Below are 57,671 nucleotides of genomic sequence, written 5' to 3' on the forward strand. Positions count from 1 at the left end.
CGGAACTCCGCCCCATAAGCCGTGGGCATGGTCAACATCCTTCCACGAGCACAAGCTCGCTAGGTCAAGGAGTCAACAAAACCGGGGGCAGCCCCCATCGACGGCAAAGACACAGCGGACTCCCAAAATGCGGCTGTTCAGCAGGCGCTTGCCTTGAAGCCTGACGGGATCATCACGTTTGCGATCAACCCCTCGACCATCCAAGGCTCTCTCAGCCAGGCCCGTCAGCAGGGAGTAAAGGTCGTCGCATCCTCGGCGACGTCTTCTAATCTGGTTGATTTCTCTAACAACCCTAGCGAACAGGCATGGAACGATAGTGGCTCACTGCTTGCCGACTACGCGATCGTCAAGACTCAGGGGGCAGTCAAGGCACTCGTCCTGCACGACACTGGGTTCGACGTCCTTAATGCGCGGCATGGTGCATTCGTAGAACGACTCAAGAGCTGCTCGACTTGCCAAATTCTTGAGGACCAGACCTTCACATTCTCGGATCTTGCCAACGCTGTTCCCCGTCTTGTGCAGCAGATGGCCCAGCGAAACCCGGACTTCAACACTATCTACATCGACTACGACTATGCAGTCCCAGCAGTTCTTCAGGGGCTCAGATCTATTGGAGCTGAAGGCAAGGTGGTCCTCGGATCAGACGGAACATCCGCCGCTATTCAGCTCATCAGCAGCGGCGGCGGGCAAACGGCCACAACCGCGTTCGCCCTCGGATGGATCGGCTGGTCCGACGTGGACGCAATAAATCGCATTTTCGCCGGCCAGGACCCTAAACCTGCTGCTGATGTCTTGGGAGTAAAGGTCATCGATCAGGCTATCGCCAAGACAATCCCCGGTCTCTGGGAAGGGGACGTGGACTTCCGGGCAGCGTACTTGAAACTTTGGGGTGTGAAGCCGTGACGTCCGAGCAAGTCGTGGGTCTGACGGGCGTAACAAAACGATTCGCAGGTCAGACGGCACTGGATGGGATAGATATCGATTTTCGCCCGGGTGAGATCCACGGTCTGGCAGGAATGAACGGTTCCGGAAAGTCAACGCTTGTAAAGGTACTAGCCGGCGTTCATCAAGCTGATGAAGGACATGTCGTTGTGGATGGCAGATCCATCGATGACATGAATCCTCAAAAAGCACACGACCTCGGATTCCGCTTCATTCACCAGGATCCAGCCGTCTTTACAAGCCAGACGGTCATGGACAATGTCGCACTCGGCGCTCGATACCGGCACAGTAGCCGAGTGATCCTCAATGAAGCTACCGAATGCGCAGCGGCTCGCGAAGCAATGTCACGCCTCGGTATCGAACACATCAATCCCCGGTCGCGGATGGGAGATCTATCACAGACCGAACGGACTATGGTCGCGATTGCTCGAGCCGTACAGGATCTCTGGGCAGGCCTGGATGTTCGGCTCCTTGTGATGGACGAACCTACAGCCTCCCTGCCAGAGAATGAAGCCCGCATCGTATTTGATATTGTTCGCAAAGTTGCCGGTCAAGGCGTGCCCATACTTTACATTACGCACGATCTAGGCGCCCTTGTCTCACTTGCATCACGAGTAACCATTCTTCGTGACGGCAAGAGGGTCGACACGAGAGATACCTCGACAACTAGCGAACGCGGGCTAGCAACGCTCATGGCTGGTTCCGCGTTTTCGGCCACGCAGCATGCAAGGCAACGGCTTCCGTCTGAGGAAACGCCCGTCGTAATGAGCTGCGAGTCTCTAGCAGGGGGGCGAGTAAGTGGTCTAGACCTTGCACTGCGCGAAGGAGAGATCCTAGGAATAGCCGGCCTGCTCGGATCAGGGCGGAGCACAGTCATGCGGCTAATATCTGGAGCGCAAACACGGTTGGGGTCCGTCAAAGTTGGCGATACTCCCGTTCCTCCAGGCAGTCCCCAGGCAGCGGTGCGGGCTGGCATCGCGTTTGTTCCCGAAGACCGGCGAACCCACGGAGCCTTCAACAACATGACCATGCTTGAGAACTTGAGCGTGGCATCTCTCGCCGGATTCTCTAGCCCAAAATGGATCGACCGTAAAAGCGAACGAAAGGAAATGGGCCAAACTATGGACGCCTTTGATGTTCGTCCGCGACAGCCTGACAAGCTTTTTCGTCTCTTCAGCGGTGGCAATCAGCAAAAGGCGATCATTGGCAGATGGGCGCGGCTCGCACCTAAGATTCTCCTTCTAGATGAGCCAACGCAGGGCGTCGATGTGCACGCCCGCGTACAAATACATAACGCAATCCGCAACATGGCAGCAGACGGAATGAGTATCGTCGTCGTCTCATCAGACTTTACCGAACTCAAAGAACTCACCGACCGAATCATAGTGATGAGGCAAGGCCGGATACGTTCCCAAATAAATACAGAATCTGTCTCCGAGGACGAAATTCTTCACCTCGCTGCAACGGACGAAATTCCTCACTCCATTGCACCGAAGTGTAACTACAAGGTAAGGCTGGGCAATGACGACAAAAATAACAGAACGACCACCTGTTCGGCCAACGCGGGAGGACGATAACGCACGCCCGTCAAAGGCGATCAGGTTACTCAACCCTCGGTGGTATGGATTCTACGCGCTCTTGGCACTTGTATTGATGTTCAGCTTGATGCTGCCTCGCACCTTCCCAACGTCCACCAATGTCACGGCGATCCTCAGTAACGAAGCAGTCGGGGTAATGCTCGCAGTGGGGATGCTGGTTCCTGTCGTCGCCGGCTATTTCGATCTCTCTCTGGCCAGCATCCTGACCCTTTCGATGATCATTTCGATCGGGCTATTTCAATTCTTCTCGGTCCCAACATGGGTTGCGTGCCTTGCAGGGGTGGCGGCGGGTACACTCGTCGGATTTATCAATGGCATGTGCGTCGCATGGTTGAAAATCAATGCCATGGTGGCGACTCTGGCCACGGGCAGCATCGCACTCGGTATCGCGTTGTGGTGGACAAATGGATCCATTTTCGCTTCAAACGTTCCTAAGAGTTTTCGAATCCTCGGCGATCGTGTATTCGGCATCCCTCTCCCGATCGTTTACGCGGCCATCCTCTGTCTTGTCATCTGGTGGGTCCTCGAAAGGACGCCCACAGGGCGATACCTGTATTCAATGGGTGACAATCCGGAGGCGGCCCGCCTTGTGGGTCTCCCCACGACACGACTAACCATCAGCGCGTTCATGGCCTCAGGAACCGTCGCCGGCCTAGCTGGTGTCGTGGAGGGCGCGATACTCGGCTCGGGAAACCCGCAGGTTGGGGCGAACTTCCTTCTCCCAGCGTTTGCAGCCGTTTTTCTGGGTGCAGCGATTTACACGATTGGTCGATACAACGTCATCGGAAGCATTGTTGCAGTCCTCATTCTCGCGGTGCTAGTGGCAGGACTGCAACAGTTCGGACTTCCGTTCTATATCGAATCACTGCTCAAAGGCGGAGTCCTCCTAGCGGCTGTTGCGTTCACCTCTGGCCGATTCGCGAGGCGATAGTGGCGCCGTCGGACACAAATTTGGAAGACCGTCTAGGCCGCCTCGAAGCTCTCGAAGATCTGCGCGGACTGAAGAACTTGTATGCGCAGATCTGCGACACCGGCTACAACGGAGGGGCTTTGGCTGAATTATTCACGGAAGACGGAACCTGGGAAAGCAATACTTTCCCCCTCGTACGAGGACGCTCGGAAATCAAACGCTTCATGGATCGTTTCGGCTCAGGAGTATTTCCCTGGGCGGTACACTATATGTCCAATCCTCGCATAGAGGTTAGTGGAGACCTGCAAAGCGCCCGAGGTCGATGGGAACTGCTCCAACTGGCGACGAAGGCAGCTGAATCCGGTTCGTTTGAACCCATAATTGCCATGGGATCGTACGATGACGAATTCATCAAGATAGACGGAACGTGGCGCTTCGCCAAGGTATCAGTCCATTTCCACCACGTGGGCAACATATCCAAAGGTTGGGCGGCCGAAAATAGCCCCAAGATTGCCGCACTTACGGTGGAGAAGTAAATGGGACCTATGCAGAATTCCCTTGCTAACTACCTGGAGAACTTGGTTGATGTTTCGGGTCTGGTCGTTTTCGCTACTGAACTTGCAGAAGCCCTCGAGCAACTGCCTGCCTCTCCACCATTGCCCCTCTCAACGACGCTCCATAGGAGGCAGTTGCCAAGGAAGAAGATAGACGATCCGCTGAACGCTATCGTACGAGAAATCGATGTCCGAAGTGAGGCGAGTGGCCCGTTGGAGGGTCTGCGTGTAACTCTGAAGGATTCGATCGCCGTTGGCGGAATTGAGATGACGTGTGGATCGGCGGCGCTGCAGGGCTTCGTGCCGGCAGGAGATGCAACGGTCACACGTCGGCTGCTCGATGCTGGTTCCTCGTTGGTCGCAGTCACAAATATGGATGATCTCGCTCTTTCCGGCGGAGGTGACACGAGTTTCTACGGTCCAACAAGGAATCCATTTGATGCACATCGATCGGCTGGAGGCTCGTCGGGAGGTGCCGCTGCCTCTCTTCGCTACGAAGATGTCGACGTAGCAATCGGTACCGATCAGGGAGGCTCCGTTCGTCTTCCCGCCGCGTGGTGTGGCGTGATTGGTCTCAAACCCACACACGGCCTGGTCCCATACACGGGTGTCGTTGGAATGGACTCGTCCTTGGACCACGTCGGAATCATGGCCAAGAACGTGGGCGTAGTTGCAGATGTACTTGAAGTAATAGCTGGCGCCGACCCACTGGACCCCCGCCAACGCAATCTTCCGTCGCCAGACAGGGACTCATACAGCATTCAGAGCGTTCGTGGGATTGGTGACAATCGCTGGCGCGTTCGGGTGCTGAAGGCTGCCGTGGATAGATCGGATCACGCCGTGCGGTCTGCCTTTGAAACGGTGATGACGAAGTGGCGGGTCAAAGGCATAGAGGTAGACGATTGCAGCTTGGATGACGCCAGCTTCGGCCCTCTCTCAACAGGAATATTTGTTGAAGGCATGATTGCAACTCTGGCTGGAATACAGCCAACTTTTGCACAGGATGCTTATCATTGGACCGAACTAAATGATGCGCTCAGCCAAGGAGTCGCCGACAACTTCGACAAGCTCAGCCCATCTGTTATTACGGCGCTTATCGCGGGAAACGATTTGCAATCCAGGCGTCCGGGGCGGTCTTACAGCCAGGCCGCGAACGCCATCCACTCACTTCGTACAGCATATGATGGTGCGTTGCGCGACGTGGACTTCCTTGTGGCGCCTACTTCACCGTCTCTCCCCCACGTTCTTGACGCTTCAGTGGACGATGTCTCCCGAACTCGACGCGGGTGGGACGTACTGGCCAACACCGGCGCCGTTAACTTAACTGGGCATCCGGCGCTGTCCCTTCCCGCTGGTGTCTCAGACGGGTTACCTGTTGGCGTGATGATAGTTGCACCAAAATGGTCCGAAGGGCGGCTGCTCCAGTTCGCCAGCCAGCTCGAAGATAGCTTCATACGTTAAGGGAGAAATGGCGTAGGAACTGCCTTATGAACGGCAACGACCGTCGTTCGTGGCTAGCTCCGACGCCCCAAATTGGCGGCCCTTCGTAGATGAGCGTGGTTTGGGCCGTCTGACCTGAGTTGGCTCACGGGTCGTGGTCTCGGGCTGGGTCGGCGCTCTGACGCGAAGATTGAATTCGCGTCAGAGTCCGCTGCTGCGGTCAGCTAACGCGGTCGAGGTTCACTTGGTAGCCCATGGTTTCGAGCTGGTGGACTGCCCGGCTCTTTGCCCGTTCCGGCTGTAAACCGGTGTAGAAATCGCTGCCGGGGTCCTCGTAGAGGGTCCCGTCCATGCCCATGTGCCATATCGAGACGAGCATTTTGTGCTGGATCGCGACGTTTGCCTTCTGCGGACCCCGCCGGGAAGCGATCCGACGGTATCGGGCGCCGAGGTAGGTTGTCGGGTTCTGTGCACAGGCCATTGCCGCGGCGCCAAGGGCTCCTTGGAGGTAGGGGTTGCCTGGACGGGTCCTGGTGGATTTGACCCGTCCAGCGGACTCGTTACTGCCCGGGGTCGTGCCGGCCCAGGATGCAAGGTGGCCGGGTGTGGGGAATCTGGACATGTCCCCTCCGATTTCGGCGATGATCACCTCGGCGGTCAAGACGCTGATGCCGGGAATGGTGGTGATCAGCTCTCGGAATCCTTGAAAGGGTTTGATCACCGCTTGGATACGCGCGGTGATGTCCTCGATCGCGGCCGAGTGCCGGTCGATCAGGTCCAAATGCACCTGGGCGAGGAACGCGTGGTGCTCGCTGAACTGGCCGGTCAGCGCCTCGATCAGCTCCGGGATCTTCGAGCGCAGCCGTCGCTTGGCCAGCTCCGCGAGGACGGAGGGGTCGCGCTGGCCCTCGATCAGGGACTCGAGCATCAGCCGTCCGGAAACACCGGTGATGTCGGAGGCCACCGCGGAGAGTTTGATCCCGGCGTCTTCGAGGAGTTTCTCGAGCCGCTGGATCTCACGGCCTCGTTCACGGGTGATCGCGGTCCGGGCCCTGGTCAGGTCCCGTAATCTACGGATCGGCTCTGGTGGAACAAACGAACCGCGCACCAGGCCGTGCGCACCGAGCTGAGCTAGCCAGGTGGCGTCGGAGACATCGGTTTTGCGGCCTGGAAGATTCTTCACGTGCCGGGCGTTGACCAACATCACCTCGACGCCCGGCAGGTCTTCGAGCAGGTAGTAGAAGGGCTTCCAGTAGTCTCCGGTCGCTTCCATCACCACACAGGTGACCCTCTCAGCGGCAAGGTGTTCTCGCAATGCGAGGATCTGGTTGGTCATCGAGGCCCAGGTCGTCACTGTCTCGGTTGTTTTGCGACGCCCTGACGCGGCGATCCGGACACAGACCTTTGCGTCCCTCTTGGAGATGTCGAGCCCGGCACAACGGACATGGACGACTTCCATGGCTACTTCCTCCTCCATATCAAACAGGACCATCACTGATGTCCGTCGCGGGGAGGGCAGGGAGAAAAGGTAAGTCTGACGCTCGTGCTCGAAGGCAACAATCCACGGTTCCCGTGGAGCCCATCCACCACCATGCTGACCTACAGGCTCAGCGGCACTACAGAGCAATCGGGGTCGACCACGACGGACCCTTTCAGTGTGCGCCACGTAGGCGAGCAACGACCACAGACCAGCCGCTGCCAAATCTTCGCGCACCACGGCGCGCCCAGGAACGAAGGCGCCGCATTGCTGACCTGCGGTGATGACGGTGGATTGGTGCTTTTTCACGCACTAAGGGGTTTTGTTCTAGTGTCACCGTTGTGGCGTTCATCGGGAGGGTTCGGACGGCCCCGGGGGCGACGGCAGTGCAGATCGCTGATTTTGTGCCGGGTTGTCAGCAGATGAAGGCGCATCCGCCTTGGGGAAGTCCGCGGATTGAGCGGGCTGGGTGAATGGTGCATTGTCACCACGGAAGTAGCTGCGACCGGAGCGGCCGGATCGTGCAATGTTCCTGTCTGGGACGAGGTTGCCGACTCGGGCGAGGAGTCGGCGTTGGCGACCAGTCTTGTCGGTCGCAAGGGGTCGGTCGGCGTGAAGCCCGGGGTGACCGGGCGTGGTCCTGTCGCGCTCGAACTCCTCGGAACCCCGCTCGGTTGGCAAGTTGTGGAAATTGTTGCAAATTCGTATGATACACACAGAATTGCATCCTGCATCGGTGCTTCCGCTAGACGAAGATGTCCAGTCGACGCATCGGCACACCGGTCAAACCGCGCAGGAGCCGACTAGTAGAGGGCACTGAAGGCGATGGTTGGTCCAATGAAGCAGCCCCCCGAGGTCAGGCGCCGAAGAATCCTGGAACTCGTCAGCGAAGGGGATTTCCTCAGGCCCGCCGACATTGCAGCCATGATGTCTGTCTCGGGCGAAACCGTGCGCAGGGACCTTATGGCTTTGGAGAGGTCTGGGGAGCTCAAGCGCATCCATGGCGGAGCGATGCCTCCTGTCAAAGTGACGGAGAGCGAACCCGACAGGGCCAACCGCTCAATGGAAAACCCTCAGGAGAAGGGCGAGATCGGGGCCGCGGCTGCTGCGCTGGTCGGCGACGCCGACACCATCTTCCTCGATGTCGGAACCACCGTGGAAGCAGCGGCGAGGGCACTCTCGCCAACGTTCCATGGCATTGTCATCACCAATAGCCTGGTGGTGGGATCCATCCTGAGCGACCGTCCACAGATCGAACTATATGTGCTTGGCGGTCGTGTCCGAGCGGGAGAGATGACAACATACGGCCCGGACGCCCTTGCGCAAGTCCGAAGCTTCAACGCGAACTGGGCATTCCTTGGCGCTGGGGGAGTGGACGTACGGGCGGGCCTCACCGACTACTCATCCGAGGACGTGGCAATCAAGCAACTTATGATAGAAAAGTCCGCCAAAGCCTACGCTCTGGCAGTCGGTGACAAGCTCGGACGCGTCGCTGTCCGCCACGTCTGCGATCTCGACGAACTAACGGGAGTCATTACCGACGGCAAGGCCACTAGTCCCCGAATCAAGTCCCTGAAGGACGCCGGTATTGAAGTCCTCCAAGGTGGCGCCCCGAGCGAGGCGTCCCCCTAGTTCCTGCGGACCAGGCGGCGACGTTTGACCCGCACAATCCTGCCCGGCAGGGGCCCGCTGTGAACATACCCCGCACGAAAGTGCGGGGTATCAGCATTTAAGCCGCCCGGCACTCTACGACTTGGAGCAACGGTAAGCCCGTTGGGTTTTGTGGGTTCGCTCTCAGCCAGGGATCCTGAGGCAGATCGTGGAATTATGTGGACACATGTTAGTCAATGTTTCGCTGTGGATCCCCGTAAAACCAAGGAAAACCTGGGTGATTGTGACACTCGCAACAATTGTCTCTTGACGTTCTGGTCTTGCAGATCCATACTTTTCCTTATGAATCCTCATAAATCCACAAAATGGGTGGATGCGATTCCAACGCACGTGGCTCCCCCCGCCCCGTAGGCCGTACCCGGCCGCTGTCATGTCGCCATGAACATGAGGCACCACGGAACAACCAAATTCCAACGAACCAACACCCCGCCCGGCCTGACCCAGCAACGACGCTCCGACGGGCACTCATCGAAGGACATTCGCTCCAATGACACACAACCCCCTACCGGCAGACAGTATCGTGCCCGGCACGGACACAGACGTTGAAGAGTACGGCTACAAGCAGGAACTGAAGCGCGGAACGGGCAAATTCGCCTCTTTTGCTGTAGCTTTCGCGTTCGTTTCCATAGCCACGGGCATCTTCACTACCTATGGCGCGGTCCTCAACAGCTCCGGGCCTGCCGGCATCTGGACCTGGCCGATCGTCACGGTCGGGCAACTCATGGTCGCGCTGATCTTCGGCTCGTTGGCCGCCCGCATCCCGGTGACCGGCTACTCCTACCAATGGATGTCGCGCCTGGCCAACCCGGTGCTGGGCTGGATCATGGGCTGGATCTCCTTCACGTTCCTCGCCATCGTGGTGGTCGCCGTCGACTACACCATCGCTTCAACGGTGCTGCCTGTTCTCCTTGGCTACGAGGGAACCCCAGCGAACGCCTGGCTGATCACCAGCATTGTGCTGGCCCTGCAGGCCCTGTTGGTTGCGTTTTCCACGCGCTGGACGGAACGGGTGAACAACTTCGCCGTCTCGGCCGAGCTCATCGGCATGATCCTGCTCGTCGTACTTCTCATCGTCGTCGGCGCAGTGGCCAAGGAACTGAACCTGGGCAATCTGTTCTCCACAGGTTCCCTCCCGGCGCAGGATTACTTCAGCGTCGGTTCCTTGCTCCACGTCGGTCCTTGGATGATGGGGACTTTGTTGGGCGCGTTCACGATCGTGGGATTCGAATCCGCCGCCAACCTCGCCGAAGAAACCAAAGACCCTGCCAGGGTGGTGCCCCGCGCCATGTGGCAAGCCGTCCTCGCTTCCGGCATCCTGGGCTTCCTCTTCCTCCTGGCCATTACCATGCTGGCCGGCGATCCCGTAACCCTGGCCGGGTCCGGAACTCCCGTTGCCGACGTCATCAACCGTGTTCTCGGACCGGTCGTAGGCACCGCGCTGCTGGTGATGGTCGTCATTGCAATCTTTGCCTGCGGCATGGTGATTCTCATGACCGGAGTCCGGCTCGTGTGGGCAATGTCCCGCGACGATCGCTTCCCGGGCCACGCCGTGTGGCGCAAAGTGTCCCCGCGCTTCGGAACCCCCACCGCGGCAACCGGACTCATGTTCGTCCTTGGGGAGCTGATCCTCGGCCTCTTCGCCTTCCAGACCGACGCGCTCTTCAGCCTCTTCGGTGCCGCTACCCTGCTGCCCGCGGTAATCTATGCGGCTACGGTTCTTCTGTATATCGTCAAGCGCAAGAGCCTTCCCGCGAGCAAGGGATTCACCTTGGGCAAGTTCGAGGTACCAGTCATCATCCTTGCGGCCGCGTGGCTGATCTTCATGCTCTCTGTTTTCAGAGATTCATCCTTCATCAACTCCTGGTTGTACGTTGCCATCATGGTGGCAATCGGCGCTGTGTACCTGGTCTTCCTGCTCGTCCGACGCGGAGGTCCTTCCGGACTCGCGATGCCCGATCTGCACTCGATCGATGCCGAGCTCGACGCCGACGCCAAACATTCCGAAAGGACGCAGGGCAAGTGACCACCGTTCTATCCATCGACCAGGGCACGTCCGGAACCAAAGCCGTCGTCGTGTCTGAAGACGGCAAAGTCCTGGGCCTGGCCGAACAATCAGTCCGGCCGCACTACCTGCCCGGCAGCGGCGTCGAACAGGACCCGCAGGAACTGCTCGACTCCGTCCTTCAAACCGGAAGGGCCGCCGTCGCCCAGTCCGGTGCATTGATCGATATCGTCACCATCGCGAACCAAGGAGAAACTGTCCTGGCCTGGGACCCGGCGAGCGGCAAGCCACTATCGAACATGATCGTTTGGCAGGACCGGCGCGCCGAAAGCATCTGCGCCGGCCTCGCAGACCATCGGGATGAATTCGCAAGCCGCACCGGACTCGTCCTCGACCCGTACTTCTCCGCCCCCAAACAGGCGTGGATCAGGAAGAACGTCACCCGGGACGGTGTAGTGACCACCTCCGACAGCTGGCTCACCCACCATCTGACCGGTGAATTTGTCACGGACGTCAGCACAGCCAGCCGGTCGCTGACGACCAGTCTGGACAGCAGGGACTGGGACCCCGAACTGCTGGACCTGTTCGAACTGGGCGACGAAAAGCTCCCCAGGATTCTGCCGTCCGACGCGATCGCGGGCTCAACGACCGCCTTCGGAGGCCTCATGGCCGTCGGCGGCCTGATTGTGGATCAGCAGGCGGCACTCCTGGCCGAGAATTGCCTCGAAGCCGGCGAAGCGAAGTGCACCTTCGGCACGGGGGCGTTCTTGCTGGCCAACACCGGAACGTCGGCAACACGCTCGTCGGCCGGGCTCGCCGCGTCGGTCGCCTGGACTGTCAAAGACAAACCCACTTATTGCTTTGACGGGCAGGTGTACACGGCCGCGTCCGCCGTCAGGTGGCTCCAAGGAATGGGCTTCATCAAGTCAGCTTCAGAGCTCGACATCGTAGCTGCCGCAGACTCCGGCGGCGTGCTCAGCGTCCCTGCTTTCGCGGGCCTGGCCGCACCATGGTGGAGTCCGGAAGCCAAAGCCTCCCTCACGGGAATGACCCTGTCCACCGGGCCGGAACACATCGTGCTTGCCGTCCTGCAGGGTATCGCCGCGCAGGTCGCCGAGCTGGGCTTACTTGTCGCTTCAGACATCGGTCATCCACTCCAGCGCCTGCGGGCCGACGGCGGGCTGACGCAAAGCCGTGTTCTGATGCAGGCCGTCGCCGATCTCATGCAGATAGAGATCGACGTCTACCCCTCCCAGCACGCTACGCCCTTGGGCGCGGCTGCCCTGGCCAGAGTGGCGCTTGAACCATCCCTCCCACTCCAGGACGCCGTCGTTCCCTGGAGCCCCAGCACTGTCTATGAACCGAAGTGGTCGGCAGACCAAGCAGCCGAGTTCCGAGCGCGGTGGGCAACCGCCGTCGAGGCAACCCGGTGACGAAGGAGAACACCCGAATGAGCAACACCCAGAACAAAACCTACGATATCGCCGTGATCGGTGCCGGCATTGTGGGCTCAGCCATCGCGCGGAAACTGTCCGGGTACCGGCTCAGCGTCGCGCTCGTGGACGCGCGCGACGACGTAGGGGACGGGACGAGCAAGGCCAACACCGCGATCCTGCACACAGGATTCGACGCCAAGCCCGGAACCCTTGAGTCGAAGATGGTGCACGAGGGGTACCACTTGCTTTCCGAGTACGCCAAGCAGACGGGAATTCCGGTCGAGCACACCGGTGCCATCCTTGTGGCGTGGGATGACGAGCAGCGCGACGCCCTGCCAGGCCTGAAGGTCAAGGCCGAGCAAAACGGATATGCCAAGACCGAAATCATCGACGCTGCGGAAATCTACCGGCTCCTGCCGCACCTGGGCGAGGGCGCCCTGGCCGGGCTTTCCGTCCCGGACGAGTCCATCATCTGCACCTGGACGACCAACCTTGCCCTGGCGACTGACGCTGTGCAGCGGGGGACGGAACTCCTGCTCCGACGCAGGGTTTCCAGCATCGACAGGGTCGAGGGCGTCACGCACCTTTACACAAGCATCGACCGGATCAGCGCCCGCTGGGTGATCAACGCCGCCGGGCTGGGCGGGGACACGATCGACCAGCTCTTCGGCTATGACCGGATCCACCTGACCCCCCGACGCGGTGAGCTGTTGGTGTACGACAAGCAGGCACGGCCGCTCGTGGACAAAATCGTCCTGCCGGTGCCGACAGCATTGGGCAAGGGCGTGCTCGTCAGCCCCACCATTTACGGCAACGTGATGCTAGGCCCCACCGCCGAAGACCTCACCGACCGCACCGACACGGGAACGTCCGAGGGCGGCTTCGCCTTCCTGAGGGGCAAGGGCGAGAAGATCATGCCCAAACTCCTGGAAGAAGAGGTAACGGCCACTTATGCCGGACTACGCGCAGCCAGCGATTACCCCGACTACCTCATCGAGGTCGACACGGAACAGCAGTACGTGATCGCCGGCGGCATCCGCTCCACTGGCCTGACCTCCGGCATCGCCGTGGCCGAGTACGTCGACGAACTCCTCAGCGCATCGGGCGCCATTGAGCTTGTGAAACGCGACAACCTGCCCGAACCACCACACATGCCCAACATCGGCGAAGCCTTCCTCCGCCCTTACCAGGATGCGGCGAGGATCGCGGAAGATCCCGCGTACGGGAAGATCGTATGCTTCTGCGAACGTGTCACCGCCGGTGAAATCCGCGACACGTTCAGTTCCCCTATCCCGCCGTGCACACTGGACGGGCTGCGCCGCCGGACCCGCGCCCAGAACGGCCGGTGCCAGGGATTCTTCTGCGGCGCGGAAGTAAGCGAGCTTCTCGAATCCCGCGGCGAGAGCGCCAACGTCCCCATTAATCCGAAAGCAAAAGTTGCCAGCGTGGAGGTCATCAAGTGAGCACCAACGACACGGTCCTGACCCCGACCGTCCTGATCATCGGCGCCGGGCCGTCCGGGCTCCGCGCCGCAGCCGAATTGGCTCCCCGCGTGAGCGGCGAAGTCCTCGTCCTTGAACGGGAAAGCGTCGCTGGCGGCATCCCTCGGCACAGCGACCATCCCGGCTACGGAATCCGTGACATGGCCAAATTCATCGACGGGCCCAAATACGCCCGTATTCTGCGTGAGCAGGCGACCGCCGCCGGTGCGAGGATCCTCACCAACGCCATGGTCACCGACTGGGCAGGAGGGCGTTCCGTCAACGTCACGATGCCCGAAGGGCGAATGCGCGTCGATGCGAAGGTGATCATTCTCGCTACCGGTGCCAGGGAGCGGCCCCGTCCCGCCCGGCTCATTCCAGGTGACCGTGGCAAAGGCGTTTACACCACCGGACACCTGCAGAACATCATCCACCTCAAGCACGGCAAGGTCGGCAAACGGGCTGTTATCGTCGGCGCCGAGCTGGTCAGCTGGTCGGCAGCGATGACCTTGAAACACGCCAAGTGCAAGACGGTACTGATGACCACCGAATACCCGAAAGCGGATGCCTACCGGCTATTCAGCGGACCCGGAAAACTGTTCTTCGGCACCAAAGTGGCCACACGCACAAGGGTCACACGGATCATCGGAAAGCCGAACGTACAAGGTGTGGAGATCGAGAACATCGACACCGGTCAACGAAGGATCGTCGACTGCGACACCGTCATCCTCACCGGCGACTGGATCCCGGACAATGAACTCGCCCGTGCGGCCGACGTCGACATCGATCCGATCAGCAAGTCACCACTGGTGGACGCCGCCCTGCGTACCACCAAGCCCGGCATTTTCGCCATCGGCAACATGCTGCATCCCGTGGACACCGCCGACGTGGCGGCCCTCGACGGCGCTGCCGTAGCCGGGCACGTTGTCAACTACCTCCGGGGAGATCGGCCGGCCGGTGCACCGCTAAGTCTGACGGCGGACGCTCCGTTCAGGTGGGTGGCGCCCGCCTTGTTGCGCCAACACGATCCGGCGCCGCCCCGCCGTCGGCTTCTGCTCTGGAGCGATACCTACGTCCCGTTCCCCGAAGTGGTCCTGCGCCAAAACGGCGAAGTCATCGCCCGAAAGCGGCTTTGGTGGCCCGCAGCACCGGGCCGTGTTTTCCGCGTCCCGTCCAGCATGCTCGGCCAGATCAACTGGAACGCCGGCGCCGTCACCATCGGCCTCGCCAAATAGTCACCAGCACCGCCGGCCGCGCCCCCTGTTGGGGCGCTGCCGGACCATGCCCTGCACCAGCCGGGCAAAACCTACAATCAGGAGAACCCTTGAACGAGCGCCAGAACATCTCATCCGGATCCGCCCGCGAACCGATCCTCGGCTACTCCCGCGCGGTCCGCGTCGGAAACCAGATCGTCGTGGCAGGAACCACCGCCGGCTCCAGTAACGGCGCAGTCGGCGGAAACGATGCAGCCGCCCAGGCACGCGAAATCTTCAACCGCATCGAGACCGCCCTCATCCAGGCGGGCGGATCATTCGCGGACGTCGTACGCACCCGCGTCTACCTCACCAACATTGCAGATTTCGACGCCGTTGGCGCCGTCCACGGTGAAATCTTCGGCGACATCCGTCCCGTGACCGCCGTCGTCGAAGTCGGCGCCCTGGCGGCCGACGACCTCCTAGTCGAAGTCGAAGCCGACGCCATCCTGCAATAGCACTCGGCACCGCGTCACGCCACGCACCCTTTTGGCGCCCACACTGCTCCGAAACCCCGGAATCCCGGGCTCGCAGTCCGTTGGCGGCGTCGAAAACCTGCTCGGCGTGACGCGGCGCGGACGTGCAGGGGGTGGCGAGCTACGCGATGATTGTCACGCCGCCGCCTTTTTCGAGTGCTTCACGGATAGCGCTTGGTGGTTCGGAGTCGGTGATGAGCCCGGTGAGCTCCTGGAGCCCGGCGACTCGATGACGTGCTACCCGTCCGAATTTTGATGAGTCCGCCAAGACATACGAAACGGCGGAGTTTTGAATGATGACTTTCCGGGCCGCTGCTTCCTCAAGGTAGTAGTCGGTTAGTCCTGCCGCTGCATCGATTCCACCGGATCCAAGGAATGCGATGTCCGGGTGCAGGTCCCTAAAGAAGTTTTGGGCGTTGGAGTTGGACAGCGCCATATCCCCGCCTCGGAGCCTACCCCCGGCCACGTGGACCACCACGTTCGGATGGTTCGAAAGTTCGATGGCCACAAGCAGCGAATTGGTCGCTACCGTGCCGCGAAAATCACTCGGGATTGCCCTCGCCACGCTAAGCGCGGTTGTTCCGACATCCAGGACTACGAACTGCCCCGGCTCCAGCAACGAGGCAGCCGCTTGGCCAATTCTTTCCTTCGCCTCGCTTGCCACATTGGCACGCTCCGCAAACGGCGGTTCTTCCCCTGGCGGCAGTGGGAGGGGAGATGTCGCGCCCCCGTGGACTCGGGACAGGAGGCCACGTTTCTCCAACACTGCAAGATCCCGACGAATCGTCTCGTGCGAGACAGACAACGACTGGGCGAGATCCTCCGTGCTAACTACTCCCGTGCCATGGAGTTTGTACACGATCCGACGATGTCTTTCAGCAACTAGCATCATTGCCCGTTTCTGAGGGTTTCCGTGGGTTCATGTCATTCAGTATGTCCATAGCAATCGTGTCCTGCAAGCCCGAAGCGGCAAAGTTTTGACTACTAATGACCGATTGAGTGGACTTTGGACAGCTTCTGCGGGGGATTCGGCAACGCCGCGATCAGGGACCCTGGCTCCGCGGGCAGCGTGCGGACGGTTGGCCCGCACTCCATCGCCGCCCGCTGATTCCCTTATTTCCGCTGGAAGAAATGCGAAGCGACTACCGCATTTGAGTGGTGACTGGCGTGCGCCTGAACATGGCTGACGTCACACAAGGATGTAACCCTTGACACACAGCTATCCACAGTTCCACAATAAGTTCCACAAAACCCCACTATTTCGGGCAGTTCCAGTCAATGCAACATTTACCCACAGGAGCACAAATTGACTTCACTCAGATGGCGTCTCTTCAAGGGCGCCGCTTTGCTCGCGCTGCCAGCCCTGGCTCTCACGGCCTGCGGCGGATCAGCTTCCACCCAGCCGGCGAACGGAGACGACGTCTCCGGTGAGCTGGTGTTCAGCATTTACCCGGGTGTCTTCCAGGACAACTACGTCAAGTCCGTGGTTGAGCCATTTGAGAAGCTTCACCCGAATCTGAAGATCTCATTCGTTCAGGCCCGCACCAGCGCCGAATCACTCGCGGCGCTAAGGGCCGATAAGAACAACCCCAGCGTCGATGTATCGCTTTTGGATCTGGCGGTCGCACGCACGGCCAACGCCGAAGGGATCTTCCAAGCGCTGGATCCGGCAGCCGTTCCCAACCTGAAAGACCTCGATCCGAAGGCCCGCATCAACGGAGACTTCGGTGCCGGGGTCACGTTCGACATCGTCGCGCTGATGTACAACAGCAAGGCGGTGAAGAGCGCACCCGAGTCGTGGAACGCTCTCTGGGAAGACCCGGCGGCCAACGGCAAGACCGCCATCATCGGACCGCCTGATTTGACCAGCACGGTGGGGCTCACCGTCATCACGACCCAGATGGAGGGCGGCGACTACAAGAAGTCGGTCGATCAGGGAATTGCCAAGCTGGCCAAACTTTCATCCCGCGTGGAGACGTGGAATCCACAGCCTGACCCATACACCATGGTTCAGAACGGGAGCGCGTCCTACGGTGTGGGCTGGAATGCCCGCTCGCAGCTCTTCGCCGACCAGTCCAACGGCGCCATGAAAGCCGTCCTGCCTAAGGAAGGGACCGTCCTGCAGGTCAACACCCTCAATCAGGTGAAAGGGTCGCCGAATCCCAAGGCCGCGGCTGCTTTCATCAACTACGCTCTTGGCACCGAAGCCCAGGGCAGCTTTGCCAAGCTCATGGCCTATGCCCCGACCAACACAAAGGTCCAGCTCTCGGCCGAACTCCTTTCGAAGATTCCGGCCGCTGACCCTGCCAAATCCTCCCGCGTCATTCCCCTTGACTGGGATGTCGTCGTCAAGCAGCGCGATTCCTGGGCAACCCGGCTCAAGACCGAAGTTGTGGGGGCCAAGTAATAATGACTTCCGCAAGCCCTGACACGCGGGCAGGTTACCTGAGCATCAGTGCTCTGACAAAGAAGTACAAGAACACCCCCGTGGCCGCCGTCGACAGCGTTTCGCTCAAAGTCGATGAGGGCGACTTCCTCGCTCTCCTTGGACCGTCCGGGTGCGGCAAGACGACAACCCTGCGCATGATTGCCGGGCTTATTGAGCCGACTTCGGGTTCCGTTCACGTACAGGGCAAGGACATCACCAGAGCGCCGGTGCACAAAGGTTCCATCGGCATGGTGTTTCAAAGCTATGCACTGTTTCCGCATCTGGATGTGAAGTCGAACGTGGCCTATGGGCTGAAGATGCGACGTGTTCCGAAAACGGAAATCGCCGTTAGGGTGCAGAACGTGCTCGACTTGGTCAGGCTGGGACATTTGGCGGACAGGAGGGTGACCGCACTGTCCGGCGGGCAGCAACAACGTGTCGCGTTGGCCCGGGCAATAGTTGTAAATCCCCAACTGTTCCTGATGGATGAGCCGTTGTCCAACCTTGATGCGAAGCTCCGGGACGCCATGCGCACAGAGATCCGGAGCATTCAACGCAAGATGGGCATCACATCGGTTTTCGTGACCCACGACCAGGACGAGGCGCTGACGATGGCGGACAAGATCGCTGTCATGTCCGAGGGCGTTCTGGAACAGTTCGGCACGCCGAGTGACATCTTCGAACGTCCCGCTACCCGTTTCGTCGCCGAGTTCGTGGGCCAAGCCAACCTGATCGACAAGGTCCGCGTATCCGGGAGTGCCGGACGGCACCTGATTGAGGTGCCCGGGGCTGGCCATCTGAGCGTCCCCCGCATCTCTGGAGAGCCAGCCGGCACTTCGACGGCGATGATCCGGCCCCACCAGCTGAAGGCACGCAGTGCCTCGGATTCTCCCGACGGGATCAGGGGTGATGTGCGTTCGGCAACCTATTTTGGCGACACCATCCAGTATGAAATCCAGACCGGACAGAACCTCCTGAAGGTCCAGATGCGGGCAGACGGTTCGCCGACCCTCGCAGTCGGTTCGGAGGCTGCGGTCACGGCAGCCACGGACAACGTCCACTTCATCGCCGCCTGACGGCCCCCAAAACAGAACGAGGAAGCCCTCATGCCAATCATCGAACGCCCGAATGGCGCGCAGATCACCCCCGAGCTGAAGTCCAAATTGACGCGAGTCAGTTACCCGACCCTTGGCCACTTCCACGAACGCGGTTTCGTGGAACCTGAAATCCGATCGCACCTTCCCGGCAGCAAGATTCTGGGGCGGGCAGTAACTGTCCAGATCCCCGGGCTGGATTCATCCCTCATGCACAGGGCAGTAGCCCTCCTTGAACCAGGCGACGTCCTGGTCGTCTCCACAGGCGGAGACCGCCGACACGCACCGGTCGGGGAGGTCGTCGCCCATGCGGTCAAAGTCGCGGGAGGGGCCGCCATCGTTATTGACGGTGTTATGACTGATCTCAACGAAGTTACCCGCATCGGCCTCCCAGTCTTCGCACGAGGAACGAGCGTGCTCACGACGAAGTTGCTCGGCGTGAACCAAGGCGGGGTTAACATTCCGGTCAGCATCGGCGGCGTGGCAGTCTGCGCTGGCGACATCATCCTCGCTGACGACAACGGAGTCCTCGCACTCCCTGCATCGGATGCCGAAATCATCATCGACGAGGCGCTCGAATCCGATGCCAATGAGAACATGCTCATCCGCAAGCTGGACGAAGGAACTCCCCTCCCGGACGTGACTATCGCCAACCGGGCCCTGTCCCCGCACCTCGGAGTGGCTGCAGACCATGTCCACTAAGGAACTGAACCGGCCCGTCGAGGCTGCGCAGGGAAAGGCCTCCCGCGGGCTGGCCCCAATCTGGTCAACAACCTTGAAGCTCGCTCCCGGCCTACTTCTCATCGGTGTCATCTTCGGGGTCCCGCTCGCGTGGCTGCTGAGAATGTCCTTCAACCAGTCCGAGGCCGGGGGCATCATCCATGACGGCTTCGCGTTTGATTCCTACGCCGGGTTCTTTCACAGCACCTTCAACCTGGGCCTGATCGGACGAACCCTGTACCTTGGCGTCGCGGTGACAGCCGGCGCCTTCATCCTCGGATTCCCGCTCGCGCTCTTTCTTCTCCGCACACCATCCCGGTGGAAGAGCGCTCTTCTGGTGCTTGCCCTGGCTCCGCTCCTGACCAGCGCAGTGGTCCGTACCTTCGGCTGGATGGCCATCCTCGGGGACCAAGGCATCGTCAATGAAGTACTTTTGGGAACCGGTTTTATCTCCGAACCGATCAAGCTCGCGAACAACGAGGTAGGGGTCATCATCGCCCTGGTCGAGATCCTCATGCCCTACATGATCCTCAGCGTTGTCACCGGTTCATCCAGGCTCAACGACACGACAATGGAGGCCTCGGCGACGTTGGGAGGAAGTCCTGCCCGCACCTTCTTCCGCGTGGTCCTGCCCCTCACCTTGCCCGGGATCCTCACAGGATGCCTGCTGGTGTTCGTCCTGACCATCAGCTCCTTCGTCACCCCGGCACTAGTGGGTGGCGGAAGAGTATTTACCATGGCCACCGAGATCTTCGATCAGGCTGTCAACTCATTGAACTGGCCGCTGGCTGCCGCTATTTCCTTCATCCTCATGGCCCTTTTTGCCGGCGTGCTGGTGGGCTACCAGCGCATCATGAACCGCTTGGATTGGAGCCGTTCCTCATGACAACACGTGTCCTTGGCCGGTGGCCTGTCCGCCTCGGTGTCACACTCCTGTACCTGTTTCTGCTGGCCCCGATCATCATCACTGTCGTTATTTCGTTCTCCGCCGACGACTTCCTTCAGTTCCCGCCCAGCGGATGGAGCCTGAAGTGGTACCAGGCCCTGTTCGCCAACGGCGGAGGCTTCGCAAGTGCCCTGCAAGTCAGCGTTTTAGTCGCCACCGGCTCGTCAGCCCTTTCGGCCGCGGTTTCCATACCCGCCGCAGTAGCCCTGTCACGCGGCAAGTTCCGCGGGCGCCAGGCGGTTGAAAGCATCTTCCTGGCACCGCTGCTCGTCCCCGCGATCGTCGTCGGGCTCGGCCTGTTGCTCGTCTTCAGTCCTCTGGGGCTCAAGGGAACGTACCAAGGTCTCATTCTTGCCAACGCTGGCCTGGTCATTCCGTACGTTATCCGGACTACCTTGCTGAGCCTGACGACTATGGACGCACGGTGCGAAGAAGCCGCGCAAACGCTGGGAGCCTCGCCCGCCGTCGTCTTTCGCACGGTGACACTGCCCCTGATACTCCCCGGAGTGTTGTCGGGATTTGTCCTGGCCTTCCTGCTCACCTTCGACGAGGCCGTCGTGAGCCTGTTCCTGGTTTCCAGCAGGGTCAAGACGCTGCCTATCGCGATGTTCGACTACGTACAAACCCGGACAGACCCGCTCCTCGCGGCCGTCTCGACCATGCTGATCGTCTTGAGCGTCGTCATCGTGATCGTCGTGGAACGGCTCGTTGGCCTTCGTCGAGTCCTGCGCTAGCGAACCCCTACTCCGAAAGAATGAACATGTCCCCGAAAGTAGCAGTCGCGCAATTCAGCGCCGGCACCGACAAAGCCCAGAACCGCAAAAACATCGCAGCCCTCATCGCCGAAGCAGCGTCCGAAGGATCCGAACTGGTTGTCCTGCCGGAAAACTCCATGTACAGCCACCCCGATTCGTCCGTTGATCTCTACCCCCACTCCGAAGACCTGGACGGTGAATTCGCCAGCTTTCTTCGGGAGGCCGCCCGGAGCAACGGCCTGTGGGTGGTGGCCGGCATGACCGAAAGCATCCATGGCACCCGGAAGGTCCACAACACCGTGGTGGTGGTGAATCCGGACGGAGTACTGCAGGCTACCTACCGCAAGATCCACCTCTACGACGCCTTCGGATACAGGGAATCCGATTCAGTACAAGCCGGGGAACTAGACGAACCAACCACGTTCTCCATCGATGGCACAACCTTCGGGCTCATGACCTGCTACGACCTCAGGTTCCCGGAGTCCGCCCGCAGGCTCGTCGACGTCGGCGCGGACGCCATAGTGGTACCCGCAGCCTGGGTTGCTGGGCCGCTGAAGGAAGAACACTGGTCCACCCTCATCCGGGCACGGGCAATTGAAAACACCGTCTATGTCGCCGCAGCCGGACAAACCGGCCCCGTCTGCATAGGCCGGTCGGTCATCGTGGACCCCGCCGGCGTAGTCAAAGCCGACGCCGGACCGCAGCCCGGACTGGCTACCCGCCTGTTGTCAGCAGAACGGCTCGCGGAAGTTCGAAGAGTGGTTCCCGTCCTCGAACACCGGCGCTTCTTCCTGGAAGGACACGGCAAATGACTCAACGGCCTCCATCGCCCACCCGCCTGGTCGCGGAACGCCCCAGCCCGGATGGACCTCGCCTGCTCGGGGCCATGAGCTGGACCGAGGCAGCTGAAGCGGCCAAAGAGAATCCTGTGGTCCTGCTGCCCATCGGAGCGATCGAACAGCATGGCCCGCACCTGCCGTTGGACGAAGACGCGCTCATCGCCGACTATGTGGCGCGGCAAATCTCCTCCGCGACCGGAGCCGTTGTTGCCCCGACCATTCCCTACGGCCACTCACACAACCTGCGAGGCTACGCAGGGACCATCAGCCTTCCTCAAGGATTGTTGACGGATGTGGTTGTTTCCATCGGGTCGGAGCTCGCCCGCCACGGGTTCAAACGGCTCGTGTTGGTGGACGGCAACGGCGGAAATCTCGGGGCCACCGCGGAGGCAGCATATATTCTCCGGGACCGGTTCGGTACGCATGTCGGAAGGCTTTACCCGTGGGGTCTTGGCTATTCCCTGATGAGGGACGCCTACAAGAACCCGGACAAGGTCTACGGACACGGAGCGGAACCGGAAATGTCGGCCATGATGGAGCTCTTCCCCGACGAAGTCAGACTTGACCGCCTCCCCATTCCCGAACTGACAAAGCTCGGCGGGTGGCAACCATCCAGTTACACCCAGGCCCTCATCCCTCCGAACGACCTCCCCGGAGAAATCTTCTGGGACTTCTCCGAAATCTGCCCAACCGGAGTCACCGGAGACTTCAGCGAATCATCAACGGACATGGGCAAAATCTGGGTACAACGGGTGATCGGTTTCTGCGTCGACTACGTACGCGAATACGACCGGAACACGTCAGTCACGAAGGACCCAGTGACTCCAACTCCATACCCGCCAGCTGCCAGACCCGCCCCGACCACAATCACAGTAGGAAGCCGACCATGACCAAATTGTTCTACGACGAGGACACCGACCTCTCAATCATCCAAGGTCGCAAGGTGGCCGTCATTGGCTACGGTTCCCAGGGCCACGCCCACGCCTTGAGCCTTCGCGACTCCGGAGTGGACGTCCGCGTCGGCCTCAAGGAAAGCTCCAGATCCAAATCCAAGGCTGAAGCGGAAGGACTGAGGGTCCTCACTGTGGCCGACGCCACCGCCGAGGCGGACGTCATCATGATCCTCGTCCCAGACCAGGTCCAGCGCTTCGTCTACGCAGAAGATATTGCGCCGAACCTGAAGGCCGGCGATGCCCTGTTCTTCGCTCATGGTTTCAACATCCGCTACGGCTACATCAAGCCGCCATCCGACGTCGACGTCGCCCTAGTCGCCCCAAAAGGCCCGGGACACATCGTGCGCCGCGAATTCGAAGCCGGCCGCGGTGTGCCCGACCTGATCGCAGTCGAGCAAAACGCTTCCGGCAACGCCCGTGATCTGGCCCTTTCATACGCCAAAGCGATCGGCGGCGCCCGCGCGGGAGTCATTGAAACCACGTTCGCCGAAGAGACCGAAACTGATCTCTTCGGCGAACAGGTAGTACTTTGCGGCGGAACGGCCCAACTGATCCAATACGGCTTCGAGACCCTGACCGAGGCGGGCTACAAGCCAGAAATCGCGTACTTCGAGGTCTTGCACGAGCTCAAGCTGATCGTTGACCTGATGGTCGAAGGCGGCATCGCCAAACAGCGCTGGAGCGTTTCCGACACCGCCGAGTACGGCGACTATTTCTCCGGCCCACGCATCATCACACCAAATGTCAAAGAAAACATGAAGGCCGTTCTCGCCGACATCAAGAACGGCGTATTCGCTACGCGCTTCATCGATGACCAGGATGCCGGCGCTCCGGAGTTCGAAGCTTTGCGCAAGAAAGCCGAGTCACACCCGATCGAGGCCACCGGCCGCGAGCTCCGCAGACTGTTCTCCTGGGTCCAAAGCGACGACGACTACACGGAGGGCACCGCGGCCCGCTGACAACAACTGTCTTCGGCCATCTGAGACGTGCATCGCCCGTGGACTGGCCCCCGGGTGATGCACGTTCCGGAGAGCTGCAACTGAATTCACCCCAATGCACGGGGAGCCGTTGCTGACCAACAGCATCCAAATCGCTGGCAGTGGCTCCGCTGGAGCTCGTTGCCTTTTCACGCGCGCGTAGCTTGAGGGTGTCGTAGTGACGGTCCAACGTTTCAAGCCCCTCGCGTCCCGGAGGCGTCCGCCGTACCTATGTTCCAGTCAGCGAGTACGATCGCATTCGTCGTCCCTAAGATCTTCGGTCAAAATCGAACGCCGGCGCGGCCTGATCCATGGCCGTGAACACACTCGCCAGGACCCGATTAGGTACTGCCAACTGGGCCTGCGTACTGCCCTTACGGGGTTTGCAAACGTTTCGCCGTTGACCGGAATACGGATCCGGCTTGCTGGCCGGCGGGGCTGAGCCTGCGGTTGGCAAGGTGGGCGAGGAGGATCCTCCGCGTCGGGGAACCGGTGAGCGGAACGGCGATGATGTCTGGGCGGAGCGCACTCAGGGCGAGCTGCGGGGCCAGTGCGATGCCGATGCCCGCGGCGACCATACCCTGCGTCTCTTGGTAGTCGTTGGCCGCGAAGGCGATGCGCGGTTCGAAACCGGCATCGCGGCAGACCCGTCGGAGGACGTCGGCCACGGGGTGTTCGTCGCGGACGATCCACTCCTGGTCTCTCAGCGTGTCGATCCGCACGGCGCGACGCGCCGCGACAGGGTGGTCGCGCGGTACGAGCAGCATGGTCGGATCATTCATGAGCCGAACGACGTTCAGGTCCTCGTCCTCGATGCGCTCCCATGGGTAGTCCCACAGCAGCGTGAGCTCGATGTCCCTGCGCCGCAGCCGTTCGAGCAGGCCGTCGCGACGCGCGCTGACCACCGTGACGGCGACCTCCGGATGGCGCGCGCGGAAGGCGAGCACGACGTCAGGCATGAGGGAAGCGCCGACGGTGGGGAACGTCCCCATTCGCAATTGGCCTCGCCGCAACCCGGCGAACTCGCCCATCTCGGCCCGGGCAGCCTCGATTGTCCTGTCGATGTCGTCCGCATATCGGAGGAGGGCCTGACCTGCATCGGTGAGCACGACGCCCCTTGGATGGCGATCGATCAGGGCGACCCCGACTTCGTGTTCAAGCTTCGCGATCTGCTGGGAGACGGCTGACGTCGTGAAGGAGAGGGCCGTCGCGGCGGACGTCAAGGAGCCGGAACGGCTTACTTCACGGAGCAGATGGAGCCTGTGCAGGTCAAGGTCGGCCATGCATCGAGTTTAGCAAAAGTAAAGGGGAGTCGAGAATCCTGTGATTGTGCTGAAGTGTCGGGGGAGTGGATCGTAGAAGGAGCAGGCGCCGCGAGGCGCGACCACGACACGTGAAGGAAGAAGACCATGCAACTCCGCGGTCATTGGTACCGGGGCGGCACGAGCAAGTGCTGGCTCTTCGACGCCGAAGACGTGGCACCTCACGCCGGGAGCCGCGAAGAGATCCGCAACCTGCTGGCCGATGCCTTCGGCGCAGCGGATGCCCGCCAGCTCGACGGCGTCGGCGGCGGCACCTCAACGACGTCGAAGGCAGCGGTCATCCGCGCCACCCCCGAGGGACCGGCGGACCTCGACTACCTCTTTGCCCAGGTCGGGATCGGTGATCCCACCGTGGAACTCGGTTCCAATTGCGGAAACTGCGCCACCGCGATCGCCCTGTACGCCGTCCAGTCGGGTGTCGTTCCTCCCCGGGCGGGAACAACACGGGTCAGCATGCGCAACCTCAACACGGGAGCCGTGCTGAGCGGCACGGTCGCGACCCCGGGCGGCCGCATCCCGACGTCGGGCCTGGCCGGTGTTCCGGGCAGCAGCGCGCTGGGCGTTCCCGTCAGCCTCTCGTTCCATGCCCCGTGGGGGCGGACGACGGGCGCGGTCCTGCCGACGGGAACCGTGACCGACAAAATCGCTGCTGACGGGCTTATTCTTACGGCGAGCCTGGTTGACGCCGGGGCGCCGGCGGTGCTGATTCCGGCTGACGAGGCTGGCATCGACCTGTCGTCGATGACCGGCAATCTGTCCGAGCACCTGCCTACGCTCGTGGCAGCCCGCGCGTCGGCGGGCCTGACGATGGGGTTGAGGAAACCTGAAGATCCTCCGCAGAATGCTGTGCCGAAGGTCGGCGTCGTGGCAGCGCCGGGCGACTACGTCGCGGCCGACGGAACGCGGATCGCGGCGGACAGCCACGATCTGCGGGTGCGGATGCTCTCCATGCTCGCGCCCCACCCCGCCATCGGCCTGACGTCCGCCGTCGCTGTCTCCCTCGCTGCTGCCTTGCCGGGATCGGTGGTGGCCAAAGCGCTGCGTCCGGCAGACAGCGCTCACCAAGGGCGCCGGCTTCTGCGCATCGGAACGCCTGCCGGTGTCATCACCACGGAGGTCGTCACGGACGGCAACGGTTTCGTCAGCGAGGTCGTCCTCCACAGGGCGGCCCGCCATCTCGCCGTCGCCGACATCGACGTCGCGCAGCCTGTGCCACAGACGGCCTAGTCCCTTCAATTCGCCCCTGCCAGCATTAGATGCGGCATTCACCCAGGAAGTTGTTCAATGAAGATCAAATCCATTCTCGGACACCTCTATGTCCAGGTACTCATCGGCGTCGCGCTCGGCATCCTCGTCGGCGCGCTGTGGCCCGACCTCGGTTCCTCCCTCAAGCCGCTCGGCGACGGATTCGTGAAGCTCGTGAAGTTCATGATCGCGCCGATCGTCTTCTGCACCATAGTCAGCGGCATCACCTCCCTGACCGACACCAAGAAGGTCGGCCCGACCCTGATCCGTTCGCTGGGCTTGTTCTACGTGCTTACAGGAGTGGCCCTGGCAATCGGCCTGGGCGCGGTCATCCTTTTCCAGCCGGGTGTGGGCATGCACATCAGCCCGGCCCACCTCGATACCTCGGTCGCCTCGAAGTACACAAGCCAGCTGCCCAGCAGCAACCCGGCGGACTTCCTGCTGAGCATCATCCCCACGACCTTCGTCGGAGCTTTTGCCGACGGCGAAGTCCTGCCCGTGCTCGTCATCGCGCTGCTTTGCGGCTTCGCCTTCAGCAAGCTCGGTGCGCCCGGGCAACTGGCCCTGAACGTGGTCAACGGCTTCAACAAACTGCTGTTCATCGTGTTCGGCTACCTCATGAAGGTCGCCCCCATCGGGGCGTTCGGCGCCATGGCGTTCACAGTGGGCAAGTATGGAGCCCACTCGATCGGCAACCTCGGAATGTTGATCCTCGCCTTCTACGCCGCGTGCATCATTTTCGTGGTCCTCGCCCTCGGCATCCTCGCGAAGCTCACCGGCTTCAGCCTCTGGCGGATCCTGCGCTACTTCCGCGACGAGTTTCTCATCGTCCTCGCCACATCCTCCAGCGAACCCGTCCTTCCGCGCCTGCTCTCCAAGCTTGAACGCCTCGGCTGCGACCGCGGCGTGGTCGGCCTCGTGGTCCCGACCGGCTACTCCTTCAACCTCACCGGCACCGCGGTCTACCTCACGCTCTCCTCGATGTTCATCGCCCAGGCCTGCGACATCCACCTCAGCTGGGGCCAGATCCTCCTCATGCTCGGAATGATGCTCCTGACCTCCAAGGGTGCAGCGGGCGTCACCGGCAGCGGCTTCGTCGCCCTCGTCGCGACCCTTACGATCATGCCCACGCTGCCGGTTGCCGGCGTGGCCCTCATCGTCGGCATCGACCGCTTCATGAGCGAAGCCCGCGCCCTCACCAGCACCGTGGCCAACATCGTCTCGTGCGTCGCCATCGCCAAGTGGCAGCACGCGCTCGACACAGACAAGCTCCAAACCGAACTCAAAGCTGGCTTCGTGCCCACCGAGGCGGAAAAACTCCAGCTCACGGAACCAGCCCTGGCCCACTGAGAGAACCCATAACCCGAAAGTCGGGCGCAGGAGCCGGGTCCGATGCCAACGGCCCGCAAGGCTTGTTCAGTTACGTGTCCGCGTGAGCTCGGGGGAAGCTGGTCGAATCCCGTGTGATGAGCCTCGTTGCGAGCTCAACCCTGGGCCCCTCCGCGGTTGCGTCGATGCCTTCTTTCTGATTCGTTAGGCGCAGGAGCATGCGAAAGGCGCTCGCTCCCATTTCCTGAATAGGCTGCTTCACAGTGGTCAGTTGTGGTGTCGCCCAAGTTGCTTCGGGAATGTCGTCGAATCCGACGACGCTGACGTCCCCGGGGATGTTGAGCCCGAGGTAGCGCACGGCGTCGTAGACGCCGAGAGCCATCAGGTCGGACGCTGCGAAGATGGCCGTTGGCCTGTCCTCGCGGCTCAGGACGTCGACGGCGAAATCGCGGGCCTCGTCACGGTTCCAATCGGCAGCGCCGACCAAGCGAGGCTCGACGTGCAGCTCCATGGCTGACAATGCAGAGCGAAAACCGTCGAGGCGCGCTCTACTGTAGAGGTGGTTCTTCACTCCTCCGATGAGGGCGAAATGCTTGTGCCCGAGGCTCAGTAGGTGCTCCGCCGCAATCCGTCCACCTTCCCAGTTCGCCACGCCCACGCTTGCGGTACGCCGCGGAGCAGGGCTCATCGGATCGACGAGGACCACGGGAATGCCAGCCGTATCGAGTGCACTCAGCTGTGTCGACGTGGGATCGACCAGGACGACGATGGCTCCGGTTGACGGGCGGCGCAGGAGCCGGCTCACCCAGTCGCGGCCCGCGCGGGCGATCGTGAGGACCACGTCGCAGTCCGCTACCGCCGCGGCTTCTTCGACGCCAGTGAGGATGCTGTTGGCCCATGAGCCTTCGATGTTGCTCACGACAAGGTCGACGAGGCGAGGTGTGGCCGCGAGCGAGCGACCCACGGGGCGGGGTCCCTTGGTCTTCGCGTAGCCCATCTCCTGTGCGATCCGGACCACGCGTTCACGCGTTGCGAAGGACACGTCTGTCGCTCCGCGGAGCACCTTTGACACCGTCGGTGTGCTGAGGCCGGCCGCGGCTGCTACGTCGGCCAAGGTCGGATTCTTGCCACCCGTTGCGTGACTCATGTTTTTGCGCAAAAAAATTTTCCTTTGATCCACAAATTGCGATATGTATACTCTCCCTGCGCAAAAGGATATTTGAAAATTGCGCAACTTTTCAATAGTCAATGACCCGGTGGCGGGTCGAGGAGGAAAGTCGATGGAGACTTCACGTTTTACGACATCGAGGCGGGGCTTCCTGGGCCTTGTCGGAACCGGCGCGGCCGTCGCCGCTCTTGCGGCCTGCTCGACTGGGGGCGGCGGCGGCGGCGGTGGGGCAAGTGCCAGTTTGAAGTTCTGGAACATGCCTTGGGGTACTCCCGCGTTCAACACGCTCGACAGCAAGATCACCCTGGGCTACAAGCCGGAGTCCGGGCTTCCTGCGGCGACCTATCAGGCAATCCAGTGGGCAAACTTCAACCAGACTTTCTCGTCCGCCCTCGCATCGAAGACCGGGCCCGCCATCTCCTCGGGCGGCGGAACCCAGGCGTTCCAATTCGCCAAACAAGGCTTTATCGCTCCCGCGGACGGCCTCATCGAGAGCTGGAAATCCAATGGCTTATACGATGACTTCCTTCCTGGAGTCCTCGACACGATGAAGACCGACGCCGGATACGTCGCGGTTCCGTACAACCTTGACATGCGGGTGAACTGGTACAACAGGGAGCTCCTCGAAAAGGCGGGCGCGACTCCTCCCACCGACTGGCAGTCCTACCTCGACGCAGCGGCCGCTCTGAAGAAGATCGACGTGTACGGGTTCGCGGCCAACGGCAACGCCAGTGGCGGTAACGCCTTCCAGATGATCGTGGGCCTGATGATCAACAACGGCGGCGGCATCTTTGACGAGGAGCACAAGCCGAACCTGGTGACCGCCGCGAACATCGAAGCGCTTGAGTTCGTGCGCGAGAACATCAGCAAGGGCTACATGGACCCTGCCGCCATCAGCTACACGGCGACGAACGCGAACTCGCAGTGGAAGGCCGAGAAGTTCGGCATGGGCTTCGACGTCCCCAACCTCGCGGCCAATGTCGGTGGAGCGTCCTCATCGCAGTTGGTGGTCGGCGATCCGCTCACTAGCGCCAGCGGCAAAAAGGGCGCCCTGTATTTCCCGAACAACATCATGATGTACAAGAACACGCCCAGCCAGAAGGGCTCGGAGGCGTTCATGACCTACTACTACCAGAACATGAAGGCCCTATGGACCCAGAACACCGGCATCGGCCTCCCGGTTCTGAAATCAATCGCGGCGACCCCGGAATTCCAGTCGGACCAAAACGCAGTCAAGATCGTCAAGATGTGGCAGCCCATCGCCAAGACCTGGGCGGCGCCCGGCGGAACCGCCCTTTTCTCGAACATTTCCTACGTCGACAGCACGCCCGCCATCTCCGACTTCGGCCAGAACGTTCTCTCAGGAAAGTCTCCGAAGGACGCCCTGACGACATTCCAGTCGACCTTGACCTCGCTCATCAAGGACTAATCCATGACATCCACGAGCATCGCCGAGAGCGTCAAACGTGCACGCCGTGGGATCGGACCGGCCGGGGCGGGACGCAAGCCCGGTCCGGTGCCCGTCGGTCGGGCCAGGAAACGCTTTACACCGCGCACCTGGACACTCATAGCATTCGCAGCACCATCGCTCATCCTCCTCCTGCTCCTGAACGTCTACCCGCTCGCCTATGCCTTGATTCAAGCACTCCACGACGGCACCCTTCTCGAAACCGGGCCCTTCGTGGGATTGAAGAATTTCGGCGACGTACTCGCCCAACCCTCGTTCTGGTCGGCGACGTCCTTCACCGTCGTCTTCACGGTGGTTGGGGTGTTCGGCTCCTGGCTCGTCGGACTCGCGCTGAGCCTGCTGCTACGCACCCACATACCGGCCGGCGGATTGTTCAAGGTACTGCTTCTCCTGCCGTGGATCGTTCCCACGGTCGTCTCCGCGACGTCGTGGAACTGGCTGGTTGCAACACCCCAGAGCCCGCTTCCGGTGATCGCGGAGCATCTAGGCTTCGGAAACGTGCTCTTCCTGGCAGACCCGATGCTTGCGCAGGTCGTCGTCTGTCTCTTCAAAGTATGGATTTCGTTCCCGTTCATGATGATGATGATGTCGTCGGCTCTCGCCTCAGTCGACACGAACGTCTACGAGGCGGCGAAGGTCGACGGGGCGACAGGGTGGCAGTCGTTCCGGCTCGTAACACTCCCGCTGATTGCGCGCTCGACGTTTGTGTCGTGGATTCTGATGACGATCTTCTGCGTGAACGACTTCCCGACGATCTTCCTGCTCACCGGCGGGGGTCCGGCACATGCGACGACGTCGCTGGTCCTCCTCGCCTATCTCACTGTTTTCCAGAACTTCCAGACCGGGCCCGGCGTCGCCATCGCGTTCTTGATGACGTTCGTCCTCGTGGTGATCTCGGTCGTTCTTTACCGCCAGATCCGAAAGGTCAACGTCGAATGATAACGACCAGTGCTCCCCAAGAAGAAGTCCGAACGGGACCCAGGGACAGGAGCGTGACTCCGGCCGCCCGTCAGAGCTCCCAGGACATCCGTCAGAGAGGCAAGTGGCCCCGCTTTGTCTTGATCCTGCTCATGACCGCCGTCGTCCTGGTCCCGATCGTCGCCGTCTTCGGACTGTCGCTGACACCGTCACTCGGCTCGAATGCAGAAGGTCTCACCTTCGAGAACTTCGGGAACATCTTCACGCAGACGGCGGTCCTAACCTGGCTCGGCAACAGCCTTGTCATCACCGCCTTCACCGTCGTTGTCGCCGTCGCGGTCGCGGCTCCCGCCGGTTACGTCCTGTCCAGGGCCCGCAACCGGCTCGTGTCGGGATATTCGCTCATCCTGTTCGTCGTTCAGTCCCTGCCCGTCGTCACCTCGGCGATACCGCTCTTCATCTTGTTCGCGAACCTCGGGTTGGTCGACAGCCTCTTTGGCGTCGTGATCATCTATGTCGGTGCCACGATGTCGGTCGCCATCTGGATGATGGCCGCCTACTACGACTCCATCCCCATCGCTCTCGAAGAAGCCGCCTGGATTGACGGCGCCTCGATCTTCGGTTCGTTCACCCGCATCGTCCTCCGGAACTCCCTGCCGGGCATCCTCTCAACCGCGATCTTCTCGTTTCTGCTGGCCTGGAACGACTACCTCATCGCCGTCGTGTTCCTCCGGTCCGATCCGAATTACACCCTTCCGGTCGGCTTGGAATCCTTCTTCCAGCAGAATGCCACCAACTGGGGACTCGTCATGGCGGTCGCCGTCGTGATGATGCTCCCGCCGATCATCCTGTTCGCGTTCCTCAACAAGCACTTCTCGGTCGGCGGAATCGGCGGGTCGCTTTCCAGCCGTTGAGCGAGGCCCGCATGAGCGCTGGACCAGGCAGTGGGGTGAGGGCCGCATAGTCCCCGGTCACCGTGTCGACGTCCTCGAGAACCCGAACATCAAAACCATCATCGAAAGGGGATCGCTGTGGGCGTCCCGCTAACCGTCGGAGTAATCGGCGTCGGAAAGATCAGCGAACAGTACTTCGAGAGCCTCCCGAAACTGCCCGGTCTCAAGCTCGTCGCGGTCGCAGACATCAACGAAGAACGTGCGCACGAGGTCGCGGTCGAGCAGGGTGTTGAAGCCCTGACAGTCGATAAGCTCCTCGCCGATGACCGAATCGACTCGATCATCAACCTGACCATCCCCGCAGCGCACGTCGAAGTCGGGACGAGGGCGCTCCACGCCGGCAAGCACGTCTTTGCCGAGAAGCCCCTTGCGCTGTCCCCGGAAGAAGCCCTCCCCATGCTGGAGCTTGCCGACTCTTTGGGACTTCGAGTCGGCAGTGCCCCCGATACGGTCCTTGGCACGGGCGTCCAAACTGCCCTGCAGCTGCTCAACTCAGGTGCCATCGGCGCGCCGGTAGCGGCTCAAGTTCACTGGTCCGCACCGGGACACGAACGCTGGCATCCGTCGCCACTCTTCTACTACCAACCCGGCGGCGGCCCACTATTCGACATGGGTCCCTATTACCTGACCAGCCTCGTCATGTTCTTCGGACCGGTCATCCGCGTATCGGGAGTTGCCACTAGGTCCGACCGTGCGCGAACCGTCGAGACCGGCCCCTTGGCCGGCACGCCGATTCCGGTGGAGATCGACACCCATGTCAGCGCGATCCTTGAGCACGCGAACGGGGTGACCACCACGATCACGGTCAGCTTCGAAGTCTGGGCCACCCGGACCCCGCTCTTCGAGATCTACGGCACCGATGGCACCATCGCTGTCCCCGACCCGAACCGGTTCTCCGACCCCGTCGAACTGGTGACCAGGGAAGAACCGGAACGGCGTGAGGTGCCGACCTCTGCTGGCTACGAGGACGCCGGGCGAGGTTACGGCCTCGCAGACATGGCCAGGGCCATCGAGACAGACCGCCCACATCGGGCCTCCGGACGGGTAGCGTTCCACGTCCTTGAGGTCATGGATGCCATCAAGCGCGCGAGTCACGAGCGTCGGGTCGTTGAAGTGGACAGCACAGTCGAGAGGCCGGCCGTCGTGCCCTTTGGCGCGGCACCCGACACCTGGTAGCCGCACGAATCGTTTGGCCATGGCCGCCCTACTCGAATTGGCGGATCAGTCCTGTGCTCATGGCCCGTATTTCATCCAGGTCTGCAGCCACCCCGGCGAGGACAATTCCGGCGTCTGCCGTCTGCATGGCTGAATCAGCGTCCGCGAGGCCATCGGCGCGAAGATTGATCAGGGACTCGACCAGGCGGAAGACGAGATCGCCAAGCGATGCCGTGCCGTTCAGGTGGGCCGCCTGGGTGAATTCCTCCACGTTCTGGCCTAGCTCGCGGTAGCGTCGACGGAGCTGCAGCCTGTCATCCATGAAGCGCTGGAATCTCGGTGCACGTGCTTCCGGTAGATGGTAGAGGACGCCGAGGTTCCAACGGGCGCTGCATAGCTGGCTTCCGTCGTAGAGTGCAACCGCGTGCAAACGGGCAGCCGCGGTTCCGGAATCGGACGCCGGCGGACCGGCATGTACGGCGCTCGCGAAAGCCAGTCCTCCTGCCACGGTGCCGTCGAGGAGTTCCGCGAGAATGTCGTCCTTGGTGCCGAAATGGTGGTACAGCGATGACTGGCGGATGCCCACGGCGTCGGCGATCGCCCTGGTGGACGTGTTGGCGAATCCTTGGCTTGTGAATAGTTCGGAGGCGGCATCCAGGATCTCGTCCCGGGCTGTGGCGCCTGGGCGCACGGGTTGCTGTTTGCGGGGTCTACCCGGTCCGGCTGAGGTCACCCCACATTCTTACATCGCCAAAGGCGCCTTCCATGCCCCCATTCCGCCATCGTCCGGCGGGCCATACTTCCGGTGAGGTTATGTTCACACACTGGAAATGCGCCGTCATCCACCTTTTACATAGGCGAAACGGGAAGCGGGACATCCCACTGGAAAACTATCAAGTGACCGGTATTACGGAGGGCTCTCAGAGTCTTCCCGTTTCCGTGGTCACCATCCCCCCGTTCCAGACACGGAGAAACCGATGACTTCCACCATTTCGACGGCGTCCGCCCTTCCCGACGATGCGGACCTGACCTCGCTCGGCTACCAGCCGACGTTGCATCGCAAACTTGGCCGCTACGCTTCCTTCGCCGCAGGTTTTTCGTTCGTCTCCATCCTTACCACCATCTTCCAGCTGTTCGGCTTCGGATATTCCTTTGCCGGGCCGGCCTTCTTCTGGACATGGCCGATCGTCCTCGTCGGCCAGCTACTGGTGGCGCTGAACTTCGCCGAACTGGCTTCGCGGTACCCGATTTCCGGGGCTGTCTACCAGTGGTCGCGGCGGGTCGGCGGCGAAACCGTTGGTTGGTTCGCCGGCTGGTTCATGTCCATCGCCCAGGTGATCACTGCCGCCGCGGCCGCCATCGCCCTGCAGGTGGTCCTTCCCCAGCTTTGGGACGGATTCCAGCTCGTCGGCGGCGACCCCGCTTTGAATACGGTCACCGGGGCCAGCAATGCGGTCGTTCTCGGTGCCGTGCTGCTGGTCGCGACCACGGCGATCAACGCCGTCGGCGTGAAGCTCATGTCGCACATCAATTCGATCGGAGTCACTTGCGAACTGGTCGGTGTCGCGGCCGTGATCCTGGCGCTCGTTTCCGTGGCGCAACGCGGCCCCGATGTCGTCCAGGACACTCAGCTTGTCAGCGGCTCGGACCTCGGCCCGGTGGGCGCGTTCCTCGTCTCGGGCCTGATGGCCGCCTATGTGATGGTCGGGTTCGATTCCGCCGGCGAGTTGTCCGAGGAGACCAAGAACCCGCGCCGCACCACCCCGCGCACCATCATCTCGGCCCTGCTGATCTCCGGACTCGGCGGCGGGCTGATGATCATCGGTGCCCTGATGGCCGCCCCAAGCCTCGACGACGGCAACCTGGCCAGCCAAGGTCTGCCCTACGTGCTGACCGCCGTCCTCGGGACCTTCTGGGGCAAGGTCCTTTTGGTCGATGTCGCGATCGCCATCTTCGTCTGCACCCTCGCCATCCAGACCGCCGGCTCGCGCCTGGTGTTCTCCATGGCCCGTGACCGCCAGCTCCCCGCCGCGGGCGCTCTGTCCGCCGTCAACCCGCACCGCGGCACCCCGCTGTGGCCTTCGGTCATCGTGGGCCTGCTCGCGATCGCCGTCCTGGCCATCAACATCGGTAACGCCGCGCTGTTCACCACCCTTTGCAGCGTCTGCATCGTGATGCTCTACCTCGCCTACCTGCTGGTCACAGTGCCGCTGCTGATCAACCGGTTGCGCGGAGACTGGGACCGCACGGGCAAGACCATGCCTGAAGGACTGTTCTCGCTCGGACGATGGGGGCTTCCGGTCAACATCCTCGCAGTCCTCTACGGCGCCGTGATGGTGGTGAACCTCGCATGGCCCCGGCCAGAGGTCTATGACCCCACCGGTGAAAACGGGCTCCTGCTGTTCTCCGCTCCGTTGATGGTGGGAGCCGTTCTGCTCCTGGGCATCTGGGTGCGAAAGCGGAAGACCGCCGACCTGACGCCGGCCGACTGACCCCGCACGAGACGAATCCGCCACGCAGAAATGACCGACATGACACAGACCCTCGAAACCACTGAAACGACCGTTGGGACGGCGACGACAGCAGGCGCCCGCGTCCATGCACGCTCGCAGCACGGCCGAACCGCCGACACTATGATCCACGTGCCCGCCGTATCGGCCCCGGAACGCCTGAAGTCCGGGCTGGACGCCCGGGCACGCGAAGCCGCCACGTGGACCGAGTCGCTGGCCTTCGGCCGCTATACCCACATGGAACTTGCGAGAGGAACGCGGATCCGGCTGACCGACAGCGACGGCGACGCTTGCGTCCACGCGGTTCTCTTCCGCCTCGGGGCGCACTACGAGCGGCTCAATGTCGCGGATACCGTCAAGGTGCCGTGGCAGGCCTACCTCGGGCAGGGGCATCCGCTGCTTTCCGACGCGGGACGGCTGATGGCCACGGTCGTCGCCGACTCCTCGGGGTACCACGACGCCCTCACCGGGACCACACACCGGGCCGGCAACGAGGCCAAGTACGGTGCCGGCAGCGCCCACAGCGCGTCGCCAGCCGGCCGCGAACTGCTGACTCTTGGCGCCCTCAAACACGGGATCAGCCAGCGGGAGCTCCCGCCGTCGGTGTCCTTCTTCAAAGGCATCAGCGTAGACGCCGACGGCGGCATCAGGTTCGGCGGCAGCGCCGGCGTGGGAACCGCCGTCGAACTCCTGCTCCACACGGACCTGGTGCTGGTCCTTGCCAACACAGCCCATCCCCTTGACCCTCGCACGGCCTTCACCGGCAGCGCAGTGGACATCGTCGCCTGGCAGGCGCCGCAGGACCTCCGGGCCCTCGCCGAGGGAGAGCTTGGGCTCGATCTTGGCCCCGAGCACCTCCTGGCGCTGCAGAACACGGAACACGACCACAAAGCGAGGACCTCCGCATGAACGCCTCCACCGCCACAGCCCCCCAGTCGGAGGCCCAGCGCCGGCCAGGCGCCCAGTCCGCTGCGCTGGTTTCCGGACAGGTCATCCTGGACGAACACGTCGAGGCCCGCGGCCCCTGGTCGGCCGTGGTCAAAGCCGGAGATGTCCTGACCATCGTGGACCTCGAAGGCAACCAGGCCGTGGATTGCCTCCTCTACTCGGCCGCAAATGTTGCCATTCGCTACTCGGCCGCCGTCACGATTGCCGCCCAGCAGTCCATCATTCTGACCACAGGGTCCGTCCTCCGCTCAGACGACGGCGACGCCCTGATGACCGTGGAGGCTGACGAGGTGGGCGTCCACGACACCATCGGCGGAGCGTGCTCCCAGGAATCAAATACACTGCGCTACGGCCAGCACACCCACGAACAGCATGCCTGCGTGGAGAACTTTCTGATCGAGGGGTCCAAATGGGGCCTGATGAAGCCGGACATCGTCTCTAACATCAACTGGTTCATGAACGTGCCGGTCGATCCCGATGGGGCCCTCGGCATCGTCGACGGGCTGTCCGCTCCCGGCAAGCGTGTGGCCCTCCGCGCTGAAACCGACGTGCTGGTCCTGGTCTCAAACTGCCCCCAGATCAACAACCCCTGCAACGGCTTCAACCCCACGCCCGTGCGCATGATCGTCACCCGTCCGGAGGCATAACCGTGAACCGTTTCGAAACCCTGCTAGTCGCCAACCGCGGCGAGATCGCCTGCCGAATCATCGAGTCCGCACGCAAGATCGGGCTGCGAACCGTGGCCGTATTCTCCGAGGCAGACCGCGGCGCCAAACACGTTCGCCTCGCAGACGAAGCCGTGTTGCTCGGACCGGCACAGGCGAAGGAGTCCTATCTCCGGGTCGACGCTATCCTGGCAGCCGCCTGCGCGACCGGCGCCGGCGCCATCCACCCCGGCTACGGTTTCCTCTCCGAAGATGCCGCCTTCGCCGAAGCCGTGGAAGCCGCCGGGCTCGTGTTCGTCGGCCCGACCCCCGAACAGCTGCGGATCTTCGGGACCAAGCACACAGCCCGGGACGCGGCGCAACGGGCGGGCGTGCCCATGATTGCCGGCTCCGGCCTGCTTGAAGACCTCGACGCCGCCATCGGAGCCGCCGGGGGGATCGGGTTCCCGCTGATGCTGAAGGCCACCGGTGGCGGCGGCGGCATCGGCATGGCCGTGTGCCGGAACGAAGCAGACCTGACGGAAAGCTACCCCCGCGTAGCCCGGCTCGCCAGCTCCAGTTTCGGCACCGCGGGAGTGTTCGCCGAACGCTACATCGAACACGCCCGCCACGTCGAGGTACAGATCTTCGGCGACGGCGAAGGCCGGGTTGTAAGCCTCGGAGACCGCGACTGTTCCCTGCAACGTCGGCACCAGAAGGTGCTGGAAGAAGCACCCGCGCCGGACCTGCCGGCAGAACTCCGGGAAGAGCTCCACCGCAGCTCCCGTGCCTTGTGCGCCTCGGTGGACTACCGCTCGGCGGGGACCGTGGAGTTCGTCTACGATCCCCTCCGGCAGGAGGCCTCCTTCCTCGAGGTCAACGCCCGGCTCCAGGTGGAGCACCCGGTAACCGAAGCGATCACCGGCGTCGACCTCGTAGAGTGGATGCTGAATCTGGCCCAAGCACGGCCCGTCCTCTCGGGAGTCCCCGAAAGCGTTCCGGTGACAGGTCACGCCGTCGAGGCCCGCATCTATGCCGAAGACCCGGCCCGCAACTTCCAGCCCAGCGCCGGAACCGTCACCAACGCGCAGTACCCAAGCACCGACGTCGCGCGCGTCGACGCGTGGGTAGAGACCGGCAGCGAAGTGTCCACCAACTACGACCCCCTGCTGGGCAAACTCATCACCTTCGGCCCCAACCGGGATGCGGCGTTTGACGCCCTCGCCGAGGCTCTCGCGCAGACCCGCATCGACGGCATCGAGACCAACCTGGGCATGTTGCGCGCTGTGACCGGGCTCGACACGGTACGGGCCGCGAACCATTCCACAGAAACCCTGGACACCGTGGGCGATCCCGAACCCCGCATCACCGTGGAACGCCCGGGCCTCCAGACAAGCGTGCAGGACTGGCCGGGCAGAACCGGACTCTGGAAGGTCGGGGTGCCCCCCAGCGGTCCGATGGACGATCTCTCCTTCCGGCTGGGGAATGAGGCCCTGGGCAACCCGGAGGGTGCACCGGGCCTGGAATTCACCATTGCGGGGCCCGCGCTGCGGTTCACCCACGCCACCACCGTTTGCGTGACCGGAGCCGACGTTGAGCTGACAGTCAACGGCTCTGCGGCCGCCGCGTGGGAACCAATTGCGGTCCCTGCGGGTGGCCTGCTGGACATCGGCTCCGCCGACGGAGCAGGGTTACGAGGCTATGTTCTGTTCCAAGGCGGGCTCGACGTCCCGCAATACCTCGGCAGCGCCTCCACGTTTACCCTCGGTCAGTTCGGCGGCCACGGCGGCCGCGTGCTCCGCGCCGGTGACGTGCTGCGCACGGCCAAGGGGCCATCAGCGGATGCGCCTTCCCATCCGGTTCATGCCGAGAGCCGCCCGGCCCTCACGTCCCGCTGGGAACTGAGGGTGGTCGAAGGTCCGCACGGCGCGCCGGAATTCTTCCGCCGCGAGGACGTCGACGAACTTCTGGCGACGGATTATGAGGTGCATTTCAATTCGGCACGCACGGGAGTCAGATTGATCGGCCCCAAGCCGGGCTGGGCACGTACCGACGGCGGCGAGGCGGGGCTGCACCCCTCCAACATCCACGACACCCCTTACTCCGTGGGTGCCCTGGACTTCACCGGCGACACCCCCATCCTGCTCGGGCCTGACGGCCCGAGCCTTGGCGGCTTCGTCTGCCCGGTCACGGTGGTGACCGGCGACCGCTGGAAGCTCGGCCAGTTGCGTCCGGGCGATAAAGTCCGCTTCGTGCCGGTGACGGACGCCCAGGCTCCGTCGGCGAAAGACCTTGGACCGGGACGGCAGTTGATCCTGCCCGACGCTGCCGGCATCCCCTCAGGCGGCGTGACCGCCGTCGGGCACAGCAAAACGCCAAAGGGCGACGGCGACGACGGCGTGCTGGGCCGCGTGCCGGGATGCGCGGGACGGCCGGCGGTGACGTACCGCCGGTCCGGAGACGACAACCTTCTGGTGGAGTTCGGCGAAATGGTGCTGGACCTCGGTCTCCGCGCGCGGGTCCATGCCCTGCACCTGCACATCGAGCAGCTCCGCGTCCCCGGAGTGGTGGACCTTACACCAGGGATCCGCTCACTGCAGATCAAGGTCGACCCGTCGATTCTGTCCACCCGGCTGCTGCTGGGCCTCGTCCAGGAGATCGAGGCCGCACTGCCTGCGAGTTCCGAGCTCGTGGTGCCGAGCCGCGCGGTTCGGTTGCCGCTGTCCTGGGACGACCCCGCCACGCGCGAGGCGATCGAACGCTACATGGCCGGCGTCCGGGACGACGCTCCGTGGTGCCCTTGGAACATCGAGTTCATTCGCCGCATCAACGGCCTGGATTCGGTGAAGGACGTTTTCGACACCGTCTTCGATGCCGAGTACCTGGTCCTGGGCCTTGGCGACGTGTATCTCGGCGCGCCCGTGGCCACGCCGCTTGACCCGCGGCACCGGCTGGTCACCACCAAATACAACCCGGCCAGGACATGGACGCCGGAGAACGCCGTGGGCATCGGCGGGGCCTACATGTGCATCTACGGCATGGAAGGACCGGGCGGCTACCAGTTTGTCGGCCGCACCACCCAGGTGTGGTCGCGCTACGCCGACGCTGCACCGTTCGAACCCGGGTCGCCCTGGCTCCTGCGCTTCTTCGATCGCATTTCCTGGTACCCAGTCAGCCCCGAAGAGCTGCTGGACCTGCGTGCCGACATGGCAGCCGGCCGCGGCCGGGGCGTAGAGATCGAGGACGGCACCTTCTCGCTCGCCGAACACGAAGTGTTCCTGGAGGAGAACCGCGAATCGATCGGCGCCTTCAAGGAGCGGCAGGCGGCGGCATTCTCGGTGGAACGCCAGGCCTGGGCGGACGCCGGCGAGTTTGACCGCGCGGAAGTCGCAGCCACTGTCGCCGTACCCGACGTCGGCGAAGTGGTGGTGCCCGACGGCGGGACACTCGTAGCTGCGCCGTTCGCCGCCAGTGTGTGGAAGGTGGACATCGCACCGGGAGACCGCGTGATCCAGGGACAACCGCTGGTTTCCCTTGAGGCCATGAAGATGGAAACCGTCTTGTCCGCACCGTGCGACGGCGTGGTGCAGCGAGTACTCCCGACCGCTGGCGCCCAGGTTGTGGCCGGGGAGGCTCTTGTGGTGCTCGTAGGTGCGGATGAACTGAGCGAACCTGAACTGGAAGAGGCAGCAGCATGACCACCCCGGGGACAAAGATCGGCACTGACATTGTCACCAAACGGGTAAAGGACGCGTTGGCCGCCATTGACGCCGTGGACCGGCCCGAGATCTGGATCGAAATCCGTGGAGGGGAAGAGTTGCTGGCCGAGGCGGCCCGTATCGACGCCGCCGGGGCTTCCGGCGTCGAGTTGCCGCTGGCCGGGCTCCTGCTTGCGGTCAAGAACAACGTGGACGTCGCCGGTATCACGACGACGGCGGCCTGCCCCGGGTTCGGTTATGCGCCGGCTGAAGACGCGGTGGCCGTGGCACGGCTGCGGAATGCTGGCGCCCTGGTGCTCGGCGCGACGAACCTTGACCAGTTCGCCACGGGCCTGGTGGGCACGCGGAGTCCCTACGGTCCGGTCCGGGACGCACGCCGGCCGGACCGGATTTCCGGGGGTTCCAGCTCCGGCTCTGCGGTGGCTGTGGCGTTGGGACTCGTGGACATCGCCATCGGGACGGACACTGCCGGGTCCGGGCGCGTTCCTGCCGGTTTGCAGGGGATCGTTGGCATCAAACCGACACTGAATGTGGTTTCCACCGCCGGGGTGGTTCCGGCATGCCGATCCTGGGACACCGCCACCATCCTGGCCCGGGACCTGGATACTGCCGAACTCGCGATGGGTGTCATGGCCGGCGAATCCCGCACGTGGCCCACAGACATCCGATTGGCCGCGCCGGCGAGGCCGCGCGTCGCCTATCCAGCGGCCCTCCCGGCCTTGGCGCCCGCCTGGGCCGACGAATTCGGCGCGCAGATCGAACGGTTGCGAGCAACCGGCGTGGACGCGGAGCCTGTCGAATTCGATGTCTTCCTGGAAGCGGCCAGGCTGCTATACGACGGCGCGCTGGTCGCAGAACGCTACGCCGCCGTCGGCAGCTTCATCAACGGCGCACTTTCCGGCGATGCCGCCTCCAGCATCGGGCTGGACCCGACGGTGGCGAGCATCGTCGGTGCGGCCGGCCACCTGCCGGCCCACCAGTATGTGGCAGACACTGCGGCGCTGGAGGAGCTGAAACGCGAAGGGATGTCCCGGCTTGAGGGCTTCGACGCCCTCGTCGTGCCGACGGCGCCCTTCCACCCGACGCTGGCGGAAGTCGCGGCGGACCCCGTAGGCGTGAACTCGCGTATGGGCACGTACACGAACTTCTGCAACCTCTTCGATCTGTGCGCGGTATCCGTTCCCGCAGGGATTGTGGAGGACAACGGCGGAACCGACGACGGCGGGGCGTCGTTGGTCTCGCAGTTCGGCCTGACGGTGGTCGGCCGGACATTCGACGACGCCGTCGTTGCCGACATCGCTCGGCGCATCGAGTACATCCCAACGAGGCCGGAGATCTTCGCGACCGGCGCTGTAGCAGCGCCTGTCTCCTCGTCGCGGGTGGTGCCGTGGCCCGTAGCGGCGGGGGCCGTCGTCGTGCCCCTGGTGGTGGTGGGCGCCCACCGGAAGGGCCAGCCGCTGGTCGCAGAACTGGAACGGCGAGGCGCCTTCTGGGACGGGCCGGTCAAGACGGCGCCCCGGTACCGGATGGTGTCGCTGGACACCCAGCCGCCCAAGCCCGGCGTGGTCCGCTCCGACGACGGCGGCGAACTCGCAGCCGAGCGATGGCTGCTCTCCGAGGCGGCCCTGGGCTCCTTCCTCGCGCAGCTGCCCGAACCTATGTTGTTGGGCTCTGTGCTGCTGAGCGACGGTTCGAGGGCAGTGGGCTTCGCGTGCGACGCGGTCGCGGCGTCCCGGGGCGAGGACATCACGCACTTTGGAGACTGGCTGGCAGCCCAGGCAGCCAGGTCCGGCCCCATAACGGAGGCAGGCGTTGCACCGCCACCGGAACAGGAACCGGCAGGGAAAGGCATCTGGCGCGAGGTCGGGCAAGCGCTTGTCAGGGGGCTACAGCGCGGGAGAGCTTAGATGGGAGACCCTGACGAGTGGATAGGATCAAGCTCGGAGCCATTTCATTGCTCCCGGGGGACCATGCGGTTACTCGGTGGCCGAAATTTCGAGGATTCTGAGCGCGATGCGCAAGGCGAATTTGGTGTCAGGATTTTCGAGCGGCGCGTCCAGGAGTTCCTCGATTCTTTCGATCCTCTTGACCACCGTGTTTCGATGGACTTCAAGGACGCGCGATGTTTCCGCGAGGTTGGATTCGCTTTGAAGGTAGGTGTTCAGCGTTTTCCTCAGATAGTCGGCGTCTGGTTCGGACAGTCGCTTTAGAAACTTCGTGGCCTGGCGGACGAGCGCGGGATCGTGGAGCGTAGTGCGGATCAATTGGGTGGCCACGGATTCCTGGGCGTCAACGATCTGCCGGCGTCCCTTGCTCGAGCTTGCTTGTCGAGCGAAGTCTTCGGCCTCCGCGATGCTTCTTGCAAACCCCTCCGGTCCGAGGCGTGGCCTGGCGACGCCAAAAACAATTCCAGTTTCTGGCGGTGGTCGTAGGGAATCCAGAGCGGCGACGAAATCCTTATAGTCTCGCCGGGTTGGTTGGTCCTGCCTTGTTTCCCAGATAAGCCAATGATCGATGTATTCGGACGAGTCCACTGTGTAGTCATACCGGGTCAAAGCGGCTGGAAGCATTCGTCCGATGTCGTGGGCCAGGGATTTCCGTGGGGCACGAACGCTTATGAGGGTGTGCCATCCGTTTAAGTTCCAGCCGACGCTCAGAGCTTGAGAGATCACGTGATCCGGAATTGCTCCGCCAGCGGCAGCGAGCTGTGAGACGATCGCTGATCTTGCGGATTGAAACTGCTCGCTCGCGAAGCGTTGCCGGCTGAGCCACCTGAGCAACGAAAGGGCCCCTAATTCCATGAGTTCTTGTGCAGCCTCCAGCTCGAACGTCGGGGCATCGGGCTGGAATTCCGCGAGTATCCAAAGCGCTGGATCGTCGTCTTCCATGAGCGGGGGCAAGGGAACGGATACAAGGTTCGGGGTTTGGCTGGGGTCAAACAAGGGCGACGCCTCGATGTTGCCGAATGCGAGCGGCCGTTCCAATGCGCCTGCGAGCGGCAGGCCGAGTGAATTGATCACTGCTATCCGCGCGTTGACATACTTTCTGAGTTCAGAAACGACGCCCTCGGGGCTTGGCTCCATCTGATGGACGGCGTGGGTGAATGCCGTCATATTAAGGGACCGCGCCCAAAGATCCGATCCCATGAATCTGCTGAGGGATGCGGCCACGGCCACAGTCGCTTGGGGCTGGTGGAGCGCAATCACGTTCATTCTCAGTTTTCGGGCAAGTTCCAAGGTAGAAATGCCGAACTCCGGGAGTGGTTGGGAGCCCTGAGATGTGGTTGGTATCAGGATTACTACGCCCACGCCCTTTCGCTTCAGCCGCGGAAGCAGAATTTCCAGGGCATAGGAGGGAATCCAAGAGGATATCCAGATGCCTTCGAGATTGCTGACCTGCACTTCGTCTGGTGGATCAAGATAGGCAGTCGTGGCGGCGCCGCTGGCGCTGATCTCGTTAGTGCAGATGAACGTGAAGCTCGAATCGGGGTGTTCCAAGATGACGGAGCTGTCGAGCAGCGTCGGACACCGCAGTAGTTCACGAAGGGTCAGCCGGACTGTCACAGCGAGTCTTCAAGGGAAGGGATTGTGTACCCGTAGCCGGAAATGTCGACCAAGGCCTGCGCAGCAGATTCGTTCCATTCGCCGGGGGCCTCAAAGACAACGACGTCTACCCCGTAACCGGGCAGGATACGCTCGCTGAGGAGGGGGATGCCGGTATGGCTGTCCAGGAGGCAGATAATCTGGGGGGCCTTAGCAAGCAGCCGGCCTTCGTCCAGGAGCAGCAGGAATTCGTTCTGTGCCTCGATTCGAAGGTATCTTCCTGCGGCCCGAACAATCATCGTGCCTTTGGCCTGTACCCCAGCACCGGAATCACGCGGGGCGGGTTCCCAGTGAACGTCCACAACAGTCCCTCGGCCCACAAAAAGACATCCCGCGGTGTGGGAACAAAAATGAGATACAGCATCACTCACCGACCGCGTTAGTTTTTTGGAGTGCTGGAACTGGCGTCCAAGCTCCAATGCTCGTCCAAGCGTCCGGCTTATGCCGCCTACCTCCGCCTCTAACGCATCCATGGGGTACCCCGCGAACGCCACCCAGCCGCCAAACAATCCCATGAGAACGCGCAGGGCACGCTCGGCTTCCTCGGCAGTCGATCCTGAAATTTCGACGCACCTCCCTGAAGTGTCGACCAACGCACAAGGAGTCATCGAGACACTCTGCGCGTTGAAAGTTGTCTGATGCAGCCCGGAGAGTCCTCGCCCCATGCCATCCATGTCGACCAGCGGGATGCCCAGGGCCGCGGCCACAAGGATCGGTGCATAGGCATTGATCCCAGCCATTTCGAATGCACAAACAAGTGCTCGTCGGCCTGGAAATTTCTGGGCAACCGCATTAAAAGCTCTTACGTACGGCTCCGATCCGCTGGGTTTTTCGCTGAACGCCAAGGCCGACCCCGCCAGGCCAACGGCCACTACGACATCGCCGGGAAGGATTTTACTTGGCGGAAACACGGTCACACCGCCGCAATGCTCCAACAGACTCCGAGTCAAAAGCGAGACGGCGTGAGTGTCACCGGCCCCTCCCGAGCCCAGCATTCTCGCGCCAAACTCCAATGCGTCCAGGTCCGCGACCGTTAGAAGCCAGGACATAGGCTGCCTCCTTCGGATGCGCGCGTGGGGAACGAATGTGTTAAGTATGCACATGATGAGGGCATTTAGTAGTCAGAGCAACCATTGATAACCGACTGCCACGGGCCGTAGCTTCGTTTCATTCCCTCCTATCCCTGAACCTCTTTCCGGGTAGGTACCTCATAGCCAAGGAGCACGGATGGCAACAACTATTGACAAGAAACACTCGGGGGAGGAGGACTACGCCCTCGAGCGTGTTCCTGACCACGCCCGCTACAGCTGGTGGTCGGTGGCCGTTCAACGGTTCGGCCAGATGTCAGCGCTTTCTCAGTTCCTTCTGGGGGCAGCCCTGGGATTTGGAATGGACTTTCCCACCGCCTTGCTCGCCATCTTCCTTGGATCAGTGATCCTTGAGGCGGTTGCCATCATGACGGGAATCCTTGGCCAAAAAGAAGGCCTCTCAACTTCCGTTCTCGCTAGGTGGACCGGCTTTGGACGTCATGGATCAAGCATCATCGCCCTGTTCATCTCACTTAGCCTGGTCGGATGGTTTGGTGTCCAAAGCGGCGTGGCGGCTGGAGGACTTGCCAATCTGGCGCCCGCTATTCCCGCATGGGCGTGGGCCCTTGCCGTCGGCGGCGTAGTGACAGCGGTAGTCATTTACGGCTTCAAGAGCATGGCCTGGACCGCTTACATCACGATCCCCGCGTTCCTCCTGCTCGCCGGTTGGTCGATTCTCTCTGAACTGCAAAGGCACAACCTCGCTGATCTGGTTAACCAGCCAGCCCCTGGACCGGTCCTTAGCCTGGCCGCGGGGACAACACTGGTGGCAGGCGGATTCATTGTCGGCATGGTAATTACCCCCGATATGACGCGCTTTAACCGCAGACCCTCCGACGTCGTCAAGCAGACGCTGCTCGGCGTCACCCTCGGGGAATTCATGGTGGCCATCGCCGGCGTTCTCCTTGCCCATGCACTCAAGACCAACGATATTATCGCAATTGTCACGTCCAGCAGCGGGTTTGTCGGCACGATCATCATCGTTGCCGGCACGATCAAGATGAATGACTGGAACTTGTATTCGGCATCCCTGGGCATTGTGAACTTCGTCGAGACGGTATTCAAGAAGCGAGTGAGCCGCACGAGCGTCACCATCTTTATCGGGATCTTGGGCAGCGCACTCGCCGCTGCCGGAATACTGAACTACTTTGTGGATTTCCTGATCCTGCTCGGAGTCACGTTTCCCCCCATCGCCGGCATCATGGTCGCCGAGTATTACATCGTAAAGAAATGGCGACGCGTCCTATCCGCATCTGCCCCCGGCCTGCCGGCAACAGAGCCAACGTGGGTCATTGGGACGCTGGTGGTCTGGGCCGCATCCGTGCTGATTGGAACGTTCCTGCCTTGGGGTGTAGGGTCCCTGAATTCGCTTGGTGCTTCCCTGATTCTCTACGTCATCGCCGGCAAACTCGGCCTGATCAAGGCCACATCCGAAATGGCGCTCTCACGCCGATCGATTACTGAACAGCGCGCACTGCAGGAGGAATACAAGTGAAGATAGGCATCGATGTCGGCGGGACCAACACGGACGCGGTACTCATTGACGGAAGCGAGGTCCTCGCAGGTGTAAAAAGTCCGACAATGAGTGATGTCGGAGAGGGGATTACCGGGTCCCTCCGCCGACTACAGAGCGCGTACTCCTTTGATCCTGCCGACATAGACGCTGTCATGATCGGCACCACCCATTTCATCAATGCGCTTGTCGAAGCCGAGCGGCTGGCGCCGACGGCGGCAATCCGGCTCGGACTTCCTGCAACGGGCGGACTGCCCCCGTTCGTCGGCTGGCCGACACGGATTACTGAAGCGCTGCGCGCCTTGCCCTACATGTGCCACGGTGGCCATGAGTTCGATGGACGGGAAATCTCTCCGATCGATCATGACGAGATACGCAGGGCAGCCCAGGATGCCGTAGCCAAAGGGGCACGCAGCTTCGCAATCTCGTCGGTGTTTTCCCCAGTCAACTCGGAGTTTGAACAGAGGGCAGCGGAAATCATAAACGCGGAGTTTCCGGAACTTCCGGTCAGCCTTTCCAACGAAATCGGCAGAGTGGGGCTCCTCGAGAGGGAAAATGCAACTATCATCAATGCCGCACTTCGTGAGCTTTCAGCAGATGTGTGTTCCTCACTCGATCAATCCCTGATGGCGCTAAACATCCACGCACCGCTGTTCCTGAGCCAGAACGACGGCACATTAATGGATGTCGATTTCGCCCGTAAATACCCAGTGGCCACCTTTGCTTCAGGACCGACCAACTCAATGCGCGGCGCCGCCTACCTCTCGGGCCTCAAAGACTGCATAGTGGTCGACGTTGGCGGAACAACGACTGACGTCGGAGTTCTCCAGTCGGGCTTTCCCCGCGAGGCGGCAACGGAAATTGAGGTGGCGGGAATCCGAACCAACTTCCGCATGCCTGATGTGTTGTCCGTCGGCCTCGGCGGCGGCAGCCGCATCAGGATCGACAATGGTGTGACCGTCGGGCCGGACAGTGTTGGCTACAGAGTCACGGAGGAGGCATTTGTTTTCGGAGGCAAAACTCTGACGGCGACCGACATCATGGTCGCGGCGGGCGATGCGGAGATCGGTGACCCCGGCCTTGTCAGCCATCTGGATCCTTCAATGGTGAAGGCGGCCAAAGCCGAAATCCACCGAAGGATCGCGGAGACGGTCGACAGGATGCGCACGAGTTCCGACCTCGTCCCGGTGGTCGCCGTCGGCGGTGGTGCGTTCCTGGTACCGGAACAGATGGCCTGCGCCAGTGACGTTGCCCGTCCGGGGCACTCCGGAGTGGCGAATGCCATCGGCGCCGCCATAGCCCAAGTCGGCGGCGAAGTCGACCGTATCTTTGCTATCCCTGCAGGAAAGCGCGAAGAAGTGCTCGACCAAGCCAGGGAGGAAGCAATCAGCAAAGCCGTAGCTGCCGGAGCCAAAGCCAGCACTGTCCAAATCGTGGAGATCGATGAGCTGCCTCTGGCCTATCTGCCAGGAAACGCGTCCCGGGTACGCGTCAAAGCGGTCGGCGACCTGCCGGCGTCAAAATAGCGCCACCCGGAACGCTGACTGCAGGAAGTAGAAGGAAGAACAACATGAGTTTCTATCTGTCACTAGACGACGTCCCTGACTTGGCCCGGGGCGCGGCAATACTGGGTACAGGCGGCGGCGGAGATCCGCTCATCGGCCGCCTCCTGGTCGAGGAATGCCTCAAAAACGGAAAGAAGATCGAAATCCTCGATCCGACCGAACTTGACGACGATGACTTTGTCATTTCCACGGCCATGATGGGCGCTCCGACTGTCGTAGTCGAGAAAGTCCCGGCCGGCACTGAGGCGGTCCGGTCGCTCCGTGCTTTGGAGAAACACCTCGGAAAAACAGCCGATGCAACAATCCCCATGGAGTGCGGTGGACTTAATTCCATGATTCCCCTGGTCGTCGCCGCCGAAGCGGATATCCCGGTGGTGGACGGAGACGGAATGGGCCGAGCCTTCCCGGAGCTTCAAATGGAAACGTTCGGAGTCTACGGAGTGTCCGGATCACCGCTCGCTGTTTCTGACGAAAACGGGCACACCTGCATCGTCGATACCGGTCAGGACAACCAGAGGATGGAGACTTTCGCCCGCGCGGTCACCATCAAGATGGGGGGCGCGGCCTACATCGCCGAGTATCCAATGAGCGGAGCAGACGTCAAGCGAACTGCGATCCGCAACACCGTCACCCTTGCCCTCAATATCGGCCGGACTCTACGTAAGGCCAAGGACAAACATCTTGATCCGCTGGCAGAACTCGGTGCCTTCCTGAAGGACACAATATACGGTCATGGAACCGTGCTCATGCGGGGAAAGATCGTTGACGTTGAGAGGTTCGTCAGGGACGGGTTCACCCAAGGGTTTGCCACGGTGGAGTCGTTTGATGGCGGCGACGAGATGCGGATCCAGTTCCGGAACGAGAACGTCATTGCACACAAGAATGGCGCGGTCGTCGCCATTGTTCCGGATCTGATTACGATAGTTGACGTTGACCTGGGCACACCCATCACTTCCGAGGCCCTGCGGTTCGGACAACGGGTGGCCGTCTACGGAATCTCGACTCCTGCGATCATGCGGACCCCGGAAGCGCTGCAAGTCTTTGGCCCCCAGGCTTTCGGACTCCATGAGCCATGGGTTGCCCTAGAGGAATTAGGCGCCGCCCGATGACATCGTCTCAGACTCGTTCCGCGCTGGCCGACACCCTGGTTTTTGACGGCCATAACGACTTGCCTTGGGCTCTGCGGCAGAAATTCGATTCCCGCGTCGAGGAGATCGACTTGGCGCAGCACCAGCCCCGCTTGCACACAGACATTCCGCGGCTCCGGGAAGGGCGGGTCGGTGCGCAATTCTGGTCAGTCTTCGTCCCCTCCAACATGCTGCCGGCCGACGCCGTCGTGGCGACACTCGAACAGATCGACTGCATACACCGGATCATCTCCAAGAATCCCGAAACCTTCAGCCTGGTGGACTCTGCCGCCGGCGTAAGGACCGCCGCCGCTGAGGGAAAAATCGCCTCGCTGATGGGTATCGAAGGAGGGCATTCCATCAACGAGTCACTTGGCGTGCTTCGGATGATGAGACGAATCGGCGTCCGCTACATGACTCTCACACATAACGACAACACGCCGTGGGCGCGCTCGGCGACGGGCGAGCAGGTCGACTATGGGCTCACCGATTTCGGCAGAAGCGTGGTCAGCGAAATGAATCGTCTCGGGCTGATAGTGGATCTATCTCACGTAGCCGAGCAGACGATGCATGATGCGCTGGATACGAGCTCCGCCCCTGTGATGTTCTCCCATTCATCGTGCCGCGGCGTCACCGACCACGTGAGAAACGTGCCGGATGCCGTGCTTGAGAGATTGCCTGGAAACAACGGTGTGCTCATGCTTACCTTCGTTCCCGCCTTCATCTCAGAGGCCTGCGCGGACTATGAGCGACATTCTGATGAACTCCGGCAGAGACTCGGCCTTCGGACAGGGTTCCATGCGGGCCAAGTGGAAGAGGACGCCGCGGCCGCCGCAGAATATGCCCGGTGGACCTCGCAGAACCAGGCTCCGCAGGCCACCGTCGCCGACATCGTCAGACACATGGAACATGCACGCGAAGTAGTAGGACCCCAGCATCTCGGCATCGGAGGGGATTTCGATGGCATCGAACAACTTCCCCGCGGAATTTCCGGGGTATCAAGCTACCCGACCGTCATGGATGCATTAGCCGAACGGGGCTGGTCCACTGCTGATCTGCGCAGCCTCGCATTCGGCAATGTCCTCCGGGTGCTGGAAGATACGGAGGCGGCAGCGAATCAAGATCTGATCCCCCTGTCCCGGCAGCATGCAGAACTCGCCCACCAACGCTGATGACGGCAACCGTTACAACGGCGGGCGCATTGGTCCCTGAGAGCCGGGAATTCGTGCCCAAGGACCCGTCTTGCTGGGCGATAAGGGTGTAGGTGACCAGGACGGCCAGCAGTACGACGAAGATCCGCAACGCCCACAGGGCCTTGCGGGTGGCGGGGCTCAGTGCGGTCCGGGGGACCGGACGGGATTTTGCTGTGGCCAGCTGACCTGGCTCAAGAACCGCGGCCGGGTCCTCGCTGTGATGCTCAAAACTCTTCATCGGGGTCCTTGTCGGTTGCGGAAGTTCTGCGGATTTGGGGTTCGTTGGGTTAGGCCGGGATTAGGCCGATGGTCTGGAGGAAGGAGATGATTCCGTAGCCCGCGGCGCAGAGGGAGATGAAAACGATCACCAAGGTCCCTAAAATATTCGTCGCGCGCGTGTTCGCCCATTCGCCCATCAGCTCACGGTCGCTGGCCAGCATCATCAGGAAGACCAGCGTGACCGGGAGCAGCACGGTGGCCAGCACATTCGCGTTCAGTGTGATGGCCAGCAGCGGCGCACCGGGGATCAGGATCACCGCTGCTGAGATCAGGGCCGTGGTGACGTTGACCCCGTAGAATAGCGCCGCGCCGCGGGGGGAACTGTTGAAGCTGGCCGAGACCCCGATGCATTCGCCGGCAGCGTAGGCGGTGCTGGCTGAGATGGTAAGGATCGCCACCGCTCCGGCTTCGATGAGGCCCAGGGCGAAGACGGCACCGGCCGATGTTCCCGCCACGGCGCTGAGGGCGTCAGGGAACCCTGCCCCGGCGAGGCCCTGGATGGCTCCGCCGCCGTGGGTGAACAGAACCGCTCCGGCAATGAGGGCCGCGCAGCCAAAGACCGCGGCCAGTGCTGCACCGACTGCCGTGTCGAGGCGGCCGTGTTTGAGGTCATGGTGGGTTATCCCTTTATCTGCCGAGGCGCTCTGCTGGAAGAACACCATCCAGGGTGTGACGGTCGCCCCGATGGTTGCGGTCAGCAGAAGTAGAAGCGTTGTGAGCCCTCCGGTGGGTAAGGGCGACCAGGTGGCGAAGGCGTGGCCGATGGCTGCCGGATCCGGGTGGACCATGATCGCGGCGACCAGGAACAGGCCGTTGAACACGGCCAGGCCCAGGACGATCCGTTCCCAACGCCGGTACTGCCCCCCGGTCAGGGTCAGGATCACCAGGAGGATGCCCAGAGAGGCAGCTAACGGTGCTCCCAGGCCGAAGAATGCTAGGCCGACACGGATGACGACGAACTCGGAGACCAGGGTGACGAGGTTGGTGAGCACGAGGTCCGCTGCTCCGAGCCACCCCCACAGACGGCCGTAGCGTTGCAGGACGAGTTCCCCATAGCCGCGGTGGGTCACGGCGCCGACTCGCATGGACATTTCCTGGCAGAGGTAGGACATCGCGAATAGGACAACGATGAAGGGCAGGAAGAACCCAGTGCCGTAGCTGGCCCCGTCGGCGGCGTAAGAGACCATGCTGGGCCCGTCGTTTTCCCCCAGCATGGCCAGCAGCCCCGGACCGGCCAGCAGCCACGCCAGATGGTGCCGTTTTCCGGAGCGCCGTGCCCGGCTGACCCGTGCCCGGTCAGTGGACCGGACCACATCCTCCCGCGTCAGGGATGAACCGTTCGTATCCAAGACGATCACCACCCGGCACGGCGGACCGAAACAGGCGGGCAACGGACACACACCGACGCTGGCTGGAAGTGGACCGTTGGATGGGACACGGCAAAGAAGGAAAGCCTCGTTTCAGAATCAGAGGCTGCGGAGGAGACAGCGACGCGAACAGAATGGGGGCTGATCTTAAAGAGCATTGGTTCCTTCCGGAAGGGTCTTGGACTGGCTGTCCCGCCCCGAGGCTGGTCCGGTCCTGCGCCGGGAAGCCGAATGAAGCGAACGTAACCCGCGGCATACCAGCGGGCATTCGTCGGCAGGGCGTCCTCGTTCCGCAGCGATAAACATCCCGCAGCTGCCTGACGTCGCTGCCCCGACTTCGGACCGGCGGAGATTCGGAATTGCTGGCTATAGACAACAGCGCCGAAAGGCCTCTACGCTATCGATATTGTCAATTTTCACTCTATATAACATCTATTTTAAGCGAAACACAAGGAGGTCGTCTGTGAGTAAACTCATCGGATCACGGAATATTACTCAGGCGCTGGCGCGCGTTGCCGTCGACGCCGCAGTCGGAAAGTCCGCGGAACTGGGTGTGTGCGTCAGCATCGCCGTGGTCGACAGCGCCGGACACCTTGTCTGCTTCGAACGAATGGACAGTGCGCCCTTTCAGACGGCGAAAATCGCAGTTGACAAGGCGTACTCTGTCGCCGGCAATGGCATGGCCACGCACGAGTTCTGGGAAGTTGTCCGCCAGGAGGAGGCCCTGCTGCATGGCGTGGCCACGATCGACGGGGCAACCATTATTGGCGGGGGACTACCCGTCCTGCACGACGGCGGATTGGTCGGTGCCGTTGGAATCTCCGGAAAGAGCTCCATGAACCAGGACCGTGAGATCGCCAAAGCTGCCGTCGAGGCTGTTGCGGCCTCCCTGATGCTCTGAAGCTTCGATTTCGCGCAGCTCGAGCACACCTTTCCTCGCAGAGCCCCTGCCTCAACGTCCCAATTTAGACGTCCAGCCCTAAGGAGCACCTTATGTCAATTCACCCGATTCCCGACTTTGTCCTCAATGATGGATCTACAATTCCCCAGATCGGCCTGGGCATCTTCGGCCCAGACGACGCCTCTGCCGCCGACACCGTGGCTACGGCACTCAAACTTGGATACAGGTCATTTGATACGGCCGAACAGTACAAGAATGAAACCGGCGTGGGCGAAGGAATCCGACGCTCCGGTGTCCCACGCGACGAAATATTCGTCACCACCAAGCTGGGCAATGAAAGCCACGGCTACGACGCGGCGCTCCGCGGATTCGAAGGCAGCCTTGAGCGACTCGGCCTCGACTACGTCGATCTCTTCCTGATCCATTGGCCGATGACGAAGATTGATAAATACGTCGAGAGCTGGCGGGCACTTGAGCGTCTGCAGGAAGAGGGCCTGGCAAAATCCATCGGCGTTGCAAATTTTCAGACCCACCACCTTGAGCGACTGATGGCTGAATCAAGCGTGGTGCCCGCCGTCAACCAGATCGAGCTCCATCCCGGCCTGCACCAAGCCGAGTTGAAGGCATTTAACACCTCGCATTCCATTGCGACGATGGCCTGGTCCCCCTTAGCTGGTAACCCGTTTGCTAACCACAAGCTGACTGACAGCCCCGTCCTCGTGAGGATCGGCGCGAAGTACGGGAAGAGCGCGGCCCAAGTAATTATCAGATGGCACCTTGACCAAGGCAACGTGGTCATCCCGAAGACCGTGAGTCCCGACCGGATGATCGAGAACACGCACGTCTTCGATTTCCAGCTCGAGGAATCCGACCTCGCTGAGATCGCCGCACTTGAGACCGGGATCCGGAATCCCTACGACCCTGACCTTATGGATTGACTACGCCGCGAGCCCCTCGCATCACTCGATGCAATTTTTAACATGAAATAACAGATTTTGGCTTTGAGACCTTCCGTTTTGACTAATGTGAGGATAGTGTTATTCATCACATCATGTAACACTCAACGATGAGGATACAAAAATGATTCAGCATTCATTGACTGGCAGGCGGTCGAACCGCAAGTGGACCTCCGTTCGAGCAGCGGCCGTCCTGAGCGCAGGTATGCTTGCGCTCTCCGCTTGCGCCGGGGCCCCAGGAAACGCCGGAGGGGCGAAGGAAGATTATTACCTTCCCGAGAACATTGCCCTTTATGCGCCCGACAATGCCACAGTAATCAAACCGGCTCCGGGGAACCCCGTCACTGGACCCGTCACAAAGCAGACGCTGACTCTCCCATATGCGGGGGCGTTGCCCGTCGCCGACGGACCCATCGGAGACCCGGCCAAGACCTATACTTTTTGCTTCTCTCAAGGGCTGGCCAACAATCCCTGGTCCACTGCACAGAAGGAAAGCCTCATGATCGAGGCTGCGAAGCATCCCAACATCCAGATCAAGTACACAGAAACCAATGATCCGAGCCAACAAGTCGCGGACCTCCAGTCTTGTGTGAGCCAGAAGGTCAACGGCATCCTGGTATTTCCCCAGTCAGTGGGTCCACTGACTCCCGCCATCGATGCAATCTGCAAGGCCGGCATTTTCGTCATCGGAATGGAACGGACAGTTGATACCGACTGCCCAGATTCCTGGGTTTACCTTGACTACAAGCAGGGCGCTATCCAGATCGCCAACACCATAGGCGATTCGCTGAAGGGTAAAGGTACGGTCGTGGAGACGCAAGGAACCATGGGTTCCTCTCCGCAGATTCTGCGGCACGAAGGCTTCATAGCCACCCTGAAGTCCAAGTACCCGGACATCACCCTCAATGAAACTTCTCCCGGCGACTTCGATCGCACGAAGGCATATCAGGCCGCGCTCAGCTTCCTTCAGTCACCGCAGGGGCAGAAAATCGACGCCTGGTACACCCAGTACAGCGAAATGGCGCTGGGTGTGTACGCCGCAATGCAGCAGACAGGCCGTACAGGCATTCCGCTCTACACATGGGGGGACGACAAGGCCACCACTGCGGCCATCCAGCGCGGAGAAGTCCTAGCCGCTGTTCCAGCCACGCCTCTGCACGCCGATCTGGCCCTTCGAATCGCCATCCAGGCCATTGATAAAAAAGATTTCCCGAAGCGCATCATGCTTCAGCAGCCGCTTCTCCTGACCAAAGAAAACGCCGGCGCGTACGACAAAACCACCTGGGGATCCGCGGGCTAGGCGCGATAAAGGCCGACCCTCGGCATCCAGTTACGCCGACCCAGGAAAGGTAATTCTCATGTCAAAATTCTGGTCTTCAGCACCACAAGAACCGGAGCAAGCCGCCCCCGAGGCCGGCAATGGCGCCAGCGACGGACCCGTTGTGACTCTGCGTGGCATAACCAAGAAGTATCCAGGCGTGCAAGCCCTCACCTCTGTGGACCTGGACATCTTTCCGGGGACCGTCCACGCGATTAGCGGCGAGAACGGTGCAGGAAAGTCGACATTGTCGAAGATCATCTGTGGACTGGTGCAGCCCGATGCGGGGGAGGTGTATATCGACAGCAAGAAGGTGCATCTTGCCTCTCCCCAAGACGCCCGCTTTCTGGGAGTCAGTGCGGTCCCGCAGGAACTTTCTCTTGTCCCCAATATGTCAGTAGCGGAGAACATCTGCGTCGCCTCCTTCCCTGCGCGCTCCGGTGTGGTCTCTCGCAAGGCCCTTAGGGCCAAGGCGCAACCGGTGCTGGACTCGCTCGGCCTCACCATCGACCCGTTCTCAGAGCTGAGCGAGCATTCCCCCGGCATCCAACAACTAGTCATGATCGGAAGGAGTTTTGTCGGCAAGGCCAGAATCATCATTCTCGACGAGCCAACCGCTGCCCTGACGGAACCGGAAGTCGCGCACCTTTTCGAGGTTGTGGAAAAGGCCAAAGCTGCCGGCACCGCTTTCATATTGGTCAGCCACCGCCTTCAGGACCTTTCGCGGATTGCCGACACCGTCACCGTTCTTCGGGACGGTATCAAAATCGTCACCGAGCCAATGAGCCGGATGAGCCATGACGATATCGTCAAGGCAATGGTGGGGCGGCCCATTGAACGGTTCACACATGAGATTCAAGACGGCGGCGGCATTCAGTTTGAGGTCAAATCTGGCCATCTCGAGATGACCCCGCGACTGTCCGTTAAGAACCTGTCGAGCCGAGGCAAATTCGAGGACATCAGCTTCGACGTGAACCCCGGAGAAATCGTGGGAATGGGCGGGCTGCTGGGAGCAGGCCGCAGCGAAGTTGCACGGGCGATCTTCGGCGTTGACAGCTACGATTCCGGCACTGTGGAGGTAAACGGGGTGCAGCAACGGATACGCAATCCCCGTCAAGCTATCCGCACCGGCATCGTGATGGTTCCTGAAGAAAGGAAAAGCCAGGGACTGGTGCTGGACATGACCATCGAAGAGAACTTCACGTTGTCGCAACCGGAAGTCATCTCCAAAGGCGGGTGGCTCAGCAGGACGGGGTCGGCGCAACTGGCACGGGACCTGATCGGCAAGCTCGGCGTGAAGGCCGCCGGAGCCAGCGTCCCCGTAGGGACATTGAGTGGGGGAAACCAGCAAAAAGTGGTCATCGCCAGGTGCTTCCTCAACGATTTTCCGGTCTACATCTTCGACGAGCCCACGCGGGGGGTCGACGTGAA

General features: G+C 61.8%; 46 protein-coding genes and 1 pseudogene (1 of these 47 running past the window's edge). 38 read left to right on the forward strand and 9 right to left on the reverse strand.

Going from position 1 to position 57,671, the window contains the following annotated elements; genetic code table 11:
- The first annotated feature begins 96 nt into the window (after nt 1-96).
- The 5 genes from AB0O52_RS19820 (at nt 97) to AB0O52_RS19840 (ending at nt 5,465) form a co-directional block, all read left to right on the forward strand.
- The gene (locus AB0O52_RS19820; protein WP_364541403.1) at nt 97-903 is read left to right on the forward strand and encodes a substrate-binding domain-containing protein; all 807 of its coding nucleotides are present in this window, start codon (nt 97-99) and stop codon (nt 901-903) included.
- Entirely contained in the window at nt 900-2,519 is a 1,620-nt protein-coding gene (locus tag AB0O52_RS19825; protein WP_364541263.1) for a sugar ABC transporter ATP-binding protein, read from the forward strand. The genes AB0O52_RS19820 and AB0O52_RS19825 overlap by 4 nt, the downstream gene beginning before the upstream one ends.
- 61 nt (nt 2,520-2,580) lie before the next feature.
- Nucleotides 2,581-3,471 carry an ABC transporter permease gene (locus AB0O52_RS19830; RefSeq protein ID WP_364541265.1) on the forward strand — a complete coding sequence of 297 codons (891 nt, stop codon included), beginning with the start codon at nt 2,581-2,583 and terminating at the stop codon, nt 3,469-3,471.
- A complete protein-coding gene (locus AB0O52_RS19835) occupies nt 3,471-3,986 on the forward strand; it encodes a nuclear transport factor 2 family protein (RefSeq protein ID WP_364541268.1) in 516 nt (171 codons plus the stop codon). Before AB0O52_RS19830 ends, AB0O52_RS19835 begins: the two co-directional genes overlap by 1 nt.
- Before the next feature lie 9 nt (nt 3,987-3,995).
- On the forward strand, nt 3,996-5,465 hold the full coding sequence (locus tag AB0O52_RS19840; protein ID WP_364541271.1) for an amidase family protein: 1,470 nt from the start codon (nt 3,996-3,998) through the stop codon (nt 5,463-5,465).
- Between the two features lie 199 nt (nt 5,466-5,664).
- Here the strand turns inward: AB0O52_RS19840 and AB0O52_RS19845 are convergent, their stop codons facing one another.
- Complete coding sequence (locus tag AB0O52_RS19845) at nt 5,665-6,903, reverse strand: IS110 family transposase (RefSeq protein WP_364541405.1); 1,239 nt, start codon at nt 6,901-6,903, stop codon at nt 5,665-5,667.
- An 855-nt stretch (nt 6,904-7,758) separates the two neighbouring features.
- Between AB0O52_RS19845 and AB0O52_RS19850 the strand changes: the two genes are divergently transcribed.
- The 6 genes from AB0O52_RS19850 to AB0O52_RS19875 all read left to right on the forward strand — a co-directional run bounded on the left by AB0O52_RS19850 (nt 7,759) and on the right by AB0O52_RS19875 (nt 15,222).
- Nucleotides 7,759-8,553, forward strand: a complete 795-nt coding sequence (locus AB0O52_RS19850) for a DeoR/GlpR family DNA-binding transcription regulator (protein WP_364541274.1) — start codon at nt 7,759-7,761, stop codon at nt 8,551-8,553.
- Between the two features lie 526 nt (nt 8,554-9,079).
- On the forward strand, nt 9,080-10,615 hold the full coding sequence (locus AB0O52_RS19855; protein ID WP_364541277.1) for an amino acid permease: 1,536 nt from the start codon (nt 9,080-9,082) through the stop codon (nt 10,613-10,615).
- A complete protein-coding gene (locus AB0O52_RS19860; protein WP_364541280.1) occupies nt 10,612-12,027 on the forward strand; it encodes an FGGY family carbohydrate kinase in 1,416 nt (471 codons plus the stop codon). The genes AB0O52_RS19855 and AB0O52_RS19860 overlap by 4 nt, the downstream gene beginning before the upstream one ends.
- Before the next feature lie 17 nt (nt 12,028-12,044).
- Nucleotides 12,045-13,493 (forward strand): NAD(P)/FAD-dependent oxidoreductase, encoded by a 1,449-nt coding sequence (locus AB0O52_RS19865; protein WP_364541283.1) that lies wholly within the window; start codon nt 12,045-12,047, stop codon nt 13,491-13,493.
- Nucleotides 13,490-14,746 (forward strand): FAD-dependent oxidoreductase, encoded by a 1,257-nt coding sequence (locus AB0O52_RS19870; RefSeq protein WP_364541286.1) that lies wholly within the window; start codon nt 13,490-13,492, stop codon nt 14,744-14,746. The genes AB0O52_RS19865 and AB0O52_RS19870 overlap by 4 nt, the downstream gene beginning before the upstream one ends.
- An 89-nt stretch (nt 14,747-14,835) precedes the next feature.
- Nucleotides 14,836-15,222, forward strand: a complete 387-nt coding sequence (locus tag AB0O52_RS19875; protein WP_364541288.1) for a RidA family protein — start codon at nt 14,836-14,838, stop codon at nt 15,220-15,222.
- A 139-nt stretch (nt 15,223-15,361) separates the two neighbouring features.
- Here AB0O52_RS19875 and AB0O52_RS19880 read toward each other — a convergent pair whose 3' ends face one another.
- The gene (locus tag AB0O52_RS19880; RefSeq protein ID WP_364541408.1) at nt 15,362-15,904 is read right to left on the reverse strand and encodes a hypothetical protein; all 543 of its coding nucleotides are present in this window, start codon (nt 15,902-15,904) and stop codon (nt 15,362-15,364) included.
- A 63-nt stretch (nt 15,905-15,967) separates the two neighbouring features.
- Nucleotides 15,968-16,132, reverse strand: a pseudogene (locus tag AB0O52_RS19885) (DeoR family transcriptional regulator); the annotation flags it as partial.
- A gap of 414 nt (nt 16,133-16,546) precedes the next feature.
- Here AB0O52_RS19885 and AB0O52_RS19890 point away from each other — a divergent pair.
- From AB0O52_RS19890 to ilvC, 8 genes are read left to right on the forward strand one after another with little or no spacing between them, the layout of a single operon-like run.
- On the forward strand, nt 16,547-17,647 hold the full coding sequence (locus tag AB0O52_RS19890; RefSeq protein ID WP_364541290.1) for an extracellular solute-binding protein: 1,101 nt from the start codon (nt 16,547-16,549) through the stop codon (nt 17,645-17,647).
- A 2-nt stretch (nt 17,648-17,649) separates the two neighbouring features.
- Complete coding sequence (locus tag AB0O52_RS19895; RefSeq protein WP_364541293.1) at nt 17,650-18,744, forward strand: ABC transporter ATP-binding protein; 1,095 nt, start codon at nt 17,650-17,652, stop codon at nt 18,742-18,744.
- A 30-nt stretch (nt 18,745-18,774) separates the two neighbouring features.
- Complete coding sequence (locus AB0O52_RS19900; protein ID WP_364541296.1) at nt 18,775-19,464, forward strand: RraA family protein; 690 nt, start codon at nt 18,775-18,777, stop codon at nt 19,462-19,464.
- The gene (locus tag AB0O52_RS19905; RefSeq protein ID WP_364541298.1) at nt 19,454-20,368 is read left to right on the forward strand and encodes an ABC transporter permease; all 915 of its coding nucleotides are present in this window, start codon (nt 19,454-19,456) and stop codon (nt 20,366-20,368) included. The genes AB0O52_RS19900 and AB0O52_RS19905 overlap by 11 nt, the downstream gene beginning before the upstream one ends.
- The gene (locus AB0O52_RS19910; protein ID WP_364541301.1) at nt 20,365-21,162 is read left to right on the forward strand and encodes an ABC transporter permease; all 798 of its coding nucleotides are present in this window, start codon (nt 20,365-20,367) and stop codon (nt 21,160-21,162) included. Before AB0O52_RS19905 ends, AB0O52_RS19910 begins: the two co-directional genes overlap by 4 nt.
- Nucleotides 21,163-21,188: 26 nt before the next feature.
- Nucleotides 21,189-21,995: a carbon-nitrogen hydrolase family protein gene (locus AB0O52_RS19915; RefSeq protein ID WP_364541303.1), complete on the forward strand. Its 807-nt coding sequence runs from the start codon at nt 21,189-21,191 to the stop codon at nt 21,993-21,995.
- Nucleotides 21,992-22,912, forward strand: coding sequence for a creatininase family protein (locus AB0O52_RS19920; protein ID WP_364541305.1), 921 nt, complete (start codon nt 21,992-21,994; stop codon nt 22,910-22,912). Before AB0O52_RS19915 ends, AB0O52_RS19920 begins: the two co-directional genes overlap by 4 nt.
- Entirely contained in the window at nt 22,909-23,934 is a 1,026-nt protein-coding gene (ilvC, locus tag AB0O52_RS19925; protein WP_364541308.1) for a ketol-acid reductoisomerase, read from the forward strand. The genes AB0O52_RS19920 and ilvC overlap by 4 nt, the downstream gene beginning before the upstream one ends.
- 392 nt (nt 23,935-24,326) lie before the next feature.
- Here the strand turns inward: ilvC and AB0O52_RS19930 are convergent, their stop codons facing one another.
- The gene (locus AB0O52_RS19930) at nt 24,327-25,235 is read right to left on the reverse strand and encodes a LysR family transcriptional regulator (RefSeq protein WP_364541311.1); all 909 of its coding nucleotides are present in this window, start codon (nt 25,233-25,235) and stop codon (nt 24,327-24,329) included.
- 126 nt (nt 25,236-25,361) lie between these two features.
- Here AB0O52_RS19930 and AB0O52_RS19935 point away from each other — a divergent pair, with 126 nt between their 5' ends.
- Nucleotides 25,362-26,501 (forward strand): PrpF domain-containing protein, encoded by a 1,140-nt coding sequence (locus tag AB0O52_RS19935; protein WP_364541313.1) that lies wholly within the window; start codon nt 25,362-25,364, stop codon nt 26,499-26,501.
- A gap of 57 nt (nt 26,502-26,558) precedes the next feature.
- Nucleotides 26,559-27,869 (forward strand): C4-dicarboxylate transporter DctA, encoded by a 1,311-nt coding sequence (dctA, locus tag AB0O52_RS19940; protein ID WP_364541316.1) that lies wholly within the window; start codon nt 26,559-26,561, stop codon nt 27,867-27,869.
- Between the two features lie 70 nt (nt 27,870-27,939).
- Here dctA and AB0O52_RS19945 read toward each other — a convergent pair whose 3' ends face one another.
- Complete coding sequence (locus tag AB0O52_RS19945; protein ID WP_364541318.1) at nt 27,940-28,962, reverse strand: substrate-binding domain-containing protein; 1,023 nt, start codon at nt 28,960-28,962, stop codon at nt 27,940-27,942.
- Nucleotides 28,963-29,128: 166 nt separating this feature from the next.
- Between AB0O52_RS19945 and AB0O52_RS19950 the strand changes: the two genes are divergently transcribed.
- The 4 genes from AB0O52_RS19950 to AB0O52_RS19965 all read left to right on the forward strand — a co-directional run bounded on the left by AB0O52_RS19950 (nt 29,129) and on the right by AB0O52_RS19965 (nt 33,531).
- Nucleotides 29,129-30,445: an extracellular solute-binding protein gene (locus AB0O52_RS19950; RefSeq protein ID WP_364541321.1), complete on the forward strand. Its 1,317-nt coding sequence runs from the start codon at nt 29,129-29,131 to the stop codon at nt 30,443-30,445.
- A gap of 3 nt (nt 30,446-30,448) precedes the next feature.
- Nucleotides 30,449-31,423: a sugar ABC transporter permease gene (locus AB0O52_RS19955; protein WP_364541324.1), complete on the forward strand. Its 975-nt coding sequence runs from the start codon at nt 30,449-30,451 to the stop codon at nt 31,421-31,423.
- 53 nt (nt 31,424-31,476) lie between these two features.
- Nucleotides 31,477-32,316 carry a carbohydrate ABC transporter permease gene (locus AB0O52_RS19960; protein WP_364541327.1) on the forward strand — a complete coding sequence of 280 codons (840 nt, stop codon included), beginning with the start codon at nt 31,477-31,479 and terminating at the stop codon, nt 32,314-32,316.
- 117 nt (nt 32,317-32,433) lie between these two features.
- Nucleotides 32,434-33,531 (forward strand): Gfo/Idh/MocA family oxidoreductase, encoded by a 1,098-nt coding sequence (locus AB0O52_RS19965; RefSeq protein WP_364541330.1) that lies wholly within the window; start codon nt 32,434-32,436, stop codon nt 33,529-33,531.
- A gap of 28 nt (nt 33,532-33,559) precedes the next feature.
- Here the strand turns inward: AB0O52_RS19965 and AB0O52_RS19970 are convergent, their stop codons facing one another.
- Nucleotides 33,560-34,243 carry a helix-turn-helix domain-containing protein gene (locus tag AB0O52_RS19970; protein WP_364541332.1) on the reverse strand — a complete coding sequence of 228 codons (684 nt, stop codon included), beginning with the start codon at nt 34,241-34,243 and terminating at the stop codon, nt 33,560-33,562.
- Nucleotides 34,244-34,487: 244 nt separating this feature from the next.
- On the opposite strand from AB0O52_RS19970, the gene AB0O52_RS19975 reads away from it, so the two are divergent.
- Genes AB0O52_RS19975 through atzF form a run of 5 tightly spaced genes read left to right on the forward strand, consistent with a single transcriptional unit; the run spans nt 34,488 to nt 43,238 of the window.
- A complete protein-coding gene (locus AB0O52_RS19975; protein WP_364541335.1) occupies nt 34,488-36,002 on the forward strand; it encodes an amino acid permease in 1,515 nt (504 codons plus the stop codon).
- A 39-nt stretch (nt 36,003-36,041) separates the two neighbouring features.
- Nucleotides 36,042-36,929, forward strand: coding sequence for an urea amidolyase associated protein UAAP1 (locus tag AB0O52_RS19980; RefSeq protein ID WP_364541338.1), 888 nt, complete (start codon nt 36,042-36,044; stop codon nt 36,927-36,929).
- Nucleotides 36,926-37,615 carry an urea amidolyase associated protein UAAP2 gene (locus tag AB0O52_RS19985; protein ID WP_364541340.1) on the forward strand — a complete coding sequence of 230 codons (690 nt, stop codon included), beginning with the start codon at nt 36,926-36,928 and terminating at the stop codon, nt 37,613-37,615. Before AB0O52_RS19980 ends, AB0O52_RS19985 begins: the two co-directional genes overlap by 4 nt.
- A gap of 2 nt (nt 37,616-37,617) precedes the next feature.
- Complete coding sequence (gene uca, locus AB0O52_RS19990; RefSeq protein ID WP_364541342.1) at nt 37,618-41,310, forward strand: urea carboxylase; 3,693 nt, start codon at nt 37,618-37,620, stop codon at nt 41,308-41,310.
- Entirely contained in the window at nt 41,307-43,238 is a 1,932-nt protein-coding gene (atzF, locus tag AB0O52_RS19995; protein WP_364541344.1) for an allophanate hydrolase, read from the forward strand. The genes uca and atzF overlap by 4 nt, the downstream gene beginning before the upstream one ends.
- A gap of 69 nt (nt 43,239-43,307) precedes the next feature.
- Here the strand turns inward: atzF and AB0O52_RS20000 are convergent, their stop codons facing one another.
- Nucleotides 43,308-44,894, reverse strand: coding sequence for a helix-turn-helix domain-containing protein (locus AB0O52_RS20000; protein ID WP_364541347.1), 1,587 nt, complete (start codon nt 44,892-44,894; stop codon nt 43,308-43,310).
- A complete protein-coding gene (locus AB0O52_RS20005) occupies nt 44,891-46,036 on the reverse strand; it encodes a DUF917 domain-containing protein (protein WP_364541350.1) in 1,146 nt (381 codons plus the stop codon). Before AB0O52_RS20005 ends, AB0O52_RS20000 begins: the two co-directional genes overlap by 4 nt.
- 124 nt (nt 46,037-46,160) lie before the next feature.
- Here AB0O52_RS20005 and AB0O52_RS20010 point away from each other — a divergent pair, with 124 nt between their 5' ends.
- From AB0O52_RS20010 to AB0O52_RS20025, 4 genes are read left to right on the forward strand one after another with little or no spacing between them, the layout of a single operon-like run.
- Nucleotides 46,161-47,516, forward strand: a complete 1,356-nt coding sequence (locus tag AB0O52_RS20010) for a cytosine permease (protein WP_364541353.1) — start codon at nt 46,161-46,163, stop codon at nt 47,514-47,516.
- Nucleotides 47,513-49,060: a hydantoinase/oxoprolinase family protein gene (locus tag AB0O52_RS20015; protein ID WP_364541356.1), complete on the forward strand. Its 1,548-nt coding sequence runs from the start codon at nt 47,513-47,515 to the stop codon at nt 49,058-49,060. Before AB0O52_RS20010 ends, AB0O52_RS20015 begins: the two co-directional genes overlap by 4 nt.
- 44 nt (nt 49,061-49,104) lie before the next feature.
- A complete protein-coding gene (locus tag AB0O52_RS20020) occupies nt 49,105-50,208 on the forward strand; it encodes a DUF917 domain-containing protein (protein WP_364541359.1) in 1,104 nt (367 codons plus the stop codon).
- The gene (locus AB0O52_RS20025; protein WP_364541362.1) at nt 50,205-51,398 is read left to right on the forward strand and encodes a dipeptidase; all 1,194 of its coding nucleotides are present in this window, start codon (nt 50,205-50,207) and stop codon (nt 51,396-51,398) included. Before AB0O52_RS20020 ends, AB0O52_RS20025 begins: the two co-directional genes overlap by 4 nt.
- Before the next feature lie 308 nt (nt 51,399-51,706).
- On the opposite strand, the gene AB0O52_RS20030 is transcribed toward AB0O52_RS20025, so the two are convergent.
- Nucleotides 51,707-53,047 (reverse strand): divalent metal cation transporter, encoded by a 1,341-nt coding sequence (locus AB0O52_RS20030; RefSeq protein WP_364541365.1) that lies wholly within the window; start codon nt 53,045-53,047, stop codon nt 51,707-51,709.
- A gap of 481 nt (nt 53,048-53,528) precedes the next feature.
- Here AB0O52_RS20030 and AB0O52_RS20035 point away from each other — a divergent pair, with 481 nt between their 5' ends.
- The 4 genes from AB0O52_RS20035 to AB0O52_RS20050 form a co-directional block, all read left to right on the forward strand.
- Complete coding sequence (locus AB0O52_RS20035; protein ID WP_364541368.1) at nt 53,529-53,966, forward strand: heme-binding protein; 438 nt, start codon at nt 53,529-53,531, stop codon at nt 53,964-53,966.
- 92 nt (nt 53,967-54,058) lie between these two features.
- Nucleotides 54,059-54,904, forward strand: a complete 846-nt coding sequence (locus tag AB0O52_RS20040; protein WP_364541371.1) for an aldo/keto reductase — start codon at nt 54,059-54,061, stop codon at nt 54,902-54,904.
- 142 nt (nt 54,905-55,046) lie between these two features.
- Nucleotides 55,047-56,222, forward strand: a complete 1,176-nt coding sequence (locus tag AB0O52_RS20045; protein WP_364541374.1) for a substrate-binding domain-containing protein — start codon at nt 55,047-55,049, stop codon at nt 56,220-56,222.
- Nucleotides 56,223-56,418: 196 nt separating this feature from the next.
- Nucleotides 56,419-57,671: the 5' portion of a sugar ABC transporter ATP-binding protein gene (locus tag AB0O52_RS20050; RefSeq protein WP_364541378.1), read on the forward strand. It continues 196 nt past the right edge of the window; only the first 1,253 of its 1,449 coding nucleotides appear in the window; its start codon is at nt 56,419-56,421; its stop codon lies off the right edge, out of view.

Source organism: Arthrobacter sp. NPDC080073, assembly GCF_040686575.1.
GTDB lineage: Bacteria > Actinomycetota > Actinomycetes > Actinomycetales > Micrococcaceae > Arthrobacter.

Excerpts from the sequence above, each read along its gene's own strand:
- AB0O52_RS19840 (WP_364541271.1), top strand. The coding sequence starts at position 3,996 with ATGCAGAATTCCCTTGCTAACTACCTGGAGAACTTGGTTGATGTTTCG.
- AB0O52_RS19845 (WP_364541405.1), bottom strand. The coding sequence starts at position 6,903 with ATGGAAGTCGTCCATGTCCGTTGTGCCGGGCTCGACATCTCCAAGAGG.
- AB0O52_RS19850 (WP_364541274.1), top strand. The coding sequence starts at position 7,759 with ATGAAGCAGCCCCCCGAGGTCAGGCGCCGAAGAATCCTGGAACTCGTC.
- AB0O52_RS19855 (WP_364541277.1), top strand. The coding sequence starts at position 9,080 with ATGACACACAACCCCCTACCGGCAGACAGTATCGTGCCCGGCACGGAC.
- AB0O52_RS19865 (WP_364541283.1), top strand. The coding sequence starts at position 12,045 with ATGAGCAACACCCAGAACAAAACCTACGATATCGCCGTGATCGGTGCC.
- AB0O52_RS19895 (WP_364541293.1), top strand. The coding sequence starts at position 17,650 with ATGACTTCCGCAAGCCCTGACACGCGGGCAGGTTACCTGAGCATCAGT.
- AB0O52_RS19900 (WP_364541296.1), top strand. The coding sequence starts at position 18,775 with ATGCCAATCATCGAACGCCCGAATGGCGCGCAGATCACCCCCGAGCTG.
- AB0O52_RS19905 (WP_364541298.1), top strand. The coding sequence starts at position 19,454 with ATGTCCACTAAGGAACTGAACCGGCCCGTCGAGGCTGCGCAGGGAAAG.
- AB0O52_RS19910 (WP_364541301.1), top strand. The coding sequence starts at position 20,365 with ATGACAACACGTGTCCTTGGCCGGTGGCCTGTCCGCCTCGGTGTCACA.
- AB0O52_RS19915 (WP_364541303.1), top strand. The coding sequence starts at position 21,189 with ATGTCCCCGAAAGTAGCAGTCGCGCAATTCAGCGCCGGCACCGACAAA.
- AB0O52_RS19920 (WP_364541305.1), top strand. The coding sequence starts at position 21,992 with ATGACTCAACGGCCTCCATCGCCCACCCGCCTGGTCGCGGAACGCCCC.
- ilvC (WP_364541308.1), top strand. The coding sequence starts at position 22,909 with ATGACCAAATTGTTCTACGACGAGGACACCGACCTCTCAATCATCCAA.
- AB0O52_RS19930 (WP_364541311.1), bottom strand. The coding sequence starts at position 25,235 with ATGGCCGACCTTGACCTGCACAGGCTCCATCTGCTCCGTGAAGTAAGC.
- AB0O52_RS19935 (WP_364541313.1), top strand. The coding sequence starts at position 25,362 with ATGCAACTCCGCGGTCATTGGTACCGGGGCGGCACGAGCAAGTGCTGG.
- dctA (WP_364541316.1), top strand. The coding sequence starts at position 26,559 with ATGAAGATCAAATCCATTCTCGGACACCTCTATGTCCAGGTACTCATC.
- AB0O52_RS19950 (WP_364541321.1), top strand. The coding sequence starts at position 29,129 with ATGGAGACTTCACGTTTTACGACATCGAGGCGGGGCTTCCTGGGCCTT.
- AB0O52_RS19955 (WP_364541324.1), top strand. The coding sequence starts at position 30,449 with ATGACATCCACGAGCATCGCCGAGAGCGTCAAACGTGCACGCCGTGGG.
- AB0O52_RS19975 (WP_364541335.1), top strand. The coding sequence starts at position 34,488 with ATGACTTCCACCATTTCGACGGCGTCCGCCCTTCCCGACGATGCGGAC.
- AB0O52_RS19980 (WP_364541338.1), top strand. The coding sequence starts at position 36,042 with ATGACACAGACCCTCGAAACCACTGAAACGACCGTTGGGACGGCGACG.
- AB0O52_RS19985 (WP_364541340.1), top strand. The coding sequence starts at position 36,926 with ATGAACGCCTCCACCGCCACAGCCCCCCAGTCGGAGGCCCAGCGCCGG.
- atzF (WP_364541344.1), top strand. The coding sequence starts at position 41,307 with ATGACCACCCCGGGGACAAAGATCGGCACTGACATTGTCACCAAACGG.
- AB0O52_RS20005 (WP_364541350.1), bottom strand. The coding sequence starts at position 46,036 with ATGTGCATACTTAACACATTCGTTCCCCACGCGCGCATCCGAAGGAGG.
- AB0O52_RS20010 (WP_364541353.1), top strand. The coding sequence starts at position 46,161 with ATGGCAACAACTATTGACAAGAAACACTCGGGGGAGGAGGACTACGCC.
- AB0O52_RS20020 (WP_364541359.1), top strand. The coding sequence starts at position 49,105 with ATGAGTTTCTATCTGTCACTAGACGACGTCCCTGACTTGGCCCGGGGC.
- AB0O52_RS20025 (WP_364541362.1), top strand. The coding sequence starts at position 50,205 with ATGACATCGTCTCAGACTCGTTCCGCGCTGGCCGACACCCTGGTTTTT.
- AB0O52_RS20040 (WP_364541371.1), top strand. The coding sequence starts at position 54,059 with ATGTCAATTCACCCGATTCCCGACTTTGTCCTCAATGATGGATCTACA.
- AB0O52_RS20045 (WP_364541374.1), top strand. The coding sequence starts at position 55,047 with ATGATTCAGCATTCATTGACTGGCAGGCGGTCGAACCGCAAGTGGACC.